52 protein-coding genes (2 of these 52 cut by a window edge) are annotated in these 55752 nt (G+C 66.8%); 32 read left to right on the top strand and 20 right to left on the bottom strand.

Annotated features, from left to right (window positions below):
• The 8 genes in view from sdhD to OE647_RS11320 are tightly spaced (at most 56 nt apart) and all read left to right on the top strand, a layout consistent with a single transcriptional unit that may run on beyond the window.
• Positions 1 to 218, top strand: partial view of a succinate dehydrogenase, hydrophobic membrane anchor protein gene (sdhD, locus tag OE647_RS11355; RefSeq protein ID WP_263721843.1) — the 3' portion only. Its footprint begins 154 nt before the window's first position; the window shows 218 of its 372 coding nt (coding positions 155-372); its start codon lies beyond the left edge, outside the window; the stop codon is at positions 216 to 218.
• Positions 219 to 227: 9 nt separating this feature from the next.
• Positions 228 to 2030 carry a succinate dehydrogenase flavoprotein subunit gene (gene sdhA, locus OE647_RS11350; RefSeq protein WP_263721842.1) on the top strand — a complete coding sequence of 601 codons (1803 nt, stop codon included), beginning with the start codon at positions 228 to 230 and terminating at the stop codon, positions 2028 to 2030.
• Positions 2030 to 2557 (top strand): hypothetical protein, encoded by a 528-nt coding sequence (locus OE647_RS11345; RefSeq protein ID WP_263721841.1) that lies wholly within the window; start codon positions 2030 to 2032, stop codon positions 2555 to 2557. The genes sdhA and OE647_RS11345 overlap by 1 nt, the downstream gene beginning before the upstream one ends.
• Entirely contained in the window at positions 2557 to 2853 is a 297-nt protein-coding gene (locus tag OE647_RS11340) for a hypothetical protein (protein ID WP_263721840.1), read from the top strand. The genes OE647_RS11345 and OE647_RS11340 overlap by 1 nt, the downstream gene beginning before the upstream one ends.
• A gap of 3 nt (positions 2854 to 2856) precedes the next feature.
• Positions 2857 to 3633 carry a succinate dehydrogenase iron-sulfur subunit gene (locus OE647_RS11335; protein WP_263721839.1) on the top strand — a complete coding sequence of 259 codons (777 nt, stop codon included), beginning with the start codon at positions 2857 to 2859 and terminating at the stop codon, positions 3631 to 3633.
• A gap of 14 nt (positions 3634 to 3647) precedes the next feature.
• A complete protein-coding gene (locus OE647_RS11330) occupies positions 3648 to 4487 on the top strand; it encodes a hypothetical protein (protein ID WP_263721838.1) in 840 nt (279 codons plus the stop codon).
• 56 nt (positions 4488 to 4543) lie between these two features.
• Positions 4544 to 5701, top strand: a complete 1158-nt coding sequence (locus OE647_RS11325) for a WD40/YVTN/BNR-like repeat-containing protein (RefSeq protein ID WP_263721837.1) — start codon at positions 4544 to 4546, stop codon at positions 5699 to 5701.
• 45 nt (positions 5702 to 5746) lie between these two features.
• The gene (locus OE647_RS11320; protein ID WP_263721836.1) at positions 5747 to 6007 is read left to right on the top strand and encodes a hypothetical protein; all 261 of its coding nucleotides are present in this window, start codon (positions 5747 to 5749) and stop codon (positions 6005 to 6007) included.
• 12 nt (positions 6008 to 6019) lie between these two features.
• Here OE647_RS11320 and OE647_RS11315 read toward each other — a convergent pair whose 3' ends face one another.
• On the bottom strand, positions 6020 to 7339 hold the full coding sequence (locus OE647_RS11315) for a serine hydroxymethyltransferase (RefSeq protein WP_263721835.1): 1320 nt from the start codon (positions 7337 to 7339) through the stop codon (positions 6020 to 6022).
• Positions 7340 to 7437: 98 nt separating this feature from the next.
• On the opposite strand from OE647_RS11315, the gene OE647_RS11310 reads away from it, so the two are divergent.
• Positions 7438 to 8307, top strand: a complete 870-nt coding sequence (locus OE647_RS11310; protein WP_263721834.1) for a LysR family transcriptional regulator — start codon at positions 7438 to 7440, stop codon at positions 8305 to 8307.
• On the opposite strand, the gene deoD is transcribed toward OE647_RS11310, so the two are convergent.
• Together deoD and OE647_RS11300 are read right to left on the bottom strand one after the other, a co-directional pair.
• Positions 8304 to 9008 carry a purine-nucleoside phosphorylase gene (gene deoD / locus OE647_RS11305; protein ID WP_263721833.1) on the bottom strand — a complete coding sequence of 235 codons (705 nt, stop codon included), beginning with the start codon at positions 9006 to 9008 and terminating at the stop codon, positions 8304 to 8306. The two genes, OE647_RS11310 and deoD, sit on opposite strands and share 4 nt — an antisense overlap.
• 87 nt (positions 9009 to 9095) lie before the next feature.
• Entirely contained in the window at positions 9096 to 11063 is a 1968-nt protein-coding gene (locus OE647_RS11300) for a protein meaA (RefSeq protein ID WP_263721832.1), read from the bottom strand.
• 270 nt (positions 11064 to 11333) lie between these two features.
• On the opposite strand from OE647_RS11300, the gene OE647_RS11295 reads away from it, so the two are divergent.
• The 8 genes from OE647_RS11295 (at position 11334) to OE647_RS11260 (ending at position 18540) form a co-directional block, all read left to right on the top strand.
• Positions 11334 to 12725: a 1-acyl-sn-glycerol-3-phosphate acyltransferase gene (locus tag OE647_RS11295; RefSeq protein ID WP_412174947.1), complete on the top strand. Its 1392-nt coding sequence runs from the start codon at positions 11334 to 11336 to the stop codon at positions 12723 to 12725.
• Positions 12726 to 12865: 140 nt separating this feature from the next.
• Entirely contained in the window at positions 12866 to 14158 is a 1293-nt protein-coding gene (gene ccrA, locus OE647_RS11290; RefSeq protein WP_263721830.1) for a crotonyl-CoA carboxylase/reductase, read from the top strand.
• Between the two features lie 78 nt (positions 14159 to 14236).
• Positions 14237 to 14569, top strand: coding sequence for a hypothetical protein (locus tag OE647_RS11285; RefSeq protein WP_263721829.1), 333 nt, complete (start codon positions 14237 to 14239; stop codon positions 14567 to 14569).
• Positions 14526 to 15227 (top strand): helix-turn-helix transcriptional regulator, encoded by a 702-nt coding sequence (locus tag OE647_RS11280; RefSeq protein ID WP_263721828.1) that lies wholly within the window; start codon positions 14526 to 14528, stop codon positions 15225 to 15227. The genes OE647_RS11285 and OE647_RS11280 overlap by 44 nt, the downstream gene beginning before the upstream one ends.
• Positions 15228 to 15294: 67 nt before the next feature.
• Positions 15295 to 15927: an acyl-homoserine-lactone synthase gene (locus OE647_RS11275; RefSeq protein ID WP_263721827.1), complete on the top strand. Its 633-nt coding sequence runs from the start codon at positions 15295 to 15297 to the stop codon at positions 15925 to 15927.
• Between the two features lie 41 nt (positions 15928 to 15968).
• Complete coding sequence (locus OE647_RS11270) at positions 15969 to 17498, top strand: ATP-dependent DNA helicase (protein ID WP_263721826.1); 1530 nt, start codon at positions 15969 to 15971, stop codon at positions 17496 to 17498.
• A gap of 66 nt (positions 17499 to 17564) precedes the next feature.
• The gene (locus OE647_RS11265; protein ID WP_263721825.1) at positions 17565 to 17801 is read left to right on the top strand and encodes an Lrp/AsnC family transcriptional regulator; all 237 of its coding nucleotides are present in this window, start codon (positions 17565 to 17567) and stop codon (positions 17799 to 17801) included.
• A 1-nt stretch (position 17802) separates the two neighbouring features.
• Positions 17803 to 18540 carry an SDR family oxidoreductase gene (locus OE647_RS11260; protein WP_263721824.1) on the top strand — a complete coding sequence of 246 codons (738 nt, stop codon included), beginning with the start codon at positions 17803 to 17805 and terminating at the stop codon, positions 18538 to 18540.
• A gap of 1 nt (position 18541) precedes the next feature.
• Here OE647_RS11260 and OE647_RS11255 read toward each other — a convergent pair whose 3' ends face one another.
• Together OE647_RS11255 and OE647_RS11250 are read right to left on the bottom strand one after the other, a co-directional pair.
• A complete protein-coding gene (locus OE647_RS11255; protein ID WP_263721823.1) occupies positions 18542 to 19303 on the bottom strand; it encodes a TIGR02186 family protein in 762 nt (253 codons plus the stop codon).
• Entirely contained in the window at positions 19300 to 20217 is a 918-nt protein-coding gene (locus OE647_RS11250) for a sulfite exporter TauE/SafE family protein (RefSeq protein WP_263721822.1), read from the bottom strand. Before OE647_RS11250 ends, OE647_RS11255 begins: the two co-directional genes overlap by 4 nt.
• Before the next feature lie 606 nt (positions 20218 to 20823).
• On the opposite strand from OE647_RS11250, the gene OE647_RS11245 reads away from it, so the two are divergent.
• The 4 genes from OE647_RS11245 (at position 20824) to OE647_RS11230 (ending at position 25383) form a co-directional block, all read left to right on the top strand.
• Positions 20824 to 21948, top strand: coding sequence for an extracellular solute-binding protein (locus tag OE647_RS11245; RefSeq protein WP_263721821.1), 1125 nt, complete (start codon positions 20824 to 20826; stop codon positions 21946 to 21948).
• Between the two features lie 129 nt (positions 21949 to 22077).
• Complete coding sequence (locus OE647_RS11240; protein ID WP_263721820.1) at positions 22078 to 23190, top strand: ABC transporter ATP-binding protein; 1113 nt, start codon at positions 22078 to 22080, stop codon at positions 23188 to 23190.
• Positions 23191 to 23203: 13 nt separating this feature from the next.
• Positions 23204 to 24124 (top strand): ABC transporter permease, encoded by a 921-nt coding sequence (locus OE647_RS11235; RefSeq protein ID WP_263721819.1) that lies wholly within the window; start codon positions 23204 to 23206, stop codon positions 24122 to 24124.
• Entirely contained in the window at positions 24121 to 25383 is a 1263-nt protein-coding gene (locus OE647_RS11230; RefSeq protein ID WP_263721818.1) for an ABC transporter permease, read from the top strand. The genes OE647_RS11235 and OE647_RS11230 overlap by 4 nt, the downstream gene beginning before the upstream one ends.
• A 63-nt stretch (positions 25384 to 25446) precedes the next feature.
• Here the strand turns inward: OE647_RS11230 and OE647_RS11225 are convergent, their stop codons facing one another.
• The 8 genes from OE647_RS11225 to OE647_RS11190 all read right to left on the bottom strand — a co-directional run bounded on the left by OE647_RS11225 (position 25447) and on the right by OE647_RS11190 (position 32490).
• A complete protein-coding gene (locus OE647_RS11225; protein WP_263721817.1) occupies positions 25447 to 26415 on the bottom strand; it encodes an ABC transporter permease in 969 nt (322 codons plus the stop codon).
• Entirely contained in the window at positions 26415 to 27506 is a 1092-nt protein-coding gene (locus OE647_RS11220; RefSeq protein WP_263721816.1) for an ABC transporter permease, read from the bottom strand. The genes OE647_RS11225 and OE647_RS11220 overlap by 1 nt, the downstream gene beginning before the upstream one ends.
• Positions 27507 to 27509: 3 nt before the next feature.
• The gene (locus OE647_RS11215) at positions 27510 to 29147 is read right to left on the bottom strand and encodes an ABC transporter ATP-binding protein (RefSeq protein WP_263721815.1); all 1638 of its coding nucleotides are present in this window, start codon (positions 29145 to 29147) and stop codon (positions 27510 to 27512) included.
• Positions 29147 to 30148, bottom strand: coding sequence for a BMP family lipoprotein (locus OE647_RS11210; protein ID WP_263721814.1), 1002 nt, complete (start codon positions 30146 to 30148; stop codon positions 29147 to 29149). The genes OE647_RS11215 and OE647_RS11210 overlap by 1 nt, the downstream gene beginning before the upstream one ends.
• 155 nt (positions 30149 to 30303) lie before the next feature.
• Positions 30304 to 30735 carry a ribosomal protein S18-alanine N-acetyltransferase gene (rimI, locus tag OE647_RS11205; protein WP_263721813.1) on the bottom strand — a complete coding sequence of 144 codons (432 nt, stop codon included), beginning with the start codon at positions 30733 to 30735 and terminating at the stop codon, positions 30304 to 30306.
• Positions 30732 to 31388: a tRNA (adenosine(37)-N6)-threonylcarbamoyltransferase complex dimerization subunit type 1 TsaB gene (gene tsaB / locus OE647_RS11200; RefSeq protein WP_263721812.1), complete on the bottom strand. Its 657-nt coding sequence runs from the start codon at positions 31386 to 31388 to the stop codon at positions 30732 to 30734. The genes rimI and tsaB overlap by 4 nt, the downstream gene beginning before the upstream one ends.
• Positions 31378 to 31938 (bottom strand): NifU family protein, encoded by a 561-nt coding sequence (locus tag OE647_RS11195; protein WP_263721811.1) that lies wholly within the window; start codon positions 31936 to 31938, stop codon positions 31378 to 31380. Before OE647_RS11195 ends, tsaB begins: the two co-directional genes overlap by 11 nt.
• Before the next feature lie 96 nt (positions 31939 to 32034).
• Positions 32035 to 32490 (bottom strand): universal stress protein, encoded by a 456-nt coding sequence (locus OE647_RS11190; RefSeq protein WP_263721810.1) that lies wholly within the window; start codon positions 32488 to 32490, stop codon positions 32035 to 32037.
• A 133-nt stretch (positions 32491 to 32623) separates the two neighbouring features.
• On the opposite strand from OE647_RS11190, the gene OE647_RS11185 reads away from it, so the two are divergent.
• The 5 genes from OE647_RS11185 to OE647_RS11165 all read left to right on the top strand — a co-directional run bounded on the left by OE647_RS11185 (position 32624) and on the right by OE647_RS11165 (position 41872).
• Positions 32624 to 33247 (top strand): sugar transferase, encoded by a 624-nt coding sequence (locus OE647_RS11185; protein ID WP_263721809.1) that lies wholly within the window; start codon positions 32624 to 32626, stop codon positions 33245 to 33247.
• 54 nt (positions 33248 to 33301) lie between these two features.
• Entirely contained in the window at positions 33302 to 34744 is a 1443-nt protein-coding gene (locus OE647_RS11180; protein WP_263721808.1) for a polysaccharide biosynthesis protein, read from the top strand.
• Positions 34741 to 38100 (top strand): glycosyltransferase, encoded by a 3360-nt coding sequence (locus tag OE647_RS11175; RefSeq protein WP_263721807.1) that lies wholly within the window; start codon positions 34741 to 34743, stop codon positions 38098 to 38100. Before OE647_RS11180 ends, OE647_RS11175 begins: the two co-directional genes overlap by 4 nt.
• Positions 38100 to 38879 (top strand): sulfotransferase family 2 domain-containing protein, encoded by a 780-nt coding sequence (locus tag OE647_RS11170; protein WP_263721806.1) that lies wholly within the window; start codon positions 38100 to 38102, stop codon positions 38877 to 38879. Before OE647_RS11175 ends, OE647_RS11170 begins: the two co-directional genes overlap by 1 nt.
• 158 nt (positions 38880 to 39037) lie before the next feature.
• On the top strand, positions 39038 to 41872 hold the full coding sequence (locus OE647_RS11165; RefSeq protein ID WP_263721805.1) for a calcium-binding protein: 2835 nt from the start codon (positions 39038 to 39040) through the stop codon (positions 41870 to 41872).
• Positions 41873 to 41874: 2 nt separating this feature from the next.
• Here the strand turns inward: OE647_RS11165 and OE647_RS11160 are convergent, their stop codons facing one another.
• Together OE647_RS11160 and OE647_RS11155 are read right to left on the bottom strand one after the other, a co-directional pair.
• Positions 41875 to 42801, bottom strand: a complete 927-nt coding sequence (locus OE647_RS11160; RefSeq protein WP_263721804.1) for a glycosyltransferase family 2 protein — start codon at positions 42799 to 42801, stop codon at positions 41875 to 41877.
• Positions 42802 to 42866: 65 nt separating this feature from the next.
• Entirely contained in the window at positions 42867 to 43649 is a 783-nt protein-coding gene (locus tag OE647_RS11155; protein ID WP_263721803.1) for an ABC transporter permease, read from the bottom strand.
• Positions 43650 to 43721: 72 nt separating this feature from the next.
• On the opposite strand from OE647_RS11155, the gene OE647_RS11150 reads away from it, so the two are divergent.
• Positions 43722 to 44933, top strand: a complete 1212-nt coding sequence (locus OE647_RS11150; RefSeq protein WP_263721802.1) for a hypothetical protein — start codon at positions 43722 to 43724, stop codon at positions 44931 to 44933.
• The gene (locus OE647_RS11145; protein ID WP_263721801.1) at positions 44930 to 45619 is read left to right on the top strand and encodes an ABC transporter ATP-binding protein; all 690 of its coding nucleotides are present in this window, start codon (positions 44930 to 44932) and stop codon (positions 45617 to 45619) included. The genes OE647_RS11150 and OE647_RS11145 overlap by 4 nt, the downstream gene beginning before the upstream one ends.
• Before the next feature lie 7 nt (positions 45620 to 45626).
• On the opposite strand, the gene OE647_RS11140 is transcribed toward OE647_RS11145, so the two are convergent.
• Together OE647_RS11140 and trpS are read right to left on the bottom strand one after the other, a co-directional pair.
• Positions 45627 to 46112 (bottom strand): VOC family protein, encoded by a 486-nt coding sequence (locus tag OE647_RS11140; protein ID WP_263721863.1) that lies wholly within the window; start codon positions 46110 to 46112, stop codon positions 45627 to 45629.
• A gap of 95 nt (positions 46113 to 46207) precedes the next feature.
• Entirely contained in the window at positions 46208 to 47242 is a 1035-nt protein-coding gene (gene trpS / locus OE647_RS11135) for a tryptophan--tRNA ligase (RefSeq protein ID WP_263721800.1), read from the bottom strand.
• Between the two features lie 87 nt (positions 47243 to 47329).
• Here trpS and OE647_RS11130 point away from each other — a divergent pair, with 87 nt between their 5' ends.
• A complete protein-coding gene (locus OE647_RS11130) occupies positions 47330 to 48016 on the top strand; it encodes a rhomboid family intramembrane serine protease (RefSeq protein ID WP_263721799.1) in 687 nt (228 codons plus the stop codon).
• Here the strand turns inward: OE647_RS11130 and murJ are convergent.
• From murJ to OE647_RS11115, 3 genes are read right to left on the bottom strand one after another with little or no spacing between them, the layout of a single operon-like run.
• Positions 48007 to 49551, bottom strand: a complete 1545-nt coding sequence (gene murJ / locus OE647_RS11125) for a murein biosynthesis integral membrane protein MurJ (protein WP_263721798.1) — start codon at positions 49549 to 49551, stop codon at positions 48007 to 48009. The genes OE647_RS11130 and murJ overlap by 10 nt on opposite strands.
• Positions 49551 to 52379, bottom strand: coding sequence for a [protein-PII] uridylyltransferase (locus OE647_RS11120; protein WP_263721797.1), 2829 nt, complete (start codon positions 52377 to 52379; stop codon positions 49551 to 49553). The genes murJ and OE647_RS11120 overlap by 1 nt, the downstream gene beginning before the upstream one ends.
• The gene (locus tag OE647_RS11115) at positions 52321 to 53484 is read right to left on the bottom strand and encodes a penicillin-binding protein activator (protein WP_263721796.1); all 1164 of its coding nucleotides are present in this window, start codon (positions 53482 to 53484) and stop codon (positions 52321 to 52323) included. Before OE647_RS11115 ends, OE647_RS11120 begins: the two co-directional genes overlap by 59 nt.
• Before the next feature lie 90 nt (positions 53485 to 53574).
• Here OE647_RS11115 and rsmI point away from each other — a divergent pair, with 90 nt between their 5' ends.
• From rsmI to gshB, 3 genes are all read left to right on the top strand, one after another.
• Positions 53575 to 54435: a 16S rRNA (cytidine(1402)-2'-O)-methyltransferase gene (rsmI, locus tag OE647_RS11110; RefSeq protein WP_263721795.1), complete on the top strand. Its 861-nt coding sequence runs from the start codon at positions 53575 to 53577 to the stop codon at positions 54433 to 54435.
• A 17-nt stretch (positions 54436 to 54452) separates the two neighbouring features.
• Positions 54453 to 54785 (top strand): YraN family protein, encoded by a 333-nt coding sequence (locus OE647_RS11105; protein ID WP_263721862.1) that lies wholly within the window; start codon positions 54453 to 54455, stop codon positions 54783 to 54785.
• 69 nt (positions 54786 to 54854) lie between these two features.
• Positions 54855 to 55752, top strand: partial view of a glutathione synthase gene (gene gshB, locus OE647_RS11100; RefSeq protein WP_263721794.1) — the 5' portion only. It continues 71 nt past the right edge of the window; only the first 898 of its 969 coding nucleotides appear in the window; its start codon is at positions 54855 to 54857; its stop codon lies beyond the right edge, outside the window.

The raw sequence follows: 55752 nt of genomic DNA, 5'->3' as shown, positions 1-55752 counted from the left end.
ACGAAGAGGTCGTGGCCTATTACAGCCGCCCCTTCCCGGCGATCGTCACGGCGCTGACGCTGATCGTGGGGCTGACCCACTTCAAGAACGGCGCGCAGGTGATGATCGAGGATTACGCCCACGGGCTGGCGGCCAAGGCGCTGATCGTGGGCACCGTCTGCCTGTCCTACGCGCTGATGGCCACTGGTCTTTTCGCGCTGATCCGGCTCGCGCTCTGAGGAATGACGATGACTGCTTATCCCTATGAAGTTCACGAATACGATGTTGTGGTCGTCGGGGCGGGCGGCGCGGGTCTGCGCGCGACGCTGGGCATGGCCGAACAGGGCCTGCGCACGGCCTGCGTGACCAAGGTCTTCCCGACGCGGTCCCACACCGTCGCGGCGCAGGGCGGGATCGCCGCCAGCCTCGGCAACATGGGGCCGGACAGCTGGCAGTGGCACATGTACGACACCGTGAAAGGGTCGGACTGGCTGGGCGACACCGATGCGATGGAATACCTCGCCCGCGAGGCGCCCAAGGCGGTTTATGAACTGGAACACTACGGCGTTCCCTTCAGCCGGACCGAGCAGGGCAAGATCTACCAGCGGCCCTTCGGCGGTCACACGACCGAGTTCGGCGAAGGCCCCCCGGTGCAGCGCACCTGCGCCGCCGCCGACCGCACGGGCCACGCGATCCTGCACACGCTCTACGGCCAGTCGCTGAAGGAACAGGCGGAGTTCTTCATTGAATACTTCGCGCTCGATCTGATCATCACCGACGGTGCCTGCACCGGCGTGGTGTGCTGGAAGCTCGACGACGGCACGATGCATGTCTTCAATGCCAAGATGGTGGTGCTGGCCACGGGCGGCTACGGGCGAGCCTACTTCTCAGCGACCTCTGCGCATACCTGCACCGGCGACGGCGGCGGCATGGTGGCGCGCGCGGGCCTGCCGCTTCAGGACATGGAGTTCGTGCAGTTCCACCCGACGGGCATCTATGGCTCCGGCTGTCTGATCACCGAGGGCGCGCGGGGCGAGGGCGGGTACCTCACCAACTCCGAGGGCGAGCGCTTCATGGAACGCTATGCGCCGACCTACAAGGACCTGGCCAGCCGCGACGTGGTGAGCCGCTGCATCACCATCGAGATCCGCGAAGGCCGCGGGGTGGGCGAGCACAAGGATCACATGCACCTGAACCTGTCGCACATCCCGCCCGCGACGCTGCATGAACGGCTGCCGGGGATTTCCGAGTCAGCCAAGATCTTTGCCGGCGTGGACATCACCAAGGAACCGATCCCGATCCTGCCGACCGTGCACTACAACATGGGCGGTATCCCCACGAACTATTGGGGCGAGGTGTTGAACCCCACGGCGGACAATCCAGACAACGTCTTCCCCGGCCTGATGGCTGTCGGGGAGGCGGGCTGCGCCTCGGTCCACGGGGCGAACCGCCTGGGGTCGAACAGCTTGATCGACCTCGTGGTCTTCGGCCGCGCGGCGGCGATCCGCGCGGGCCAGATCGTGAAGCCAGGTGCCGCCAATGCGCCGGTGAACAAGGCCGAGGTGGACCGGGCGCTGTCCCGCTTCGACGATCTGCGCCACGCCAAGGGCAACGTTCCCACCGCCGAACTGCGGCTTGAGATGCAGAAGACCATGCAGGCCGACGCCGCCGTCTTCCGCACCGACAAGACCCTGGCCGAAGGGGTGGAGAAGATGGGCAAGGTTGCGTCCAAGATGGACGACCTGAAGGTCACCGACCGCAGCCTGATCTGGAACTCCGACCTGATGGAGACGCTGGAGCTGACGAACCTGATGCCCAACGCGCTGGCCACCATCACGGCCGCCGAGGCACGCAAGGAAAGCCGCGGCGCCCATGCGCATGAGGATTATCCGGATCGCGACGACGCGAACTGGCGCAAGCACTCGCTCGCGGCTGTCGATGGCGCCAAGGTCACGCTCAGCTACCGGGCGGTGCATCTCGATCCGCTGACGACCGAGGCAGAGGGCGGCATCGAACTCAAGAAGATCGCGCCGAAGGCGAGGGTCTATTGATGTATGGCCGGGCCATAGCGGCCGGCGCGCTTGGCTTCACGCTGGCCGCCTGCAATGCCGCGCCCCCGCCGCCGGGCGGTCCGATTGCGCTTTGCAGCGCGCAATCGGGCCTGAGCCTACGCGCGGCCAAGGCGCAGGCGGCGGGTGCGGCCGAGCCGGTCAGCGCGACGCCCGAAGAGGTCCGGCAGATCAACGCCTGCCTGGTTCGCGCCGGTGCCGGCGCCATCGAACGCGAGGTCACGGTGCCGGTGCCGACACCCGAGCGCGAGGGGGCCAGCATCTTCAGCGAAGGCACGGGCTACCGTGGATCGACCCTGGTGAATGTCACGTTGTCGCCCGTCGCGGCCGATCCGGCGCCGCGGCCCGCACCGAAACCCGCCAAGGGTAAGCTGCCGTTGCCGACAAGCTATCCGCTCCTGCCCGGCGATGCCGAGCTTTGGGCGACGCTGACGCGCGAACAGCAGGAACGCGCGCTTCTGTTCCTTCAGGACGGCTCCACGATCCGCGCCTCGTTGAGGACGGATTGATGAATATCGCGCCGATGCTCCTCGCCACGACCCTGGGGCTGACCGCTTGCGGTCCGATGTCGGTCGAGCGCGCGGAGGATGCCTGTTTCGAACGCGCCCGCCTTGCGGCCGGACCGCGTGGCTTCGTCGCCGTCGGCGGCGGAAGCGGCGGGGTCGGCACCAAGATGCGGCTCGCGATCTCCACCGACTACTTGCAGAGGCGCGATCCGTCGGCCCTTTATGACGCCTGCGTCTATCAGAAATCCGGCCAGCCGCCGCGCCAGCCGCTCTACACCCGCCGAGATTGGAAGGGATAAGTCATGGTTCAGTTCACGCTTCCGAAGAATTCGACGATCCGGGTCGGCAAGACCTGGCCGAAGCCCGAGGGAAAGAACATCCGCAAGTTCCAGATCTACCGCTGGGACCCGGACACCGGCGAAAACCCGCGGGTGGATACCTATTTCCTTGATATGGACAAGTGCGGCCCGATGGTTCTGGACGCGCTGATCAAGATCAAGAACGAGATCGACCCGACCCTGACCTTCCGCCGGTCCTGCCGCGAGGGGATCTGCGGCTCCTGCGCGATGAACATCGACGGGCGCAATACGCTGGCCTGCATCTTCGGCCTTGATGAGGTCAAGGGCGACGTGAAGATCTATCCGCTGCCGCACATGCCGGTGGTCAAGGACCTGATCCCTGACCTTACGCATTTCTATGCGCAGCATGCCTCGATCATGCCTTGGCTGGAGACCAAGACCAACCGGCCCGCGAAGGAGTGGCGCCAGTCGATCGAGGACCGCAAGAAGCTCGACGGGCTTTATGAATGCGTGATGTGCGCGTCCTGCTCGACCTCGTGTCCCAGCTACTGGTGGAACGGCGATCGCTACCTTGGGCCCGCCGCGCTGCTGCACGCCTACCGCTGGATCATCGATTCGCGCGACGAGGCCACGGGCGAGCGGCTGGACCAGCTTGAGGACCCGTTCAAGCTTTACCGCTGCCACACGATCATGAACTGCGCCAAGACCTGCCCTAAGGGTCTGAACCCGGCCAAGGCGATCGCGGAAATCAAGAAGATGATGGTCGAACGGATGGTGTGACGGCCCGGCGGCCCATGTCGCGGGCCGTCTTCGTCCTGTCCACCGGGCGCTGCACGACCCAGGCGCTGGCGCGCGCGGTGGCGGACCTCGTGCCCGGCGCCGTGGTGGAGCATGAGGGGCTGAAGGCCCGCTACATGCCCCGGCGCGTCTATCGCAAGCCCCAGGCGCTTGCCCGCGCCTTGGAGCGGTCGGGCGAGATCGAGGCGAAGTTTCGTGAGATCGAGGACCTGATCGCAAACGGCCGACGTTATGTCGATACCGGCTGGCCGGTCTATGCCTGGATACCCTATCTCCGGTCTCGTCTGGGCGACGCGATGGGCTTCGTGCACCTGGTGCGCAACCCGTTCGACTTCGCGGCCTCTATGCTGACACATCGCTTCTACGTCACGTCGAACGGGCGCTACAAGAAGCAGGGCGTGATCTTCGGGACTGACAAGAAGCTCATCCATTCGGCCCTCGCCGCGGGGTGGGAGGGGTTCTCCGCCTACGAAAAATGCCTCTTCCACTGGCTCGAACTCAACGCCTTCGGGATGGAATGCCATGACTTGCCCGGCTTTCGCGGGCTCTACCGGTTCGAGGACTTGCACGCCGGCGACGGGGTGGCGCTGCGGGCGCTCCTGTCGGAGCTTTCGGGGGCCGTGCCGGATGCGGCGTGCCTGCCGGTCGAGGACAAGGTGCATGTCCCGCTCCGGGAGCCGATCGTGGTGAGCCATTCCCTGCTTTTCGATGCTGTGATCGCGCAGGCAGAGGCGCTTGGATACGATGGTGCCCGGTTGCGCGCGGGTTACGACCCGAAGGCGCTCGCGCAAAGATACGGCGCGGCGCGCTGGGCGGACCGCCGTCGCCGGAACTAGGTGCCGCGCGGACCCCGTGGTAAGCTAAGCCGTCTCCGGTGTGAAAGGATGCGGTCATGGACGGTCGGCTGAAGCTTCTTGTCGGCACGACGAAGGGGCTTTTCCTTGTCGAGGGCGGCCCGGGCCGCACGGGATGGGAGGTCAGCGGGCCCCACTGCGGCGGCTGGCCCATCAACCATGCCGTGGGGGACCCCGACACCGGAACGATCTGGGCGGGCGGTGGCGGCGACTGGCACGGCGCGGGCGTCTGGCGGTCCGAGGATGGCGGCAAGAGCTGGGAGCTGTCGAGGCTTACCAGCGGGCGCATGGACGAATGGGCCGCCAACGATCCCGACTTCGCGGCAATGATCGGCTGGACGGGGGCAGAGGTGCTGTTCGGAGCCGACTTTGCGCAGGTCTGGTCCTTGGGCCATGCGCACGGGACGCTTTATGCCGGCACGAAGCCCGCCAGCCTTCTGCGCAGCGCCGACGGCGGGCGAACCTGGGAGCGGGTGGAGGGCCTCAGCAACCACCCCTCCGCCGGAAGTTGGACGCCGGGCGCGGCAGGGCTGGTTCTGCATACGATCGTGGCCGATCCGGCCGACGCGCGCAAACTCTGGATCGGGATCTCGGCGGCTGGTGTGTTAGCGACCGAGGACGGGGGTGAAAGCTGGGACCGCCGCAACCGCCTGTCGAACGCCGAAGCCTGCGCCCATCATGACCACCCGGCCGCGCCTCGCGACGGCGAGACCGGCCATTGCGTCCACAACATGATGCGTGCGCCGGGGCGCGGGGACGTGCTTTACCAGCAAAACCACCACGGCGTATGGCGCAGCGCCGATGGCGGGCGCAGTTGGGACGACATCACGCCCGGGCTGCCCTCCACCTTCGGCTTTCCGATCCGCGTGCATCCACGCGACCCCGACACGATCTGGACCCTGCCGCTGAACGGCGATATGGCCGGGCGCTTCCCCCCCGATGCGGCCTGTGCGGTCTGGCGGTCGCGCGATGGCGGCCAAAGCTGGCAGGCATTGCGCGAGGGTCTGCCGCAGAAGGCGTGCTACTTCACGGTGCTGAGGCAGGCCATGTCGGGCGATACGCGCGACCCGGCGGGGATCTATTTCGGCACCAACAGCGGTTCGGTCTTCGGCAGCCTCGACGAGGGCGAAAGCTGGAGCGAAATCGCCCGGCACCTGCCCACGATCCTGGCGGTGGAGGCGTTGGAGCATGGCTGATGCGCCGCCGCGGACGGGATGGGTGCCATCGGGACGGGCGGCGCCTTGAGCCTTGCCGCCAAGATCCGGGACCGCTGGAAACGCTGGAAGCCGCGCTTCAAGCGGCTTCTCGCACAGGTGAACCGCAAGGTGCCGCCCGGTGTCCGGCTCGTGCTGGGCCTTCTGCTGATCGCGGGCGGCATCCTCGGGTTCCTGCCAGTCCTCGGATTCTGGATGATCCCGCTCGGGCTTGGGATCGTCTGGCTCGATATCCGGGCCTTGCGCCGGGCGGGCCGGGACTCAGGGCCGGACAATCGGCGGCGCTGAGCGCCGCCCGCCTCAGGACCGGACGTAGTGGAGGCCCTGGAAACCCGCGCGCAGGGCGGCGGTTTCTGCGGCAAGGCCCGCCGGATCGTTGGAGCGCAGGGCCCCCGCGATCAGCCGCGCCAGCGCCGGGGCATCGGCCTCGGTCACACCGCGACGGACGAGTTCCGGGGTGCCGATCCTCAACCCGTTCAGGTCGCCCGGCACCTCGGGCAGGGGCAGGCCGATCCCGCAGGCCAGGAAGCCCGCCTTTCGCAGCGTTTTCGAGGCCGCCTGGCCGCCGCCGAAGGCCGCCGCCTCGACCGCAAACTGATGGGAGCGGGTCGCGCCGCGCCCCGCTGCGAACACCGGGAGCCCCTCGGCCTGAAGCGCGTCGGCAAGCGCCCGCGCGACAGAGATCATGCGCGCGGCATAATCCGCGCCAAGATCGCGCCAGTCCAGAAGCGTCAGCGCCAGTGCCGCCACCCGTCCGGCGTCGAAATTCGCGGTCATGCCGGGAAAGGCGATGTGGTCCAGCGCCTCGGCGATCTCGGCCTCATTGGTCACGATCAGCCCGCCGGCGGGGCCGCCGAGGCTCTTGTAGGTGGACATGGTCATCACATGCGCGCCCTCGGCCAGCGGGTTGGCCCACTGGCCGCCCGCGATGATGCCGCATTGGTGGGCGGCATCGAACAGGACCTTTGCCCCGACCTCATCGGCGATGGCGCGAATGTCCCGAACCGGGTGCGGGAACAGGTTGAGCGACCCGCCGATCGTGATCAATGCCGGACGGACCTTGCGCGCGAGGGCGCGCAGGGCGTCAAGGTCCACGGTGTAGCCATCGGCGTCCACCGGAGCAGGGTGCGTGGTCAAGCCGTAAAGCCCCGCACATCCCGCCTTGTGGTGGGTGACATGCCCGCCGACGGTCGCGGGCGGCGCGATGATCGCATCGCCGGGCCTGGTCAGCGCCATGAAGGCGTAAAGGTTGGCCATTGCGCCGGAAAACACCCGCGTTTCGGCATATCTGGCGCGGAAGACCTCGGCGGCGAGTTCCGCCGCGATGGTCTCGATCTCCTCGATCGCTTCCAGCCCCATCTCGTATTTGTCGCCGGGGTAGCCGAGCGATGGGCGCGTGCCAAGTCCGGCCGCCAGCGCCGCCTCTGCCTGCGGGTTCATGACGTTGGTTGCGGGGTTCAGGTTGAAGCAATCGCGGTCGTGGATCTGGCGGTTGTCCCGGATCAACTGCGCGACCCGGCCCGCGACCTGTGCCGAGGGCGCGGTGGCCGCCTTGGCGTGGCGTTGGATCAGGTCTTCGCAATGGGCCGGAACCCAGGCGCGGCGGGCAAGATGGGGCATCGGGTCCTCCTTGATATGCGCGGAGTGTGACGCGAGAGGGGTTGCCGACACAAATCAGAAATGCGAAATTTTAGGCGTAGAAAAATTGAGTCTTCAGAATGCCCGTCGCCCCACCCCCGCCAAAGGGCCTTCCTCTGAACGCGCTCCGCGCCTTCGAGGCGGCGGCGCGGCTTGGCGGGTTTTCGGCTGCCGCCGTCGAACTGGGGGTGACGGCGGGCGCTGTGACCGCGCATATAAAGGCGTTGGAGGAGGCGCTGGGCGCCCCCCTTTTCGAGCGCCACGCCAAGGGCGTGCGGCTAAGCGCCCTTGGTCAACGTGCCTTGCCGGAGTTCACCGAGGCGTTCGACCGCCTTGGCCTCGCCGTCCAGACCCTGCGGGCGGAGGCCGCACCGCGCACCGTCCATATCGCGGCGCTGCCTGCCATTGCGCAGCTATGGCTGTCGCCGAGGTTGCCGGCAATTCGCGCCGCCGCACCGGGCATCACCGTTTCCATCACGGCGTTGGAGGCGCCCCCGGATCTCAAGCGCACGCCCTTCGACCTAAACCTCTTTTATCGGGAGGACGATCTCGGCCGCCATGTCGCGGGCGATGAGGTCTTTCCGGTCTGCGCTCCGCAGCTCGCGGGCCGCTTGCGCACGCCCGCGGACCTGGCCGGCATCGCCTGCCTGACGGACAGCGCCTGGCCCGGGGACTGGCAGGCCTGGCTCGGGGCCGCTGCGCCTGGGCTGGCGATCGTGCCCAAGGGGCCGGTCTATTCGCTTTACGCCCTTGCCGTCGAAGAGACCGTCAACGGCGCGGGCGTGCTGATCGGACATTCGGCCCTGGTGGCGGCGCATCTGGCCTCCGGCGCGCTGGTCGCGCCCTTCGAGACGCGGGTCAGGCTTGCCAGATCCTTGCGGCTCTGGTCCGCGCGGCCGCTGCGCCCGGGATCGGCAGCCGCGCGTGTCGCGGACTGGCTTTCCGCCTAGGCGAAAGCCGCCTCCAGTGCGATCTCGACCATGTCGCCGAAGCTCCGCTCGCGATCCTCGGCCGGCAAGGCTTCGTGCGTGATCAGGTGATCCGAGATCGTCAGAACCGCCAGCGCCCTTGCGCCCAGTCGGGCCGCGACGGTGTAAAGCTCGGCCGCTTCCATCTCGACGCACAGCGTGCCGTGACGGGCCAGGACCTCATTCAGGTCGGGGCGCTCGTCGTAGAAGACATCCGCGGAATAGATCCCGCCGACATGCGTGGGCGTGCCCTTGGCCCGCGCCGCAGCCACGGCCTTTTCCAGAAGCCCGTAGTCGGCGCAGGGCGCGAACTGCATGTCCCGGAAGAACCCGCGCGAGGGCGTCGACATGGTCGAGGCCGTCATTGCGATCACGATGTCGCGGATCTTCACCCGCTCCAGCATCGCGCCCGCCGAGCCGATGCGGATCAGCGTCCGGGCGCCGTATTCGCGGATCAGTTCGTTGGCGTAGATCGAAAGCGAGGGCATGCCCATGCCCGACCCGTGAATGGTGACCCGGTTGCCCTTCCAGGTGCCGGTGAAGCCCAGCATGCCGCGGACCTCGTTCACGCAGACGGGGTTCTCCAGGAACGTCTCTGTCGCCCATCTGGCGCGGCGCGGGTCGCCGGGCATGAGCACGGTTTCGGCAATATCGCCGGGCTTGGCACCGATATGGGGGGTCATGGTTCGCCTTTCACTCGCAAGCCGAGGCATCGTAGCCGCACCAACCGGTGCGGCAAGCCCGAAGTTGCAGGCCAAAAGGGTGGGCGGCTATTCGGCCGCCTCGGCCTTCGGTTCGGCGAGAAGGACTATGTCGCCCATGATCCGGTTCAGTTCGAAGTCCTTCGGGGTGTAGACACGGGCCACGCCGATGCGGCGCAGTGCCTCGGCATCCTCGTCGGGGATGATCCCGCCAACGACGACCGGCACATGCGAAAGCCCCGCGGCCTGCATCCGCTCCATCACCTCGGCGACAAGCGGCAGGTGACTGCCCGAGAGGATCGACAGGCCCACGACATGCGCCGCCTCCGCTTCGGCCGCCGCGACGATCTGCGACGGGGTCAGGCGAATGCCCTCGTAATGGATGTCCATGCCGCAATCGCGCGCCCGCGCCGCGATCTGTTCGGCGCCGTTGGAATGGCCGTCGAGACCGGGCTTGCCGACCACGAACTTCAGCCTGCGTCCAAGGCGCGAGGACACCGCATCGACGGCGCCGCGCAGGTCGTCCAGCCCCTCGGTCCGGTTGGAGGGCGATTTCGACACGCCCGTGGGGCCCCGGTACTCGCCATGGACGGCGCGCATGACACCCGCCCATTCGCCCGTCGTGACCCCGGCCTTCGCGCAATCGACCGAGGCGGGCATGATGTTGCGCCCGTCCTCCGCCGCAAGGCGGAGCGCGGCCAGCGCGGCCTCGACGGCCCGCTGGTCGCGGGCCTGGCGCCAGGATTGAAGCCGGGTGATCTGGTCGGTCTCGACCGCCGAATCAACGGTCAGGATCGCGCCGTCGCCCGCGGTGAGTGGCGACGCCTCCCCCGCCTGCCAGCGGTTCACGCCCACCACGACGGTTTCGCCCGCCTCGATCCGGTTCAACCGGTCGGCATTGGCCTCGACCAGGCGCCCCTTCATGTATTCGATCGCGGCGATCGCGCCGCCCATGCCGTCCAGCACCTTCAACTCGTCCCGCGCGCCCGCCTTCAGCACCTCGACCTTGGCGGCGATCACCGGGCTGCCGTCGAAGAGGTCGCCATATTCCAGCAGGTCGGTCTCATAGGCCAGGATCTGCTGCATGCGCAGCGACCACTGCTGGTCCCAGGGTCGCGGCAGGCCCAGGGCCTCGTTCCAGGCAGGAAGCTGAACGGCGCGCGCGCGGGCGTTCTTCGACAACGTCACCGCCAGCGTCTCCAAAAGGATGCGATAGACGTTGTTTTCCGGCTGCTGCTCGGTCAGGCCGAGCGAGTTGACCTGAACGCCATAGCGGAAGCGGCGGTATTTCTCCTCCTCGATCCCGTAGCGGTCGCGGCAGACCTCATCCCAGAGCTCGGTGAAGGCCCGCATCTTGCACAGTTCGGTGACGAAGCGGATGCCCGCGTTCACAAAGAAGGAGATCCGCCCGACCATCGCCGGGAAGGCAGCGGGATCGACCTTGCCGCGCAGGTCGTCAAGCACCGCGATTCCGGTCGCGAGCGCGAAGGCCAGCTCCTGCTCCGGCGTCGCGCCCGCTTCCTGCAGGTGGTAGGAACAGACGTTCATCGGGTTCCACTTCGGCAGGTTCCCGGCCGTGTAGGCGGCGACATCGGTGATCATCCGAAGCGAGGGCTTCGGCGGACAGATATAGGTGCCGCGGCTCAGGTATTCCTTGATGATGTCGTTCTGCACCGTCCCCTGCAGCTTGCGGACATCCGCCCCCTGCTCCTCGGCCACCGCGATATAAAGCGCGAGCAGCCAGGGCGCCGTGGCGTTGATGGTCATGGAGGTGTTCATCTCCTCCAGCGGGATCGCGTCGAAGAGGGTCCGCATGTCGCCCAGATGGCAGACCGGCACCCCGACCTTGCCCACCTCTCCGCGTGCAAGCTCATGGTCGCTGTCGTAGCCCGTCTGCGTCGGCAGGTCGAAGGCGACCGAAAGGCCGGTCTGGCCCTTGGCCAGGTTCGCGCGGTAAAGCGCATTCGACTTGGCGGCGGTCGAGTGGCCCGCATATGTGCGGAAGAGCCAGGGCTTGTCTTTCTTTACCTCGGTCATCGCGGGCCTCCGGATTCGGTTTTGAAACTTTATTTCGCAAGCGCAGAGATAGGCGACATTTCCTGACTTTGTCAATTCGCTGCGTTGCGGCATTCTGCTGTTGTGACACGCCACGCTTCGGCGCGCCGGAAAAATGTGCGCCCGAATGCAACGCAGCCGGGCGCGCCAACCAGACGGCCAAAGGGTCTATTGTCCGGGCGGGCGCGCTGACGCATTGTCGCGCCGAGGGTGCTGACGCCCGGGGCGCGGATCGGTAGGCTGTTGCGGATGATGGCGACCATCGAAATTCCGGTCTGGCTCTTCGTGCTGATCCTCGTCTTCGCCGGGGTGACGTTTGCGTCGCATTTCCTGTTCCCTTCGGTGCGATGGTTCCTCCGGCACGGGATGGAACGCATGGTGGCGCGGCTGAACGCCCGTCTGGAACGGCCGATCGAGCCCTTCAAGCTGATGGCGCGCCAGGACATGGTGATCCGGCTTGCCCACGACCCCAAGGTTGCCGAGGCGATCGCCGCCGAGGCCGAGGAGACCGGCATCCCGGAAACCGTTCACCTTGAACGCGCGCGCCGCTACGCCCGCGAAATCGTGCCCGCCTTTTCGGCCATGTTCTATTTCGGCATCGCGGCGCGGGCGGCCAAGTGGTTCGCGCGGTTGATCTACCGCGTCCGCATCGGTCAGTTCGACACCGATGCGATCGCTGGCATCGATCGGCGGGCGACGATCGTCTTCGTGATGAACCACCGCTCGAACATGGACTATGTGCTGGTCACCTACCTGGCCGCCAGCCGGTCGGCGCTGTCCTACGCGGTGGGCGAATGGGCGCGGGTCTGGCCCCTGTCCTGGCTGATCCGGGCGTCTGGCGCCTATTTCATCCGCCGCAGGTCGGGCAACCTGCTTTATCGCCGGGTCCTTGCCCGCTACGTCCAGATGGCGACGGCTGAGGGCGTGACGCAGGCCCTCTTTCCCGAGGGGGGGCTTAGTCTCGATGGCAGGGTGGGCCGGCCGAAGCTGGGCATCCTGTCCTATATCGTCGAGGGCTATCGCCCGGGCGGTCGGGATGTCGTCTTCGTGCCCGTCTCCCTGGCCTATGACCGCGTGATCGAGGACCGGGTTCTGACCGCCGCCCATGCTGCGGGTGTGCGGCGGTTCCGGGCGCCCGTCGGAACGATCCTGCTGTTCATCGGCCGTCAGCTGCGCCGGATGCTGACCGGGCGTTTCAAGAAATTCGGCGTGGCCTCGGTCAGTTTCGGCACCCCCCTGTCCCTGGCGGCGTTCCTCGCGGCACCACATGGCGATGTCACGGCGGACCTGGCCGAGGAACTGATGCGGCGCATTGCGCGCAACGTCTCGGTGCTGCCGGTGCCGCTCTTCTGCGCGGCGCTGGGCGAAGAGACCGATCTGCCTCTTGCTGAGGTCGAGCAGCGGGCGGAAGCCCTGAGGCGTCGGCTGGCGGCGGCGGGTGCGCACCTGGACCTGCCGGATGGTTCCGCGCGTGCGGCGGTCTCTGGCGCCATCGAGATTCTTGCGCTGCGCAAGATCGTCCGGCGCGCGGGCGACCGCATCCAGGTTGCGCCGCGCGACCGCGCGCTGATAGACTTCTACGCGGCCCCGGTCGCACATTGGCTTTGTGCAGATGCGGCATCCGGGGCGCGTCCCAAGCCCTGAAAACGTGCGAAGCGAGATTCGTTGGGACATAAAATTTCAAAATTGACCATAAGTCCTATTGCAAAATTACCCTCTCGCACATATTCCATGCTTGGAACCGCATTGATTCTGCGGTGCGGCGACAGACTCAGGAGAGGTGGATGGCTTTGGACACGCAGACCGAAATCGCGCCCTACGACGCGCCCGAGAAGGACCTGTACGAGATCGGCGAAATGCCGCCCCTCGGCTATGTGCCCAAGAACATGTATGCTTGGGCGATCCGCCGGGAACGCCATGGCGAACCCGACAGCGCGATGCAGGTCGAGGTGGTTGAAACGCCCCAGATCGACAGCCACGAGGTTCTCGTGCTCGTCATGGCGGCGGGCGTGAACTACAACGGCATCTGGGCCGCGCTTGGTGTCCCGATCAGCCCCTTCGACGGCCACAAGGCGCCCTATCATATCGCGGGCTCCGACGCCTCCGGTATCGTCTGGAAGGTTGGGGACAAGGTGAAGCGGTGGAAGGTCGGGGATGAGGTCGTCATCCACTGCAACCAGGACGACGGCGACGACGAGGAGTGCAATGGCGGCGACCCGATGTTCTCGCCCAGCCAGCGGATCTGGGGCTACGAGACGCCGGATGGCTCCTTCGCGCAATTCACCCGCGTCCAGGCGCAGCAGTTGATGCACCGCCCGAAGCATCTGAGCTGGGAAGAGTCTGCCTGCTACACGCTGACGCTGGCAACGGCCTACCGGATGCTGTTCGGCCATCGTCCGCACATCCTGAAACCGGGCGACAACGTGCTGGTCTGGGGGGCCTCGGGTGGTCTGGGGTCCTACGCGATCCAGTTGATCAACGCGGCAGGCGCCAATGCGATCGGCGTGATCTCGGAAGAGGACAAGCGCGACTTCGTGATGGGGCTGGGCGCCAAGGGCGTGATCAACCGGAAGGAGTTCAACTGCTGGGGCCAGATGCCCAAGGTCGGCACACCCGAATACGGGGCCTGGTTCAAGGAGGCCCGCAAGTTCGGCGCTGCGATCTGGGCGATCACCGGCAAGGGCAACAACGTCGACATGGTGTTCGAACACCCCGGCGAGGCGACCTTCCCGGTGTCGGTCTTCGTGGTCAAGCGCGGTGGCATGGTCGTGATCTGCGCCGGCACCACGGGCTACAACCTGACCTTCGACGTGCGTTACCTCTGGATGCACCAGAAGCGGGTGCAGGGCAGCCACTTCGCCAACCTCAAGCAGGCCTCGGCCGCCAACAAGCTGATGCTGGAGCGCCGGCTCGACCCCTGCATGTCCGAGGTCTTCCCCTGGGCGGAGATCCCCGGCGCGCATATGAAGATGCGCCGGAACGAGCACAAGCCGGGCAACATGGCGGTCCTGGTCCAGGCGCCGCAGACCGGGCTGCGCACGTTTGAGGATGCGGTGGAGGCCGGCCGGCGGGGCTAAATCCGAGTCGCATCGACACAAATCTTGCAAAAGGCGCGCATCCGGCTGGAGTGCGCCTTTTCGCTTTCAATATTATCAATGACTTACGCCACCACCTTCCCCCATTATCGGGGAGTTGCATTGCGCCCCGCCTCGTCCAATTCTCAGGGCATGAAACGCGAGCAAGAATGCAATCCACTTCACGCGAGAGTTGAAATGCAGTACGAATGGATACTGGACGTGCTGAGTGATCTCAAATCTTTCGCTCAAGGGAACGGTTTGCCCGAGCTGGCCGAGCAGTTGGGGGACACATCCATCGTTGCGGCGCACGAGATTTCCCGACTGTCCGAAGAGTGGGGCGGAGGCCAATCGCGGGATGCGGGCAAGGTTGCAGCGGTTCGTTGGGGAACTTCAGGCGTCGAAAACGCGTGAGGATCTTCAGCGCCATGTCGGCTGGTTTCGCGATCAACTCGGCGTCGATCACCTTGTCTATCACTCGGTAAGCGGTGCAGGTGAGCAATACGGCATTCTCACCTATCCGGAGGAATGGGTTCAGCGCTACATCGCCGAGGGCTACGCGCGGATCGACCCGGTCGTCCAGGGGTGCTTGCGGCGGTTCCAGCCGACGGACTGGAAGCATCTGGACTGGTCTGGCCGGCAGTCCCGAAACCTGCTCGGAGAGGCGGTGTCAGCGGGGGTCGGAAACCAGGGATATTCGGTGCCGATCCGGGGGCCGGGCGGGCAGTTCGCGCTGTTCACCGTCTCGGGCCGCATGACTGATACGCGATGGGAGAAATTCGTTGCCAATACATCGACGGAGATCCTGTTGGCCGCCCATTTCCTGAACCAGAAAGCCCAGGAGATCGCGCAGAGCGATCCGTTGGGCGATGCCCAGCCTCTGAGTGGCCGGGAGATCGACGTGCTGACCCTGCTCGCGCTGGGGATGAACCGGGCGCAGGCGGCTGACTCGCTCGAAATATCGGAACATACCTTCCGGTCCTACGTCGAAAGTGCCCGCATAAAACTCGGCGCGACCAACACGACGCATGCCGTGGCGCGCGCCGTTTCGGGCGGGTTCGTCCTGCTCTGAAAGGGCACCGATAGGCTCCTGTTAACCAGTTTTCGTTAATCCCTCCTTACCTGCAAGGAGGGATACTATGCTGAGATTTCTGACCGGAGAGGAGCTCTCCAACACGCCGAAATTGCGTGACACGATGTACGCGGATCGGGCCTGCCAGTTCCGCGATCGCCTCAACTGGGAGGTGCGCGTGGATGACCGCGGCTGGGAACGGGACGAGTACGATGCCCTCAATCCGCTCTACGTCATCTGGCAGCGCGCCGATGGCCGCCACGGCGGCTCGATGCGCTTCATGCCGACCGAAGGCCGGACCATGGTCAACGATCATTTCCGGCATCTGGCGGGCGGGCGGCGGATCTCCAGCGCCAGGGTGTGGGAATGCACGCGCTTCTGCCTCGCGGCCGAGACGGAGGCCAATGTCGCGGCGGCGCTGATGCTCGGCGGGGCGGAACTGGGCGTCCGGCTCGGCCTGACGCGGGCGGTCGGTGTCTTCGATGCGCGCATGGTGAGGATCTACCGCCACCTTGGGTGGGAGCCCGACATCCTGGGCAGCACCGGCTCCGGCCGCGAGGCGATCAGCCTGGGCTTCTGGCGCTTTTCCGAGGAGGTGCGCGTGAAGATGGCCGCCAAGGCGGGGATTCCAGAGGCGCTGTCGCAGGCCTGGTTCGCGTCCGACCGGCATGAGCCGCTTCCGGTTCGCGTCACCGGATAATCGTCTGGCACTTGGCCGACGGGGCGGGTAGGGTCGCCGCCATGACCCTTCCCGCGCTGCAGTTTTCCGACGATCAGGCCGAGGCCTGGGACCGCGTGGCGGAGGTGCTGCGCGGGGCGGGCGTGGACCTTCTTGAGGGCACCACGCTGCCTGCGGCGAGTGGCAAGGCCAGTGTGCTCGCGGTCGTCGGCAAGGCCGGGTCGGGCAAGACCATGCTGCTGGCGGAGCTTACCAAGGCGCTGGCGGCCGCGGGCGTCGACACGATTTCGGGCGACTACGAAGGGCGGCGGCGCAAGGACCGGCGTACGCTTGCCATCCTCGCGCCGACGAACAAGGCGGCCAGCGTGCTTCGCGGGCGGGGCGTGCCCGCGACGACGATCCACCGGATCCTCTACACGCCCGTTTACGATCCCGAATACGAAAAGATCGCCGAATGGCTCGCCGGGAACGGTGACCGCCCCGAGGTCGAAGGGCTGACCGACATCGCACTTGACCGGGCCAAGGCCTTCTATGACCAAGTGAAGTCCATTCCCGGCGCACTTGCTGCGGCGGGTCTGCGCGGGTCCGACTTCATCCTGGGCTGGAAGCGGCGCGAGGACCCCCTGGACATCGGGTTCATCGACGAATCTTCGATGCTGGACGAACGCCAGTACGAGGATCTGCGCGAGATCTTCCCGACCCTGATCCTTTTCGGCGATCCCGCGCAGTTGGCGCCCGTGGGGCAATCCGGCGAAATGGTCTTCGACCGGCTGGCCGAGGGGCGCAAGCTGACGCTCAACCGCATCCACCGGCAGGAAACCGACAGCCCGATCCTTGACCTTGCCCACGCGCTGGCCGACCCCGCGCTGGATTTCGAGGGGTTCGAGCGCATGGTCGCGGACGCGGCCCGGCGTGACGAGCGGGTGCAATGGGCCGAGCGCGTCGATGCCGGGCTCATGGCGCGCTCGCCGGTGCTGGTGTGGCGCAACCAGACTCGGGTGCGGCTGATCCAGGCGTTCCGCGCAGCCTATGGCGCGCCGGCTGACGAGCTGCTGCCGGGCGAGCCCCTGATCTGCGACGGGATCGAACTGCCGCTGAAGCACCGCAAGAAGCGCATCGACCTGGAGGCGCGGGGCCTGATCAAGGGGGCGCAGGTCATCTATCTAGGCCCCGGCAAGAAGCCCGGTTTCTCGCGCCTTCATGTCGTTGGGTCCGAAGACCCGCTGGTCTCGGCCGCGTCGATCATCAAGATCGAACAGCCCGACACCGAGGAACCCTTCATCCCCTACGCTGCGCGCATGGGGGCCGCCTTCCTGCATGGGGCTGCGGTGACAATCCACAAGGCGCAGGGGTCGCAGTGGGAGGACGTGCAGGTCTTCGCGCCCGACCTTTTCGTCGCCGCGCGCATGGGGCGGACGGAGGCCGGCCTGCCGCTGTGGAAGCGCCTTGCCTATGTGGCGATCACGCGGGCGGAAAAGCGCCTGCACTGGGTGGTGCGCAATCGCCTCGCGCGTCCGGCCGAGGCGCTGGGTGTGGCCGATCTACCGCGGACGAGTTCGGTCCTGTCGCTCGACCCGGTGGAGGCAGGCTGAGGCCGCTGACGCCTTTTCCATCCGGCCCGCTGCCGCTACTGTCCGGAGCAAACAAGGGAGTCGCCCATGCGCTGCGTTTTCGTCCAGTTCCGTTGCCAGCCCGGCAAGACCTATCAGGTCGCCAACGAGATCTACGACCGTGAGGTCGTGTCCGAGCTCTATTCCACCTCGGGCGATTTCGACCTGATCGCCAAGGTCTACATCCCCGAGAACGAGGACGTGGGCCATTGGCTGGCCGAAAAGCTCTTCGACATCGAGGGCATCAGCCGAACCCTGACCACGATGACCTTCCGGGCGTTCTAGGATGGCGGGCACGATCGTCGTGACAGGCGCGTCCGCCGGGATCGGCCGGGGGGTCGCGGAGCATTGTCTGGCCGAGGGCTGGAACGTCGTCCTGATCGCCCGGCGTGCGGGAGTGCTGGAAGAGGTCGCGGGTGGTGCCGCGAACGCGCTGGCGCTGGCCTGCGACGTTTCGGATGCGGCGGCGGTCGATCGGGCCTTTGCCGAGGCCGCCCGGCATTTCGGCCGGATCGACGTGCTGTTCAACAACGCCGGGATCTTCCGCCCCTCCGGCCTCATCGACGAGATCCCTCTGGCCGACTGGACCGACACGCTCGCCGTGAACCTGACCGGCATGTTCTTGTGCGCGCGCGCCGCCTTTCGCCAGATGCGGTCGCAGGCGCCGCAAGGGGGCAGGATCATCAACAACGGCTCGATCTCGGCGCATGCGCCACGGCCCGGGTCGGTCAGCTATACGACGACCAAGCACGCCATCACCGGCCTGACGAAGTCGCTGGCGCTGGACGGGCGGCCCTTCGGCATCGCCTGCGGTCAGATCGACATCGGAAACGCCCGGACGGAACTGGCGGCCAAGATCGAAAAAGGGGTGCCCCAGGCCGATGGTTCTCTCCGCGGTGAACCGATGATGCAGGTGTCCGACGTGGTCGAGGCGGTGATGACCATGGCGCGGATGCCGGCCTCGGCCAACGTGCTGTCGATGACGGTGATGGCGACGAACATGCCCTTCGTCGGGCGCGGCTAGCCTAGCGGCGCAGCAACCGGAAGGCTTCGGAGGCCGCCCATCCCGCAAGCCCGGCCAGCACCAGCGCAAGGATGCCGTAGGCCGCAGGCTGTTGCTGCGCAAGCGTATAGAGCCAGCGTTCGATCCCGACCTTGCGGACATAGATCGTGGACTGGTCCGAAGTCAGAACATGGCGGTTTCGCAGCAGGTAGATGCGGGTGACGTAATTTCCCTCGACCAGGTTGGCGGGCAGATCGAATGTCGCACTGAAAAGCGTGCTGTCCTTCAACTCTGTCCCGCTTTCGGCGGCGCCGTAGATGCCCTCATCTTGCCGGATGCGGATCAGCGCGTCGGTGAAGGCGGGGGAGTCCATCACGTCCTGCGGCGCCCCGACAGAGCGGATCTTTTGCGGGACGGAGATCTTGTGACGCAGGTCCTCGGTCTGGGACAGGATGTACTCCAACGGCGCGGTCGCGGCGACGGCGTAGAAGCTGGGGGCGTTGTCGACCTCGACCGAGGAGGTGTTGACCCAGATGCCCATTTGCCGCGACTTGCGGCGCACGACGATCGGGCCGGAGGGACCCTCCAGCGTGATGATCACCTGAAGGAGCCCGGTGTCCGGGATCGGCGTTTCCCGCTTGATCGCCCCGTAGACCAGCAGGTCCGAGCCCTCGAAGTTCGCGGTGATCGAGATGCGGTCCTGGCTCACGCCCGAAACCACCTCCTCCTGCGCGGCCGCGGCGGTGGCCGCGAAAAGGCCGAGGAGAAGGGCGAGCCACCTCATGATTTCACCTTAGCGAGCGAGTAAAGCTCGTTCGGCTCGATCAGCAGATCGAGCGCGATCTTGATGCAGACCGCAAGGACGAGCAGGGCCAGCAACACCCTCAGCTGCTCGGCGTTCAGCCGCGCGCCGATCCTTGTGCCGACCTGTGCCCCGACGACACCGCCCAGGATCAGGAGCAGCGCCAGCATCAAATCCACCGACTGGTTCGTCAGGGCGTGCATGAAAGTGGTGAAGCTGGTCACGAAGATGATCTGAAAGAGCGAGGTGCCGATCACGACCTTGGTGGGCATGCCCAGCAGGTAGATCATCGCGGGCACCATGATGAACCCGCCGCCGACGCCCATGATGGCCGCCAGAAGCCCCACGAACGCCCCCACGATCAGGGGCGGTATGACCGAGATGAAGAGGCCCGAGGTCCGGAACTTCATCTTCAGTGGCAGGTTGTGAACCCAGGTATGGTGATGGCGCTTGACCCTCGGCGCGGTGCCAGAGCGGGCGCGGCGCATCGCCCGCACGCTTTCCTGGAGCATCAGCAATCCGATCAGCCCGAGGAACAGCACATAGGCCAGCTGCACGGTCAGGTCGATCTGGCCCAGCCGCGACAGCAGGTTGAAGACCCAGATGCCGATCGCCGAGCCAGCGAGGCCCCCGACCAGGAGCACCACGCCCATCCGGATATCGACCGAGCGCCGCTTCAGGTGGGCCAGCACGCCCGATATCGAGGAGGCCACGACCTGATTCGCGCCGGTCGCCACGGCAACCGTCGGCGGCACGCCGATGAAGAACAGCAGCGGCGTGATCAGGAACCCGCCCCCGACGCCGAAGAGGCCGGACAGTATTCCGACCAGCCCGCCGATCCCGAAGAGTAGAAAGGCGCTTACGGACACTTCGGCAATGGGCAGATAGATCTGCATCGGCAGCCAGTTGCTCGTGGATGTTGTCTTTGCAACGGTTGCGCCCCGGCGGGGCGATGTCAAACCCACTTGCGCTCACAGTGCGGAAATTTAAAGGGGGAATTTCGCGAACCTGGGCGGGGAGCATCCCGACGTGCTCGGCACACGGGCGCACGGATCGCCCCTGTGGGATAGCGTTGCACTGCCGGTCAGGTTGGGCGTATTTGACGCTAAGAATTTGATATATATAGTTAAGTTACTCAAGGCGCGGCTCTGGCGCCGTCCCTTGGGGCGCGCGCGGTCAGGGGCGTTCCGGGGTTGCCGGCCGCGGATGTGTTGAACTGGACATAACTATTCGCCAATCGTGGACCTATCTCGACTGCGGTGCGCGTGGTGATCTTCATCAAGATGTCGTCAATGCCTGCTGAAATGCCCGCGCCGAGCCTGGTCCCGAAACCGGGGCCGGCCCTTGGCGCGTGTCGCTCGCAATGCACGCGCAGCACTAGGGGCTATGAATCTGCAAGTTAGCGTAGGAGTATCGGGATACGGACGACAAATGAACAGACCGCAGAGAAATCGAGAAAGTCGATCGCAAAGCAAATCAGAAAGCCAAAGGGAGTAATTTGAATGACTGAAGCCAAGAAGCTGTCTCGCCGTACCGTGCTGAAGGGTGCCGGCGCGGTGACGCTGGCGGCGCCGCTTTATTCGAAGAGCGCGCTGGCCTCGTCCGGCGAAATCAACATCATGATGTGGTCGGACTACCTGCCGCCCGATTTCCTCAGCGCTTTCGAAAGCGAGACCGGGATCAAGGTCAACTACACCGGGATCGGGTCCAACGAAGAAATCATCAACAAGATGAAGGCGACGAAGGGCCAGGGGTTCGACCTCGTCAGCCCGACGAACAACCGCTCGCTCCAGTGGGAGCCGCTCGAACTGCTCCAGCCCTTCGACATGGCGCGCGTGAAGATCGACGCGGTCAACCCGGCCATGGCAAAGATCGGCACCGACGCGTGGAACTTCGGCGGGGCGGGGTCGCACTGGCTGCCGCATATCTGGGGGACCGAGGGGATTGCCTACCGCACGGACCTCTGGCTGCCGGCGGGCGATGCGCCCTCCTATGGCGATGTCTGGTCCGAGGAGAACGCCGGCAAGACCATGGGCCGCGCGCATTCGATGATGCTGGGCGCGGGCCTCTTCATGGAACGCTCGGGCGAGATGGAGCCGGGCTCGATCTGGTCGGCCTACAATGACGAAGAAACCATGCGCAAGGTCTGGGGGCAGGTGACTGACTGGTGCATCGCGCGCAAGGGCCGCATCAAGCTGATCTGGAACGACGCGGACACGCAGAAGAACGGCCTGATGAACGAAGGCGTGATCGTCGGCCAGACCTGGGACGGCCCCCCGCTCGCGCTCAAGGCGGCGGGTGAACCGGTGCACTACCAGGCCCCGATCGAAGGCGCGATGGCTTGGGTGGACGGCATGGCCATTCCGTCCGGCGCCGCGAACATGGACCAGATCTATGCCTTCATCGATTTCGCCTACCGTGCGGACCAGGCGGGCCACGCGATCGACAGCCACGGCTACAACTCTCCGGTGCTGGGCGCGGACGCCTTCTCGGGCGATGTCTACAAGAAGAACTTCCAGGAGGCCTATCCGGGCGACAGCCTGGCCAATCTGAACCCCTGGCCGGCCGAGGCGCCCTGGTACGCCGACGTGCGGACCGAGTTCGTCAACAAGTTCACGAGCGCCTGATCGCGCGCGTGCAGGGCCTCCCGCCGGTCGGGGGGCCCCTTGCAAGGATGTGACGCGCGGATCAACCGCTGGCGTCGCTTGAAATGCGGCCGCGCGAACCGGAGCCGCATCACGGGGAGAATTTGGGACATGAGTGCTGGGGTCGGCGTCGATCTGGAAAACCTCTGGATCCGCTTCGGAGATTTCGTTGCCGTGCGCGACGCGAATGTGAACATCAAGGGCGGGGATTTCTTCTCGTTCCTGGGGCCCTCGGGCTGCGGCAAGACAACGATCCTGCGCGCCGTGTCGGGGTTTCTCGACCCGTCGGAAGGCAATGTCCTGATCGGCGGAAAGAACATGAAGGGGGTCGGGCCGAACAAGCGGCCGACCGCGCTGATCTTTCAGAACCTCGCGCTGTTTCCGCTGATGAAGGTCTGGGAAAACATCGCCTTCTCGATGGAGATCAAGGGGGCCAGCGCGGCCGAGCGGCGCAAGCGCGCCGACGAACTGCTGGAGATGATCGCGCTCGAAGGGCAGGGGGACAAGCTGCCGTCGGAGCTTTCGGGCGGGCAGCGCCAGCGCGTCGCCATCGCGCGCGCGCTCTGCGCCGAGCCGCATGTGCTCTTGCTGGACGAACCGCTCTCGGCGCTGGACCTGAAACTGCGCCAGCACATGCGCACCGAATTGCGCGAAATCCAGCAAAGGGTCGGTATCACCTTCATCTACATCACCCATGACCAGGGCGAGGCGCTGACGATGTCGGACAGCATCGCCGTGATGCGCGCGGGGGTGATCGACCAGATCGGCGACGGCAAGACCATCTACAACGACCCCGCCACGCCCTTCGCGGCCTCTTTCGTCGGGGAAAACAACGTCTTCCGCGGCAAGGTCAAGCAGGTTAGCGGCGATCGGGTGCTGGTGCAGTCCAACCGCTCGGGCGAGCTATTGGCGCGGGTTTCGACAGCCAACGTCGGCAAGATGAAGGAGGGCGACAGCGCCATGATCTTCATCCGCCCCGAGGCCCTGGAACTCGCCAAGACGGGGACAGAGGGCGACCACTACGTCTCGGCCCGAGTGGTCAACGAGGAATTCGAGGGCAACGTCTTCAACATCTTCATGGAGGGCGACGGCGGGAAGGAGATCAAGGTCTCGCTTCCGAACCATGGCCAGTCCTTCGATAGCCACAAGGGCGAGACGATGACCCTGCGGTATGACGTCAAGAACGCCGTGGCGATGCCCGCGGGCGTTCTGGCCACGGAATGACGGGGGAAACGAGATGCCCCGTTTCCTGAAAGACTTCCTGACCCGCAACGGCACCGGGCCGGGCCTGGTGATGCTGGGGCTTGTCCTCTTCTGGACGGTCGGCCTGATCATCCTGCCGCAGCTCTCGATGCTCGACTTTTCCTTCCGCCCGAACCTGCCGCCGCCGGAGATTGGCGGGCCGAAGGATGTCTACACGCTCGAAAATTACAAGTACCTGGTCTATGGCCCGGAAGGGGGCGGACAGGCCTATAACGCCGTCGACCTGATGGTGTTCTTCCGAACGCTGGTCGCGGCGGTCTGCGTGACGGTCTTCAACCTGATCCTGTGCTACCCGATCGCCTATTACCTGGGGCAGACAAAGGGCAACCACATCCGGGTGCTCGCGCTGATGCTGATCATCCCCTACTGGATCAACGAGATCCTGCGGGCCTTCGCCCTGCGCATCATCTTCGGGGAAACCGGCGTCCTGAACACGATCCTCACCGGGATCGGACTGTTCGACACGCCCTTCGACTTCATCCGCAACGATTACGCGCTCTATGCCGGGCTGGGTTACGCCTACATCCTGCTGATGATTTTCCCGATCTACAACGTGATCGAGAGCCTCGATCACAACCAGATCGAGGCCGCGCGCGATCTTGGCGCGCCCTGGTGGCGCATCCACTGGCGCGTGGTGATCCCCTATGCCAAGCCCGGCATCAGTTCCGGCTGCACCATGGTCTTCATGCTGTCGGCGGGCGCGCTGGCCGCGCCGCAGATCCTTGGCGGGCCGTCCAGCCTGTGGTTCACGCAGCTTATCTACCAGCAGTTCAATGACAGCAGCGACTGGCCGCAGGGCGCCGCCTATGCCGTGGTCCTGCTGGTCACCTGTATCCTGCTGGTGCTGGCGATCATGCGGCTCTTCAAGGTGAACATGGGGGACATCGGGAAATGAACCTGTCCTTTCTTCGCCTGAGCGTCTGGATCTACCTTGCGATCTTCTTCGCCTATCTGTTGGGGCCGCTGGTGATCATGGCGGTGACCGCCTTCAACTCGCCCAGCTTTCCCAGCGCCACGCCATGGGAGTGTCTGACGTTCGAGTGGTTCTCGGCGCTTTTCCAGGACACGCGCATCCTGAACGGCATCAAGAACTCCATCATCATCGGGGCGGGGACGGTCGTGCTGTCGGTGCTGATGGGGCTCGCGGGGGCGCTGATGCTGACGCAGATCTGGCCGAAGCTGCGCGCGACCTACTACACGGTCATCATCGCGCCGATCCTGATCCCCGGCGTCGTCCTGGGGATCTCGACCCTGGTCTTCTGGGACCGCATCAACCGGATGGTGGGCCTTGGTCCCGACAGTGTGCTGTCGAGCGGCCTGTTCCTGACGATCCTCGGACAGTCCACCTTCATCGCCTCCTACTGCATGCTGGTGCTGGTCGCGCGGCTTCAGCGCTACGACACCGCGCTGACCGAGGCGGCGCTGGACCTGGGGGCGACCCATGCGCAGGCCTTCCGCAAGGTGCTTTTGCCCTTCATGCGCCCGGCCATTGCATCCGCCGCGGTGCTCGCGTTCCTTGCGAGCTTCGAGAACTACAACACCACCACCTTCACCTTCGGCGAATACCCGACGCTGACGATCGAACTGGCGCAGAAGGTCCGCTACGGCATCTCGCCCGCGATTTCGGCACTCGCGTTCATCATCGTCATTCTGACGGTCTTTGCCGCGCTCACGAACGAGGCGGCGATCCGGCGGCGCGAGCTGGTGGCGGCTGCGCGGCGTGAGGCCACGGTGGCGGAGCTGTCGGGCGGCGGGGTCAAGCTGCCCGGTTTCCTCAGCGGCAACGCGGCGGCGGGTCTTCTGGTCGCCCTCGCGATCGCGACGATCGTCGTCGTCGGGACGGCAACCGTCTACAGCCCCGACCAATGCATCACCGATATCCGTGAGCAGAAGCGGATCGAGGCCGACCTGCGCGCCGAGGAACTCCGCAGGAAGCGGGATGAGGAGCGCAAGCTCAAGGCCGCTGAAGAGCCCGCGCCCGCCGCCCCGACCGGCACCGGGACCAGCAGCGGCAGCTTTGGTGGGGTTTTCGATCCGAACGCCCTGCAAAACGCCCCCGCCGCGCCGGAGGCTGAGGCCAATCCGCCGGCCGGGAACAACAGCGGTTTCGGCGGGGTCTTCGATCCCAATGCCCTGAAAGGGACCGACAACTGAGCGATCGGAAACGGAAAAGGGGCGGCCTTCGTGCCGCCCCTTCTTCATGTCTGGCGGGCGGACCTAGCGCTCCTTGACGTAGGGCTCCCCGCCCGCCCGGGGCGGAATGGCGCGGCCGACGAAGCCCGCCAGGACGATGACCGTCAGGATGTAGGGCAGGGCGTCCAGTGCCGGGACCGGCACGTCGAAGCCCACGGTCTTCTTGATCACGTCGGGCCGCAGCGCCAATGCCTGGAAGAAGCCGAAGAGCATGGTCGCCATCAGCGCGTACCACGGTCGCCATTTGGCAAAGATCAGCGCGGCCAGCGCGATGTAGCCGCGTCCTGCCGTCATCTCTTTGCCGAAGCCCGCCTGGAGACCCGCCGCCATGTAGGCGCCCGCCAGCCCGCAGAGGATACCGGTGATCACCACGGCCGCATAGCGCAGCCGCACCACCGAGATGCCCGCCGTATCGACCGAGGCGGGGTTTTCCCCCACCGCACGCAGCCGCAGCCCGAAGCGGGTGCGGTAGAGCACCCACCAGGTGGCGGGGACGGCCAGCAGCGCGATATAGACCAAGGCGCCATGGCCTGAGAGGACCTCGGAGTACAAGGGGCCGATGATCGGGACCCCGGACAGGCTTTCGGCGAAGGGCAGCGTGATCGGGTTGAACCGTGCGCCTCCGCTCAGCGGCGGCGTGCGCCCTCCCTGGTGAAACAGCGACTGGGCGATCAGAACCGTGATGCCGGAGGCCACGAAGTTCAGCGCCACGCCCGAGATCAGCTGGTTCCCACGGAAGGTGATCGAGGCGACCCCGTGGATGGCGGCAAAGATGACGGCCCCCGCGATCCCGGCCAGCAGGCCCAGCCAGACCGACCCGGTCAGGGCCGCGACCGCGCCGGTGCACATGGCGGCCATCAGCATCTTGCCCTCAAGCCCGATGTCGAAGATGCCCGAGCGTTCGGAATAGAGCCCGGCAAGACAGGCCAGCAGCAGCGGCGTCGCGAGGCGGATGGTGCTGTCGAGGATCTGGAGAAGGGTCGCGTAATCCATCACGCGGCCTCCAGGCGGCGGGGGCGGAAGAAGAGGCCCAGCACCATTCGCACCATGTGGTCGAGCGCGCCCGTGAACAGGATCACCAGGCCCTGGACGACGGTTCTGAGTTCGATCGGGATCGAGGTCCAGAGCCCGATCTCCGCCCCGCCCTGATAAAGGATGCCAAAGAGGATCGCGGCCAGGACCACGCCGATCGGGTGGTTGCGGCCCATCAGCGCCACCGCGATCCCGATGAAACCTGCCCCCTCGGAGGAGTTCTGCAAGAGCCGCCCGCTTTCCCCCATCACGTTGTTGATCGACATCAGCCCCGCCAGCCCGCCCGAGATCAGCATCGCCAGCATCGTCACCTTGAAGGGTGAGATGCCGGCATAGATCGCCGCCGGTTCGGACTTGCCGAAGGCGCGGATCTCATAGCCCAAACGGGTCCGCCAGAGCAGCAGCCAGACCAGCCAGCAGGCGATGAGTGCCACGAAAAGCGTCACATTGGCGGGGATCTTCTTGTCGAAGATCGCGCTGAGGATCGGCAGTTCGTGCAGCGTCGGCAGCGCCGCACCCGCCGGAAAGCGGGCGGTGGCCGGGTCCATCTGCCCGGCCGGGCGCAGCACGTTGACCAGCAGGTAGATAATCAGCGCCGCCCCGATGTAGTTGAACATGATCGTGGTGATCACGATGTGGCTGCCGCGCCGGGCCTGAAGATAGGCGGGGATCGCCGCCCAGGCCGCGCCGAAGACGGCGCCCGCGATTATCGCCGCGGGCAGGGCGAGGGTCCAGTGCGGCCAGGGAACAGCCAGGCAGACGAGCGCCACGCCCAGCCCGCCCAGTTGGGCCTGCCCCTCACCCCCGATATTGAAGAGGCTCCCGTGGAAGGCGACCGTGACCGCGAGCCCCGTGAACATGAAGCTGGTGGCATAGTAAAGCGTGTAGCCCCAGGCGTAGGGCGAGCCCACGGCGCCGGTGACCATGGTCGTCAGCGCCTCCATCGGGCTTTGGCCGATGGCGAGGATCACGAGGGCCGAGATGACGCCCGCCAGCAGAAGGCTGATGAGCGGGACGAGGATCAGGTCGGCCCAGCGGGGAATCCTTGCCATGTCCTACGCCCTCATTCCCGTTGCCTGCCGTTCCTCATGCGCGTCGGAGGAGATGTCCCAGCCCGCCATGGCGCGCGTATCGGCGCCGCCAAGGCCTGCCATCAGGCAACCGAGCCCGACTTGCGTGGCGCTCGCCGCGGGTCCGGTACCCATCAGGTGCCCGTCGAACATCACGGCGATGCGGTCCGAGAGGCTCATGATCTCGTCCAGTTCCACGCTGACCAGAAGCACCGCCTTGCCCGCATCGCGCAGTTCCACGATGCGTTTGTGGATGAACTCGATCGCGCCGATATCGACGCCGCGCGTCGGCTGGCCGACCAAAAGCAGGTCGGGATTGCGCTCGATCTCGCGCGCCAGGATGATCTTCTGCTGGTTGCCCCCGGAAAAGCTCTTGGCCTGAAGCGATGGGATGGGCGGGCGCACGTCGAAACGCTCCATCTTGCCGCGGGCGTCCTCAAGAATGGCGCCGTTGTCCATGAGGAGCGCGTTCTTCTGATAGGCGGGGTCGTTGTGATAGCCGAAGGCGATGTTTTCCCAGGCGGTGAAATCCATGATCATGCCCAGCCGCTGACGGTCCTCGGGCACATGGCTGATGCCCCTGCGCCGCCGCGACTGCCCGTCGGAAAACTTGCCGGTCAGGTCCAGACTGTCGCCGTTCAGAAGGATGGTTCCGGTGCCGCGCGCGATCCCGCCCAGCACTTCCAGCAATTCGGTCTGGCCATTCCCGGCGACGCCCGCGATGCCCAGGATCTCGCCCGCGCGGATGGTCAGATCAATCCCCTTCAGCCGTTCGATCTTGTCGCCGTCACGCACCCTGAGGCCCTTGATCTCCAGCACCGTTCGGCCCGGCTTCGCCTCGCCCTTGGGAACGTGCAACAGGACCTTGCGCCCAACCATTAGCTCGGCCAGTTGCTCGGGACTGGTTTCGGCGGTCCGGACCGTCGCCGTCATCTCTCCGCGCCGCATGACGCTGACGGTGTCTGTGATCTCCATGATCTCGCGCAGCTTGTGGGTGATCAGGATCACGGTCTTGCCCTGTTCCTTCAGGTTCCTGAGGATGCGGAACAGGTGGTCGGCCTCGGCCGGGGTCAGCACGCCCGTGGGCTCGTCCAGGATCAGGATATCGGCGTGGCGATAGAGCGCCTTGAGGATTTCGACGCGCTGCTGGTGGCCGACAGAAAGCTCCTCGATCACCGCGTCGGGATGAACGTCTAGCTCGTATTCCTCGGCCAGTTCCGCCAGAACCTTGCGCGCCTTGGCCAGCGACGGGCGCAAAAGCGCGCCATCCTCGGCGCCCAGGATCACGTTTTCGAGGACGGAGAAATTCTGCACCAGCTTGAAATGCTGGAAGACCATGCCGATGCCGGCGCGGATGGCGGCCTGGCTGTCGGGGATGGCGGTGGGGTGGCCGTTAATCAGGATCTCTCCCGCGTCGGCCTTGTAGAAGCCGTAGAGGATCGACATCAGCGTGGACTTGCCGGCGCCGTTTTCGCCGATGATCCCGTGGATCGTTCCCTTGGCGACCTGGATCGAGATGTCCTTGTTCGCCTGAACGGAACCGAATGCCTTGGAGATGCCGCGGAGTTCGATTGCATAGGGGGCGGCAGTCACCTGCCGCCCCGAAGCGATCTCGCCTTTCATCAGAAGGACGCAGCGGGGCAGGTGTTGTCGGTCATGTAGTTATGCACCTCCAACTCGCCCGATTTGATCTTGGCCGCGGCCTCGTCCACCGTCGCCGCCATTTCAGGCGTAACGAGCGCGGCGTTGTTTTCGTCCATCGCGTAGCCCACGCCCTCATTGGCAAGGCCCATGACCTTCACCACGCCGGTTTCCAGATCGGCTCCCGCCGTGAACGCCTCATAAACGGCGTTGTCGACCCGCTTGAGCATCGAGGTCAGGACCTGGCCCGGGTGCAGGTAGTTCTGGTTGCTGTCGACGCCGATCGACAGGATGCCCTCGTCGGCGGCCGACTGAAGCACGCCGATGCCCGTGCCCCCCGCGGCCGCATAGATCACGTCGGCGCCCTGCGCCTTCTGCGCCTTGGCCAGTTCCGCCCCTTTCACCGGGTCGTTCCAGGCGGAGGGCGTGGTGCCGGTCATGTTCATCACCACGCTCGCGTCCGGGTTCACGGCCTTCACGCCCTGCGCGTAGCCGCAGCCGAACTTGCGGATCAGCGGAATGTCCATGCCGCCGATGAAGCCCACCGTGCCGGTCTTGGAGGCGAGCGCCGCCAGCATGCCCACCAGGTAGGAGCCTTCATGCTCGTTGAAGGCAACCTGCAGGATGTTCGGGGCTTCGAGCCAATCGACATCGATGATGGCGAACTTCGTGTCCGGGAAGTCGGGTGCAACCTGGGCCAGCACGTCGCCGAAGGCGAAGCCCGTCATGACCACCGGGTTTGCCCCGGCCTCGGCCAGGCGGCGCAGCGCCTGTTCACGCTGGGCCTCGGACTGCATCTCCAGTTCCTTGTAGGAGCCGCCGGTTTCGGCCTTCCAGCGCTCAGCCCCGTTGAACGCCGCTTCGTTGAAGGACTTGTCAAACTTTCCGCCGAGGTCGTAGATGATGGCCGGATCAGCCAGCGCCACGCCCGAGGTCAGCGCCAGCGTTGCGGCGGCGCCGAGGAATTTGGTCATGAGGGTCATCGATTTCTCCCGGTTCTGTATTACGGTCACCCAGGTCTCGGGGCCGCCCGCCAATCGCGGGGCGATCACTTGCGGATCAAGGGAGATTAGGTCGCAGTCCCGGTAACGGGTCAATAGCTATCTGTGGGGCAAGGCGCATGAATTTGACCTTTTGGTCAAGTCGTTCCGGGCGCCTGAGCCAAAGCGCGCGTCATCACCAGCGCGTCGCGCCGGGTGCCGTCGGGGCAGGCATAATAGCCCTTGCGCCGACCGGCTGCGCGAAAGCCCGCCCGATGGTAAAGCGCGATGGCCGCAGCGTTGTCGGCGGCAACCTCCAGGAAAGCCGTCGCCGTGCCGCGCCGGGCGGCCTCGGCCAGGAAGGCCTCGGTCAGGAACAGGCCCGTGCCCTGGCGCCGCGCCTCGGCCTCGACCGCGATGGTCAGCAATTCCGCCTCGTCAACGATCACCCGGCCCAGAACGAAGCCCGTGCCGTGCGTGATCAGGAAGGTATCGGCGCGCGAAAGAAGCTCGGAAAACTCCGCCGCGGACCAGGGGCGCGGAACGGTGAAGGCGCGGGCATGGAGACGCGCCAGGTCCGAGGGGGTCATGGCAGGATGCGGGGCGCGGCATCGCGCGAGGGCGCGGCATCCGCGGGGCGCAGGTAAAGCGGTGCCGGGCGGGGTTGCGCGCCAAGGCGGCGGCCAAGGGCGATCCGCGCGATGGCTGCGGGCAGGGATTTCCGGGGGGCGGCCACCGTGCCGCCGCAGATCGCGGCGATTTCATCGGCGCGATGGCCGATGCAGGAGGTTGCGGCGCCCGCTGGCATCGACGGCAGCGTCTCAAGATCGCACAGCAAGGGGCCGGTGCCGTCCCCGTCGCTGAAGACCTGCACATACAGGCGGCCCTGCCGGGCATCGAGGCTGGTGACGACGGGGCCGGGGGTCCCTGCCGCCAGCGCCTCAAGCGCGGAAACGCCGATCGCCGGGATTTCCAGCGCGAGCGCCAATCCGCGTGCGGCGGCGACCGAGATGCGGATGCCGGTGAAGTTGCCCGGCCCGATGCCCACACCGATCGCGGCAAGATCGCGCCATTCGGCGCCGGCCGTCGCCAGAAGCTCACCCAAAAGCGGCACCAGCCGTTCGGCCTGGCCCTTGTCCATCGGTTCGATGACCTCGCCCAGCAACTGGTTGCCGCAAAGCAATGCGGCCGCGCAATGCGCGGCCGATGTGTCGAACGCCAGGATCAGGGGATCAGGCCGCAACGGGCCGGACCTCCAGCACTTCGGGGATGTAATGGCGCAGCAGGTTCTCGATCCCCATCTTCAGCGTCAGCGTCGAAGAGGGGCAGCCCGCGCAGGCGCCCTGCATGTGCAGATACACGATCCCCCGGTCGAACCCGTGGAAGGTGATGTCGCCGCCGTCCTGGGCGACCGCGGGCCGCACGCGGGTATCGAGCAGTTCCTTGATCTGCTTGACGATCTCCTCGTCGGGCCCGTCATGGGCGGCGTGCGCGCTCTCGTTGCGCTCACCCTCGATGGCGGGGCGGCCGGACTGGTAATGCTCCATGATCGCGCCGAGGATCGCGGGCTTGATGTGGTCCCAAAGGACCGCCTCGGCCTTGGTCACGGTAACGAAATCCATGCCAAGGAAGACGCCGGTGACGCCTTCGACCGCGAAGATGCGCGCGGCAAGGGGCGACTTCCCGGCGGTGTCCGGCGCGGGGAAATCGGCGGTGCCGGTCTCAAGGACCGCCTGGCCGGGAAGGAACTTCAGCGTGGCCGGGTTCGGCGTGGATTCGGTCTGGATGAACATTTCTAGTCTCCGACTGTTCCAGTCGGATATGCGCCTCGGACTGCGGCAAGTCAAGGCGAGCGGCGCGACCGAATGGGGCGCTCCGAGTGAAAAGGCTCAGGTGATCGCCTCAAGCCGATCCTTTGAAATCTCACCCGGAACGATGGTGATGGGGATGGGCAGATTGCCCGAGGACCGCGACATCTGTGTCACAAGCGGCCCCGGACCCGACTTTTCGGTGCCTGCCCCGAGGACCAGAACCCCGATCTCCGAATCCTCGCGGATCAGGTCGAGGATCTCGTTCACCGGCTCGCCCTCGCGGATGACCAGTTCCGGGTTGACCCCCTGGCGGTCGCGCATCCACTTGGCGAAGACCTCGAAATGCGCCTCGATCCGTTCACGCGCCTCTGCGCGCATGATGTCGGACACGCCGATCCAGTGCTGGAACTCATCCGGCGGGATCACCGACAGAATCGTCACCCCGCCCCCTGTGTGGGCCGCGCGAAGGGCTGCGAACCGCATGGCGTTCAGGCATTCGCGGCTGTCGTCGAGCACGACAAGGAACTTGCGCATGATAACTCCCTCTTGCGCGGGGATCATGGCGTCTTGCCGTGGTTCTGGCAACTGGCACGATGCGCGCGGGCGTTAAGCCGCCGGAAAGCTTGATCGTGATCCCATGTCCCCGATGCCCGGACGGAGACGCGCGATGACACCCGGAAAACGCTTGTTCGATCTGGTGCTGGCGCTGGCCCTTCTGCCCTTGCTTCTTCCCGTCATCATACTGCTGGCCGGGCTGATCCTGGTCTGCGACGGGGCGCCCGTCTTCTACTGCGGCGAACGGATGGGGCATGGGGGACGGCCCTTCCTGCTTGTCAAGTTCCGCACCATGGGCGCGCATGCCGAGACAGGGGCAGCGACGGGCGGGCATTCGCAGGCCAGCATCACGCGCCTGGGCCATGTGTTGCGCCGCCTGCGCCTGGACGAACTGCCGCAGATCTTCCACATCCTTCACGGCCGGATGAGCTTTGTCGGCCCCCGTCCGCCCCTGCGCCGCTATGTTGAGCTTTACCCGGAGCTCTACGCCCAGGTGCTGATCAGCCGCCCGGGGGTAACGGGGCTCGCGACAGTGCGGCTTCACGGGCAGGAGGCGCGCCTGCTTGCGCCCTGCCGGACGGCGGCGGAAACCGATGCCGTCTATCGCCGCCATTGCCTGCCCCGCAAGGCGCGGCTGGACCGCTTCTACGCACGCAGGCGGAGCCTTGTCCTTGACCTGAAGATCATCCTCGCGACGGCGGTTTCGATATTTCTGCGCCGGGTCTCCAAGGCTTAACCCGCCGGTAAGCACGATGGGCGATGAACGTCGTGACGCGGCAGGAGGTGCAGAATGCAGCAAGCCGAACGAAGCAAAGCTTTCCCGTCTCGATGGAACGGCCGCCTGGCGGAGGCGGCGGCGCTGGTGCTGGCCCTCGGCGCGGGGATCGCGCCCGCGGCCCTGCTTTGTGCGCCTGTCGTGCTGGCTGGTATCCTTCTTGCGCAAGAGGAGGGGGCGGCGACCCAAGGGCGGCGGCGCGCAGCGGGCGTGGCGATCCTTTGGATGGCGGCGCCGCTCTGGACCATCGCCTTCCCGGCGCTGTCGGGGGGCGAAACGGGCACGACCGCACTGATCTACGCCGCGCTTTGCCTCCTTCTGGTGAAGGCCGCGCCGGCCCCGCGGTCGTGCGCGGCAATCGATGCCGAGGCGATCTTGCGGCGCCCCGCCCGGTCCCTTGTCCCGCCACCCGTGGCAGCTTTTGCAGGTCGGAACCTGCTCGTGACCGGCGCGGGCGGGTCCATCGGAAGCGAGATCTGTCGTCAACTGATGATCCTTCGCCCGGCGCGGCTGGTCCTTTTCGAGCAGAGCGAGGCCGCGCTTTACGAGGTGGATCGCGCCTTGCGCGCCATGCCGGGCGCGGCGGCGGTGCGGATCGTGCCGGTCCTCGGTTCGGTTGCGGATGAGGCTGCGGCGCTTCGCGCGCTCCGCGAAAACGCCATCGACATTGTCCTGCACGCTGCCGCCTACAAGCATGTGCCGATGGTGCAGGCCAACCCGCGCGCGGGCCTTGCGACGAACACGCTGGGAACGCTGACCATGGCCCGCGCGGCGCAGGCGGCCGGCGTGGGGCGCTTCGTCCTGATCTCCACCGACAAGGCGGTCAGGCCGGAAGGGGCGCTTGGCGTTTCAAAGCAGCTGGCCGAACAGGCGGTGCTCGACCTGGCTTCCCGGCCCGGACCGACGTGCTTTTCGGTCGTGCGCTTCGGAAATGTCTTCGGGTCGTCCGGTTCGGTCGTGCCGCTCTTTCTCGAACAGATCGCGCGTGGCAGGCCGGTCACTCTGACGGATCCGGCCGCGACCCGCTATTTCATGACCGTGCAAGAGGCGGTGGGGCTGGTGCTTTGCGCCGCCGGGATCGCGCGGGGGGGCGAGGTCTTCGTCCTCGACATGGGCGCGCCGATCGCGATCGGGGAGCTTGCCCGGCGCCTGATCGCCGCCGCAGCGCCCGAGGGCGCGGATGTCCCGATCCGCGTCACCGGGTTGCGGCCGGGCGAGAAGCTGCATGAGGACCTGGCCTGTTCGGGCGCCCTGGAACCCACCTCCGTGCCGGGTCTGTTCACCGCACTGGCCCCTGTGCCCAGCCAGATCGAGGTCGCGGCCACGTTCCGTGCGCTGCGCCGCGCGCTCGCGGGCGACGACGAGGCGGCGCAGGACTTTGTCCGCCGATGGCTGGAGGCCCAGGCCACCGAGGCGCGCGTCGGGCGTGACGTTTCGCGCCAGCAGGTGTTGCCATGAGGCAAGCGGTCGTCGTGCTGGGCATGCATCGCAGCGGAACCTCCTTTCTGGCCCGCAGCCTCGCCTCGCTGGGCTATGCCCTGCCCCGGGACGCCCAGCCGGGTGCCGAGGACAACCGCCATGGCCATTGCGAGCCGCGAGCAGTGGTGGATCTGAACGATCGCATCCTTGCGGCGGCGGGCGGGCGCTGGGACCAGGCGGCGCCTTTCACGGCTGACGCTGCGGCGGAGGTCTGTCCCGACCTTTCGCGTGAGATGCGCGAGGCGCTTGCGGAGAGTTTCGGGGCAGCGCGCCGGATCGTGCTCAAGGATCCGCGCCTCTGCCTGACCTTCGGGCTCTGGCGGCCCGAGCTTGCGGCGATGGGCATCGATCTGCGTGTTCTTGTGGCCTTGCGCCACCCCGTCGCTGCGGCGCAGTCGCTCGCGCGCCGCAACGCCCTTCCGCCGGATTTGGCCGGGCTCAGCTGGATGGCCCATGCCCAGGGCGCGCTAGAGTCGTCCGAGGGGTTGCCACGTGCGATCCTGACCTTTCCGGACTGGGTGGCCGAACCGGGCGCCTCCGCCGACACGATCGCTGCGGCGCTGGATCTACCGCGCCCGATGGCCGAGCTGTGGGCCGACGGGGCGCAACGCCAGTTCTGCGCGGACGACCTGCACTGCTTGCCCACGGGGTCTGCGCAGGGCCGGCTCATCGCCGCGACGAATATGTTCGACGCCTTAAGTGGTGGCGATGACCCGGTGGAAACCCTTGCCCGGTTCCGCCCCATGATCGCGCGCGCCCAACGCGCCCTCGCGCCGCTCGACCGCTATCGGCTGGGTGAGATCGCGCGGTACTCGGGTAAGGTGCCTGCTCGCGACAGTCTCAGGGCCGACCGGTTGGAGGCCCTGCTGGCGCATTCAGAGGCGCGCGCAACGGTGCTGACCGCGCAACGCGACCGGGCAGAAGAGACGGCCCGTGCCGCGGCGGACCGGGGCGCCCATGCGCGGGCCTTGCTGTCGCGCCGCCTGGCGATCGCGCGCCGCGCCGCGACGCTCGGCGGTCAGCGTCGCGGGGCGGAGGCTCTGGCGCTTCTGGGCCAGCTTCGGGCCGCCCGCCGCGCGCTGGCGCTGCGCCAGGGCGAAGCCGGGGCGGCGGGCGCCCGCGCGCAGGACCTCGATCACCGCCTGACCTGCGCGCTTGCGGAGTGCGCCCGGCTCCGAACCGAGCGCGACGCGAACGACCGGCGCGCGACAGACCTTGCCCAGCTTGTTCAGAAGGAGAAGCAGACCGTGCTACGCCCCATCTACAGACGCCTTTATCGCGGTGGCGGATCGCTCTTGCGCAACCTTCTTCCGGCCGCGCAGGTGGACCGGATCAAGCGCCTTTTGCCACATCCGGAGGGCATACCGGTCGCGCTGTCCATGGTGCCGCCGCCCTCTGTGGCGCGGGACGTCGGGATACCCCCCCGCCCTGCCGCGGGCGACAAGGCCGACATCTTCATCCTCTCCATCATCAACTGGGACTTCCGGACCCAGCGCCCCCAGCATCTGGCGCGGGAATTCGCGGCGCGGGGCCACCGCGTGTTCTACCTGGAAATGGAGGGCGCCGAAGCGGACACCACCTTGCGCCCCGTCGCCGACGGCGTCTGGGTGGTGCGTCTCGCCGATCACGGGGTCGGCTTCGTGCGGCCCTATTCCGGATGCCCCTCGGGCCGGCAGGTCGAGGGCTGGCTGGCCCAGTTCAACGCGCTCTGCGACCGGATCGGCGCCTCGCCCTGGCGCCATATCGTGGTGGAGCACCCCTACTGGTGGGCTTTCGCCCGGCACCTGTCACCGGAAAACCGCATCACTTTCGACTGCATGGACGAGATCGCGGGCTTCTCCAACACCGAGGCCCATGTGCTTGCGGCCGAGGAAGAGATGGTGGCTGCCTGCGACCGGCTTGTCGTCAGTTCCGATTACCTGATGGCGAAACGCGGCGCCGGCCGTGCCGCGGCGCTGGTGCGCAATGGCGCCGACATCGCCCACTTCACCGGCGCCACGGATGCGCCCTTGCCCAGCCGGATCGCTGATGCCCTGCGCCCGGGGCGGTTGAGGGTCGGCTATGTCGGCGCGATCGCCGAATGGTTCGACGAGGCGTTGTTGGCGGAGGTTGCCGGCCTCGCGCCCGATGTCGACTTTCACCTCTGCGGGGCGGTTACTGCACCCGGACCGCTGAGGCTGGCCGACCTGCCCAACGTCTCGCTGCATGGTGAGATTGCCTATGCCGAGGTTCCGGCATTCCTGCAGGCGATGGACGTGATGATCATTCCCTTTCGGCTCTTGCCGATCATCGCCGCCTGCGATCCGGTCAAGTTCTACGAATACTCGGCCGCCATGCGCCCGACCGTTGCGACGCCGATGCCGGAGCTGCGCCGCGCGGGCGATCTTGTCCGCACCGCGGACAATGCAGCGGATTTTGTCGCCGCGATCCGCACTGCCGCGGCCTCCACCGACCCGCTGGGGGGCGAACGGCTCAGGAACTATGCGCTTGCGAATACCTGGTCGGGCCGCGCGACGGCGATGCTGGCGGAGATGGAGCGCGCGCCCCTGGTCTCGATCGTGATCCTGGCCTGGGGGGATGCGGCGCTGACGATGACGGCCGTGCATGCGCTCTTGGGCGAGAGCCGGATTTATCCCGCGCTTGAGGTGATCGTGGTGGACAACGGCTCGCCTGCTGAGGAATGCGCGCGGCTTGCCGACTATCTCGCGCGCTTCCCCGAGGCGCGGCTGATCGAGAACGGCGCCAACCTCGGCTTTGCTGCGGGCAACAACGTGGGCATCGCGGCCGCGACGGGCGACCACGTCCTGCTTCTGAACAACGACACGTTCATGGCCCCGGGGGCGATCTGGGCGATGGTCACGCATCTGGAGCGCAACCCGCAAATCGGCGTCGTCGGCCCCCTGACCAACAACATCGGGAACGAGGCCCGCGTTGCGGTCGATTATGCCGACATGTCGGCGATGCGCACGGCCGCGCGCGGGCTGACCCAGGGCTTCCGCGGGCGCTGGACGCCCTTGCCGGTCCTCGCCTATTTCTGCGCGATGTTCCGCCGCGGGGATCTTGAGAGATTCGGCCCCCTTGACCCCGCCTATGGGCGCGGCATGTTCGAGGATGACGACCATTGCGCGGTGATCCGCGCGCAAGGTTTCGAATGCGCGCTGGCCGAGGACGCCTTCGTCCATCATCACCTGTCGGCAAGCTTTGCGCAGGTGGAGCCCGCCGAGCGCCGGGCCCGGTTCGAGGCCAACCGGCGGACCTATGAGGAGCGCTGGGGGCCCTGGGCGCCGCATCGCTACCGCGACACCCGCCCCGCCCCGGCGTGGGAGGCCGCCTGATGCGCACCGTCATCTGCCACTACCACATCTACAAGAACTCCGGCACCAGCTTCGACGATGCGCTGGCCCGCAACTTCGGAGAGGCGCATCTGAGCTTCGATGGCCCTTTTCCCTATTTCGCCATCGACCGGACCCAGCTGGACCGCATCATCAGCCGCAATCCCGGCCGCCGCGCCTTTTCCTCGCATCAGATCCGCCTGCCGGTGCCGGCCTCGCTTGACTACCGGGTGCTGGCGGCGACCTTCCTGCGCAATCCGTTCCTGCGCGTGGCCTCAATCTGGCGCTTCAAGCGCGCGCATGCCGACGGGACACGGACCTCGGACCTGGCCCGGCGCCTCGGGTTCGCGGACTGGCTCGATCAGGCGCTTTCCGACCCGCAGGAGATCACCCATGTCTCCAATGCCCAGACCCGCATCCTGGGCGAGGACGGGACGGGCCGCCTGCTGATGCGGCGTGGGGCGGGGCGGATGGAATACAATCTGGAACAGGCGCGCGCGAATCTGAGGAATGTCGCGCTCCTGGGGCGAACGGATCACTACGATGCGGATATACTGCGCATCGCGCGGCTTCTGCGGGCCGAGGGGATCGACTTCGACCCGCCCCCGCCGCGGCGCCTGAATGCCACGGATCCGAGCATGGGGCCGGTCGAGGAACGTGTCCGTTCCCTTTTTGCTGACCTGCCCGAGGCGCTCGGGGCACGGCTTGTCGCCGCCAACGATCAGGATCTGGCCCTTTATGACCACGCCAGCCACTTGATCGAGGCGCGCGACCGGGGCTGACCCCCCTTCAACCGCGCCGGAATTGGTGCGCCGGCGACGGCCTGCGATGCGTCCGGGCAAGGTCTTGGTAACCCTTCGCGTCGAAACCCGCGAATATTCACCACTTCGCAAGAGCTCGGCCCGACTCTTGGTGGCGGGTGAAGAACGGGTGACAAGCGATGATCGGGGTCCAGCATATGGCCACGCTCGGCGGCGGTAGCGTGCCGGCCGGGGTTCGGGTGACCGATTTTATTGTTCAGACGACGGCCACCGGCAGCGTCCTCTACGCGGCGACGGCGGCGAATGGCGTCCTGGGGTTCGGCCTTGGCGCCGGGGCGACAGCAGTGGGCATCGGATCGGCCAGCTATGCGCCGGGCGCCGACGTTTTCGGCCCGCCGCGTCTCGATGTTCTTGAACATGACGGCAGCCGCTGGCTTTTGCTGGGCGGGCGCTTCCCCGCCGAACTGACGGGGATCGGCCTGACCACGTCCGGGACAATGGGGGCGGTGGCCTCGTTCTCGGACGGTCCTGGTGGGGACTTTAACGCGGCGGACCTCGCCGTGCTTGACCAGGGCGGGACCGCCTGGATCTTCGGTGCGGATGCGGCCGGCGGCGGGCTCATCGCCTGGTTCATCGCTCCGGGCTCAACCACGCTGACGCCGACGGCGGGGTTTCCCGATACCGCGCTGACCTATCTTGCGTCGCCGTCGGTCCTGACCTCGGCGACGATCGATGGGCAGGGCTGGGTCTTCGCGGCCTCTGCGACGGAACATGGGGTCACCGCGCTCAGGCTGGAGGCGGGCGGCGCTCTCGTTCACGCAGGTTCCCTGGGTCTGGCCGAGGGGTTCGGGCTGAACGCGCCGACCGCGCTGGAGCTCGTGGGGCAGGGCGGGCAAAGCTATCTGCTCGTTGCCGACGCGGGCAGTTCATCGCTTTCCGTTCTGCGCCTGGACGCGGACGGCTTGACGCCCACCGATTTCGTCATCGACACCGCGCATACACGCTTCCAGCATGTCACCGCGCTTTCCGCCCTCACCGTGGGGGGGCGCACCTATGTCGCCGTCGGGGGCGGGGACGATGGCGTTTCCATCTTCCGGCTCCTGCCGGACGGGCGCCTTTTTCTCGAAACGACGATCGCGGACACGGCGGGGACGTCGCTGGCCGATGTCGCCGCGCTTCAACTGGCACTTGTCGGGACGGAGATTCAGCTTTTCGTCGCTTCCGGATCGGAGGACGGCATCACCCAGTTCCGACTGCAAACCGGAACGACAGGGCTCGACCGGATCGGCACCAATGGGGCGGACTCGCTTACGGGCTCGGGCGCGGACGACATTCTGTTTGGCGGGGCGGGCGATGACACGGTGGCGGGCGGCGGCGGGAACGACATCCTCATCGATGGCGCGGGCGCCGATGTCCTGCGCGGCGGTACGGGTGCCGATGTTTTCATCTTCTACGCGGACGGGGCCCTTGACCGGATCGAGGATTTCAACATCGCGACCGACAGGCTGGATCTGTCGGATTGGCTGCTTCTGAACGGTGTGGGGCAGCTTACGATCGAGCCGACTGCGTCAGGGGCGATCCTGCGCTACGGGTCCGAGGTACTTGAGATCCTGACCGACGACGGGACCGCACTGCTGCCTGGCCAGTTCAGCGACGCGAACCTGCTCAATCTGCCGCGCCCGGCGGTCGAACTCATCCACCGTGAGCGTGTCCTGTGCGGAACGCCCGGCGCGGACCGGATCACGGGGTCGGTCTTCGCCGATCAGATCCAGGGCGCGGGCGGTGACGACACGATCACCGGGGGTGACGGCGACGACAGCCTGGCGGGCGGGGAAGGCGCGGACCGGCTGGAGGGCGGCGCCGGGGCCGACTGGGCGGACTACGCCACCGCACCGGCGGCGGTGACGGTCGATCTCGTCACGCCCTCGAATAATCTGGGCGAGGCGCTGGGCGATACCTATCTCTCGATCGAGAACCTCCGCGGCTCGGCCGGGGCCGACGACCTGCGCGGTGACGGTGGCGACAATGTCATCGAAGGCGGTGCGGCGAACGACTGGCTGACCGGGCGCGCCGGCAACGACACGCTGCGAGGTGGCGCTGGGATCGACAACCTCGTCGGCGGAGAGGGCGCGGATCTTCTCGACGGGGGGGAGGGGTTGGACCGGGCGGTCTATTCCGACGCGACCTCGGGGCTGCGCATCGATCTTCTCAACCCCGGGACCAACACCGGCATTGCCGCAGGCGACATCTTCATCTCGGTCGAGGCCGTGCGGGCCTCCGCCTATGCCGACGAACTTTACGGCGACCTGGGCAACAACACGCTGGACGGGGGTACCGGCAACGACGTGATCTACGGGCGCGCGGGCAACGACTGGCTTCTGGGCCGGGCGGGCGACGACCTTGTCGACGGGATGGAGGGCAACGACATCCTGTTGGGCGGCCCAGGCGCCGACCGCTTCGTGGGCGGCGCGGGCATCGACCGGGTCCATTACGGCGATTCCGCCGTGGGGGTCCTCGCCGATCTGATGATGCCGGAGCGTAATACCGGCATCGCCGCCGGGGACAGCTACGAGGGGATCGAGAACCTTCAGGGTTCGCAGGGCAATGACACGCTCTGGGGGGACGACGGCGGCAACATGATCCTCGGCGCGCGCGGCAACGATCTGATCTACGGGCGCGGCGGCAACGATTTCCTGATCGGGCTGGATGGCAACGACACGCTCTTCGGCATGGCGGGGGACGATACGCTGGAAGGCGGCGCGGGCGCCGATACGTTCGTTTTCGAGGCCGGCAACGGCATTGACAGGGTCAAGGACTTCGAAATCGGTCAGGATGTCCTTTGCTTCGACAGCAGCCTTGCGGCGGTCTCCGGGATGGATGCAATGACGGTGATCGAGACCTATGGCCATATGACGGACGCAGGGGCGACCTTCGATTTCGGCGACGGCGATGTCTTCATCATCCGCAATGTGGCGGACCCCATGGATCTGCTGGGCGATATCGTCATCGGCTAGGCTCATACCCGTCCGAGCATCGTCGCGAGCGCCAGCGACAGGTCGCCCGCGCGGCTCTGCCGGAAGAGCCCCGCCGCCCGCAGTTGGCGCAGGGCGCGCAGGCCGCGATCCCCGCGCAGCCGCAGGAAGGCCTCAAGGCAGTCGCGGCTTTCCGGCGTCAGGATGCTGGCCGCGCGTTTCAACTCCGCCGTGTTCGCGCCGTTCCAGGCCGCGAACTTTCCCCGCAGGAGGAAGGACAAGCGCCGAAGCCGCGCGGGCAGCGACAGGTTCGCCCCGATCTGGTTGGCCTCATGCTGGCGGTAGAGGAGCGAGGGCACCGGGTCGTAGAGGACCTGGCCGCCCGCGCCTGACACCAGCTGGTAAAGCCACCAATCGTGGCAGACCGCGCCATCGGCAGGGCCGGCTCGTCGCGCCAGCGCACGGGCCTTCGCGTTCAGCACCATGGTGTTTCCGCCGGCGAAGCTTTGAACCAGCGCGTTGCGAAAGGCCGGGGCGCGCCGTGGCAGCGGCGACATGCCGCGGATCGTCAGGTCGGCATCGGCGATCCAGCTCCGGCTACCGTAAAGCGCGGCGTCGTCAGGATGCCGGGCCAGGGCCTCCACCGCGCGGCGCAGCTTGCCCGGAAGCCAGACATCGTCCTGGTCGGCAAAGGCGAAATGGTCCGCCTTAATGCCGGTGTCGCGCAGCAGCGACAGGAAGTTCACGGTGCTGCCGCGCCCCGGCCCCATCCGCCAAACGATCTTCCGATCCGGATGGGCGCGGGCGAACTCCGCGACGATCTCGTGTGTCCGGTCCTGCGACCCGTCGTCCGAGACGTGCAGCGACCAATCCCCATGATCCTGCGCGGCAATCGAGTCCAATTGCGCGTGCAGGTAGCGCGCGCCGTTGTAGGTGGCCAGAAGAATGGCGACATGCGCGCCGGTTTTCATCGGAGTTCCCCTCATCCGTGGTGCGCGAAACATGGGGCGGAAATGGTTAACCGGGCTTTTCCATCTCAAATCTTATGCAATTTCCCTGACTGCCCGCGGATCACGATCGCCCCCGCGAGAAAGAGCGCGCCCGCAATTCCAAGCACATAGGTCACGCTGACGAAGGCTGCGGGGTCAGGTCCGAAGAAGCCCTCGCGCATCGCCTCGACCACATGGGCGACGGGGTTGAACCAGAGCCATTCCGAAAGCCCGGCAGGTATCTGGCGCGTGGTGAAGAGAATCCCGGAAACCAGGAAAACCGGACGGTTCACGACCGACCAGATCTGCCGCCACGACGGCAGGACGCACAAAAGCGCGGCGTTCATCGTCCCCATCCCGGTGCCGAGCGCTGCTGCCAGCGCGAGCGACAGCGCGACCCGGTCGGCCGCGATCTCTGGCAGGCGCGGTTGGCTCAGCACGATCGGCACCAGCACGGCGGCCGCCACGGCGACATGGGTCAGAAGTTCGAGCAGCGCGCGCGCGATCAGCACGTCAAGGGGCCGCACCGACCGGTAGGACAGAAGCCCGCGGTTCGACGGCAACGCGGCCATCAGGGCCGATGTTAGCGAATTGTACATCAAGAACGGGATAACTCCCGTGGCGTAGAAGAGTGTGAAGCTCGACCCCAGCGGAGGTTTCGGCGCGATGAGGGCGAAGGCCAGCGACAGGATCGCAATCCCGCCCACGGGTTCGGCCAGGGCCCAGGTGTATCCGCCCCAGGACCGGCCGAAGCGGGCGCAGGTCTCGCGCAGGATCAGCGCGGCGACAACGCGGGCGGTGCTGGCGTACAGGGGGGCGGTCGGGGTCATCCTCGTTCCTTTCACGGCGGTTGGGCGACCGCGATCCTGCCCGCCGATGGTTAACAAAACGGAGTGTCGCTGATGTCCCAGACCGCCCCCGCCATGCCGCTCCGCCCGGTTCCCGTGTCGCCTGCACCTGCGCAGGCGGGCCTTCCGCCGCAGGGCGCGCGTGTCGGCCTCTTGCATGTCCGCGCGCGGCGGCGGCGTCGCGGATGGCTGGCGCTAAGCTTCGTCGTCGCGGTGTTGCTGCCGGCCCTCGCGGCTGCGGCCTACATGTTCGGCTGGGCAGAGGACCAGTATCACTCGCGCATGGCCTTCTCCGTCCGTTCGGAGGCTGCGGCCGCCCCGGTCGAGCTTGGCCTTCTCGCGGCCGTGGGTGGTGTGGGCGGCGGGGCTGCCGCCGACGCCGACATCCTTTTCGATTACATCACCAGCGAGGAAATGGTGGCCGCCGTCGATGCCCGCTTCGATCTTGGTCATGTGTTCCGCCCGGTTGAGACCGATCCGGTCTTCGCGCTGCCCGCCCGCGCCACCCGCGAGGACAAGGTCGACTACTGGCGCCGCATGGTGCGGGTGCGTCGCGATGCCGGGACCGGGCTTCTGGACGTTGAGGTGCGCGCCTTCCGCCCGGAGGACGCGCAAGCGCTGGCCGCAGAGATCCTGCGCGAAAGCGACGCGCTGGTGAACCGGCTGTCGGAGCAGGCCCGACGCGATGCGATCCGCTTCGCCGCCGCCGATCTGAACGAGGCCGAGGCACGGCTGCGCGCGCAACGGCGCCTTCTGGCCGAATTTCGCGACCAGAACCGCATCGTCGATCCCCAGGCCGATGTCGAGGGGCAGATGGGCCTCTTGAACGCGCTCCAGTCGGAGCTTGTTCAGACGCTGGTTGAGCGTGACATGCTGCTGACCTATGCCAAGGCCGACGACCAGCGGGTGGCTCAGGCCAACCGGCGCGCCGATGCGGTGGGCGCCCGGATCGAGGCGGAGCGGGAAAAGCTGGGACTGGCAGGTGATACCCGCGCGATGGCCGCCCTTTTGGGCCGGTATGAGGCCTTGCGGACGGACCTGGAATTCGCGGCGGGCGCCTATACGCAGGCACTGGCCGCCCACGCCGCCGCCCTTGCCGAGGCGCGGCGCAAGGTGCGCTACCTCGCGGCCCATGTCGCCCCGACCCGCGCCGAAAGCGCCATCTACCCGCGCCGCCTTAGCCTGACGGGCCTGGTGGCGCTTGGGCTGCTCCTGGCCTGGGGGATCGGCGTTGTCCTGAGCTACAACATCCGGGATGCAGGATGAACGACGCGCCGCACCATCCCCGGGATCTCGGGCTTGAGATCAAGGCGCTCGCCAAGGGCTTTCCGTCGCCCGGCGGCTGGCGGACGCTTTTCGACGGGTTGACCCTGCGGCTGCCCGCGGGGGCGCGGGTGGCGCTCTTGGGCGCAAACGGGGCGGGCAAGTCGACGCTTCTGTCGATCCTTGCCGGGACCCAGCGGCCCGACCGGGGCCTGGTTCGCAGCCGGGGGCGCGTCTCCTGGCCGCTTGGGTTTTCCGGCGGCTTCGCCAACGATCTGACCGGGCTGCAAAACGCCCGGTTCGTGGCGCGGATTCACGGGGCGGACACGGATGCGACGGCCGACTTCGTGACGGCGTTTTCAGAGCTTGGCCCGGACATGCGCCTGCCGGTCCGGGCCTATTCCGCCGGGATGCGGGCGCGCCTGGCCTTCGGCCTGTCGATGGCACTGGCCTTCGACTGGTATCTCGTCGATGAGATCATCGCGGTCGGTGACCAGCGGTTCCGCGCACGCGCCGAGGCCATGTTCCGCGACCGGCTGTCGACTGCGGGGCTGATCATGGTCTCCCACGCGCCAGCCATCCTGCGCCAATATTGCCAGGGCGCGATCCTTTTGCACCGCGGGCAGGCGCAGGTCTTCGACGATCTTGAGGAGGCGCTGGAGCGGCAGGCCGCGCTGGCCCCGGCGTGAGGGAACATCAATCCGCCTCCGCCAGCAGCGCCTCAAGGTCAAGGCGTTCGGTGCCCATTGCCAATTCGCCGCCCGCGTCACGGGGCCAGTCGGCCTCTGCCCGGTCGCGATAGATCTCCACCCCGTTGCCGTCCGGGTCGCGCAGGTAGATCGCCTCGCTCACCCCGTGGTCCGAGGCCCCGTCAATCGGATAGCCCGCCTCCACGAGCGTCCGCAGCACCCGCGCCAGATCCTGGCGTGAAGGGTAAAGGATCGCGGTATGGTAAAGGCCGGTGTGCCCCGGCGGGGGCGGGGTGCCGCCCCGGCTTTCCCAGGTGTTCAATCCGATGTGGTGGTGATAGCCCCCGGCCGACAGAAAGGCCGCGCCCTTGCCGTAGCGCTGCGTGACCTCAAGGCCCAGAAGCCCGGAATAGAAGCCGATCGCGCGTTCCAGATCGGCGACCTTCAGGTGAACATGGCCGATGCGCGTGCCGGCGGGGGCGGTGTAACCCATGGCGGTCTCCCACTGCTTGCCGGTCCAGTATGGCACGGGCGGCGCCTGTGGGAAGCCGCGATTTTCATCGCCGCCCGCCGAGGATCGAAGGCCGCTCAGGGGCGCGAGCGGATCATCCCCACGATGTCATAGGCCTGCCGCAGGATCGGGCTGGCGATCGCGTCGGCGCGTTCGGCCCCGTCGCCCAAGATGCGGTCGATCTCGGCCGGGTCCGCCATCAGCCGCTTCATCTCGGTCGAGATGGGGGAGAGCTTGGCCACCGCCAGATCGACCAGCGCGGGCTTGAAGGTGCCGAAGCCCTTGCCGCCGAACTCGGTGATCACCGCCTCGGGCGTCATCTCGGCGAGCGCCGCGTAGATGTTCACCAGGTTCTTCGCCTCGGGCCGGTCCTTCAGCCCATCAAGCGTTTCGGGCAGCGGTTCCGGGTCGGTCTTGGCCTTGCGGAACTTCTGCGAGATCGCGTCGGCCTCATCCGTCAGGTTGATCCGGCTCGCGTCCGACGGGTCGGATTTCGACATCTTCTTGGACCCGTCGCGCAGGGACATGACGCGGGTCGCCGCGCCCTCGATCACCGGCTCGGTGATCGGGAAGAAGTCCACGCCGTAGTCGTGGTTGAACTTCGCCGCGATGTCGCGGGTCAGTTCCAGATGCTGCTTCTGGTCCTCGCCCACCGGCACATGGGTCGCGTGGTAAAGCAGAATGTCTGCGGCCATGAGCGAAGGGTAGGCGAAGAGCCCCAGGCTCTCGGCCTCGGCATTCTTTCCTGCGGTCTTGTCCTTCCACTGGGTCATGCGGCCCATCCAGCCCATCCGCGCGACGCAGTTGAAGATCCAGGCCAACTGGGCGTGGCCCGGCACCTGGCTCTGGTTGAAGAGGATAGAGCGCTTGGGGTCGATGCCGGCCGCGAGGAAGCCCGCCGCCGCCTCGCGCGTCTGCGCGCGCAGCTTTTCAGGGTCCTGCCAGACGGTGATCGCATGCAGATCGACGAGGCAGTAGATCGTCTCGATCCCCTCGTTCTGCTTCTCGACGAAGCGTTTCAGCGCGCCCAGGTAGTTGCCGAGCGTCAGCCCACCCGAGGGCTGGATGCCCGAGAAGATGCGCGGGGTGAATTTCGAGGTCGCCTCGGCCATGGTCCGTCCCACTTGTCCGTCTGGAAATTTGTGCCCCGCTCGCGTATCGCAGGGGGCAGGTCCCGTCAACGCCGGAAGGAGATCGCAATGCGGCCAGGATATGACGAAGCGCCCTTGAACCCCCTGCCGGGGGTTGTGTGGCTTCTGCTGCTGCCGCTTGTCGCGATGGAGGCGGTGATCGGCCTTGGCAAGGCCGGGCTTGCTGGCGGGGGCATGGGCGAGGCCTGGCGCAATGATGCGCTGCAACGCTTCGCGCTGCCACCGCAACTGCTTGAGGCGATGGTGGACCGGGGGCAATACCCGCTTGAAGGGCTCTGGCGCTTCGTGACCTATATCTACGTCCACGGCAGCTTCACCCATGCGATCTTCGTCGCGGTCTTCCTGCTGGCGCTCGGCAAGATGGTGGCCGAAGTCTACAAGGCCTGGTCGGTCATCGTGATCTTCTTTGGCGCGGGCCTTTTCGGCGGGATCGTCTATTCGCTGGTTCCGGGGATCAGCTATCCGCTTTTCGGGGGATACCCGGCCGTCTACGGGCTGATCGGCACCTTCACCTTCATGCTCTGGGCGCGCCTTGGCGCGGAAAACGCCAACCGTTTCCGCGCCTTCACGCTGATCGGGTTCCTCTTGGGCATCCAGTTGATCTTCGGAGTGCTGTTCGGGGGCACACCCGACTGGATCGCCGATCTGGCGGGCTTCGGCTTCGGCTTCGGCGCGTCCTTCGTGGTGGGGCCCGGCGGGCCTGCTTACCTGCTGGCGCGCATCCGTCAGCGCTGACGCGACAGCCCCGCGCGCAGGTCGGAGGGCCGGAAGGCGCCGGTCAGCATCGCGGCGAGGGCAAAGCTCGCCATGCCGCCCAGGACCACGAGGAACAGGCCCAGAATGCGCGCATGTTCCCGCTCAAGCATGTCCGACATCAGCGTCGTCAGCCCCCAGAGGCAGAGCCCCATCAGCGCCGCCGCCAGCATCGTGCGCGGCAGGCGCTTGCGGAAGCGGTCATCGGCCCTGGCGGCCTCACCCATCTTGCGGGCACCCCACCACAGTTGCAGCGTCATCGCCCAGCCGGACAGGGTCGTGCCCCAGGCGGCGGCGCTGAACCCGATCAGCGGCGCCAGCCCGATCGCGAGGGCCGCGTTGACGATCATCGAATGGACCGCGAAGCGGAACGGGGTGCGGGTGTCCTCGCGCGCGAAGTAAAGCGGTTGCAGGACCTTTTGCAGGACGAAGGCGGGCAGGCCGAGGCCGTAGATCGCCAGCACATAGGCGGTGGGCACCGTGTCGGATGGCAGGAATTCCCCCCGCTCGAACAGGACCGAGATCAGCGGGACCGGGATCACGACAAGTGCGACCGCGGCCGGAATCGTCAGGAAGAGCGCGAATTCCAGCGCACGGGACAGCGCATGACGGCTGCCGCCGGTGTCGCTATTCTTCAGCCGCCGCGACAGGTCCGGCAGCAGGACGATGCCGATGGCGATGCCGACGACCCCGAGCGGCAGTTGGTAGAGCCGGTCCGCGTAGTTAAGCCAGGCGATGCCGCCGTCAAAGAAGCTGCCGACCTGGCGCCCGACAAGCAGGTTGATCTGCACCACGCCGCCCGCCAGCACCGAGGGCGCCGCGATCGACAGAAGCCGCCGCAGTTCGGGCGTGAAACGGGGGCGACGGAAGCGCAGGGCAAAGCCCATGCGGGCGGCCGCGACCCAGACGAGGCCCAGTTGCGCAAGCCCGGTGATCGGCGTCGCCCAGGACAGCGTCAGCCCCATGTCCCAGCCCTGGCCCCGCGCCACGACCATCGCGGCGATGAAGATCAGGTTCAGCAGGACCGGCGCCCCGGCTGCCGCCATGAACCGCCCGCCCGCATTCAGGAGGCCCGACAGAAGCGCGGTCAGCGAGATGAACAGGATGTAGGGAAAACAGATCCGCCCGAACTCCACCGCAAGCGGCAGCCGCGCGTCGCCCGCAAATCCGCCTGCCATCGCCAGCACCAGCCAGGGCATCGCGACCATGGCCACGACCGAGACGCCGATGACCACGACCGCGAGGCCGGTGAAGGCGTCTTCGGCGAAGGCGCGCGCGTCCTCTCCGGCCTCAAGCTTCTTGGAGAACATCGGCACGAATGCGGTGTTGAACGCGCCCTCGGCGAAGAAGCGGCGGAACATGTTGGGAAGCGAGAATGCGACCAGGAACGCCTCGGCCACCGGCCCGGTGCCAAGGTAGGCCGCGATCAGCATGTCGCGCAGAAAGCCGACGACGCGGCTCAGCAGCGTCCAGGCCCCGACGGTCAGAAAGCCCCGGACGAGACGGATGGGCTGCATCAGGCCTGCGCCCTTTCGGCGCCCTCGGTGATGGCCTGCCGCAGCTTGCGCTCAAGACTGTCGCGTTTGCCCTTGGTGTGCAGCTTCAGCCCGAACATGTCCTTGACATAGAACGTGTCCACGACCTGCGCGCCGAAGGTCGCGATAACGGCAGAGGCGATATAGATGTTGTTGTTGGCCAGCGTCCGCGTCAGGTCGTAAAGCAACGCGGGCCGGTCGCGGGTATCGACCTCGATGATCGTGTAGATCTCTGACCCTTCGTTGTCGAAGGTGACATGGGTCGGGAACCGGAACTGACGTTCCCGCTTCTTGATCTTGTCGCGAGTCTTCAGCGCCTCGCGCGCGACGACCTCGCCCTTCAGGGTCCGTTCGATCGTGGTGCGCAGCCGCGGGATATGCTCGGTCTCGTAGGGGTGGCCCTCGCTGTCCTGCACCCAGAAGGCGGCGGTCGCGTAGCCGTCCTTGGAGGTGTAGGTGCGCGCGTCCACAACGTTTGCGCCCACAAGCGCCAGCGCCCCCGCCAGGCGGGAAAAGATGCCCGGGTGGTCGGCCAGTGCGAAACAGGCCCGCGTCGCGTCGCGGTCGAGGTCGGGCTTGATGTCGATGCGGATCTCATCATCCGCGATCCCGCGCAAAAGCTCGGCGAAGACCGCCTGCGTCTCGGTCGAAAGCCCCTGCCAGTAGGGCCCGTAATGCCGCGCGGTTTCCTTGCGCAGATCCTTGAGGTCCCAGCCCTTCAGTGCCTCGCGCAGCGCCCGCTTCTGCTCATCCTCGCGTTTCTCGCGATTGACCGACTCAAGGCCCGCCACCAGTGCGTCGGTCGTTTCCGCATGGAGCCGGCGCAGAAGCATGGCCTTCCAGTTGTTCCAGGTGTTCGGCCCCACGCCCCGGATGTCGCAGACGGTCAGCACCGTCAGCAGGTCGAGCCGTTTCTTGGTCTTCACCACCTTGGCGAAATCCCGGACGGTTCGGGGGTCGGAGATGTCGCGCTTCTGCGCCATGTCCGACATGAAGAGGTGATAGCGCACCAGCCATTCGACGGTTTCGCATTCCTCGGCGTTCAGCCCCAACCGGGGGGCTACCCGGCGGGCGATCTGCGCGCCGAGGATGGAGTGATCCTCGGGCCGGCCCTTGCCGATGTCGTGAAGCAGCAGCGCCACATAAAGCACCCGCCGGTTCACGCCCTCTTCGAGGATCGAGGAGGACAGCGGCAGTTCCTCGATCAACTCCTTGCGCTCGATCTGGGCAAGGGTGGAGATCGTCTGGATCGTGTGTTCGTCCACCGTGTAGTGGTGGTAGACGTTGAACTGCATCATCGCCACGATCGGTTCGAATTCCGGGATGAAAGCCGAGAGCAAGCCAAGCTCGTTCATCCGCCGCAGCGCCCTTTCCGGGTTGCCGTGCTTGAGCAGAAGGTCGAGGAAGATGCGCGTCGCCTCCCGGTCCTCGCGCATGTCCTCGTCGATCAGGTGCAGGTTCGCCGTCACCACGCGCATCGCGTCGGGGTGGATCAGGTAGCCGGTGCGCAGCGCCTCCTCGAAGATCCTGAGAAGGTTCAGCTTGTCGGACAGGAACTCGCGTTCGCTGCCGATGGCAAGGCGGCCATTCTCGATCCGGAAGCCCCAGCGCATCTTCTTGCGGCGGCGGAAGAGGCCGGCCAGAGGGGCCTCGCGCTTGACGTGGCGCGCCTCCAGCACGGTCAGGAAGACCCGCGTCAGCTCGCCCACATGGGTCGCGTGGCGGAAATAGTCCTGCATGAAGTGTTCGACCGCGCGCCGGCCGCCGCTGTCGCGGTAGCCCATCCGCGCGGCGACCTCGACCTGAAGGTCGAAGGTCAGCTGATCGGCGGCGCGTCCGGTGATCAGGTGCAGATGGCAGCGCACCGCCCAGAGGAAATTCTCCGCCGCCTCGAAGGCGCGGAACTCATCGGCGCGCAGCAGGCCGACATCGACCAGTTCCGCCGGGCTGCGTACGCCGTGGATGTACTTGCCGATCCAGTAAAGCGTCTGAAGATCGCGCAGCCCGCCCTTGCCCTCTTTCACGTTGGGCTCAAGCACGTAGCGTTGGCCACCCTGGCGCTTGTGGCGCTCCGCCCGTTCCTGAAGCTTCGCCTCGATGAATTCGGGGCCGGTGTTCTTGAAAAGCTCGGTCCTGAGCCGTTTGCGCAGGTCCTCGGCCAGGGGGTCGTGACCGACCAGGAAGCGCCGTTCCAGAAGCGCGGTGCGGATCGTGTAGTCTTCCCGCCCGAGGCGCAGGCAGTCCTTTACCGTCCGGCTCGCGTGACCGACCTTCAGCCTGAGGTCCCACAAGATGTAGAGCATGGATTCGATCACGCTCTCGGCCCAGGGCGTGATCTTGTAGGGCGTCAGGAACAGCAGGTCGACATCCGAATGGGGCGCCATCTCGGCCCGGCCGTAGCCGCCGACCGCGAGCACCGCGATCCTTTCGGCGGCCGTCGGGCTGGCCAGCGGATGCAGAAGCCGCGTCGCCGCCGCGAAGGTCGCGGCAACCAGCGCGTCGGTCAGCGCCGCATAGGCGCGGGTGATGATGCGCGCCTCCCTCGGGGCGGCGGCAAGAGTCTCCTCGATGGCGCGCAGGCCCTCCTGCCGGCCGGCCGCCAGCGCCTTGACGATCGCGCCGCGCCGGGCGCGGGTGTCCGTCGTCTCTGCGGTCTCGCTGGCCAGCGCGGCGATCAGCGCCTCGGTGTCCCAAAGCGTCAGATGGCCGAGAAGCGGCGCGGCCTCCTGCCCGGGCGCGGGGGCAGCCGCCTCAGAAACCGGCGCCACCGAAGCTTCTCGGAGCTGGGTCGATGATGACGATCTGGCCATTGCGAAGCTCGGCCACGGCGAGTGCGCGTTCGTTGGTCCCGTCGGAGCGCAGGCGGAACACGCCGTTCACCCCGGCAAAGCCCGCGCGCTGCGTCAGCGCCGATCCCGATAGCGCATCCGGGGCGCCAGAGCGGGCGAGCGCCCCGATCGCGGCGATGCCGTCATAGGCCAGGCCCGAGATGGGCAGAGGGATGGAGCCGTATTTCGCCGCGAACCGCGACTGGAAGCCGGAGGCGGGCGCCGGGTCGGGCAGCGCGAACCACCCCCCCTGCAAGCCCGAAAGCGTCATGTTGGCCGGAGAGGTATCCCAGCGCGTCAGCCCGATCAGCTTGACCGCGTTGGTATCGAGGCCGTTTTCCGGCAGAAGCTGCGACAGCAACTGCAACGCGCCGCCGCTGTCCGCGGTCAGGAAGACCGCCGTCGCGCCCGAGGCCTTGATCTGCGCCACGATCCCGGGCGCAGCCCCGATGATGCCCTGCTGCGAGAACTCGTAGCTCATCGTACCGGCATGGGCGGCGGGAGAACGCCCGATGGCCGACTCGATGGCCCGGCGTCCGGTGTCGCCGGCCGGTGTCTGCTCATGCAGGACGAAGATCCGGTTGCGCCCCTGCGCGGCGGCGTAGCGCACCAGCCGGTCGGCGGTGTTGGGATAGGTCTGGCCGAGGACAAAGACATTGCCGCCCGCGATGTCGGTCACGTTGGAAAAGGCCAGGACGTTCACGCCCGAGGACGCGACCGCGCGTCCCGCCGCATTGGCGGACTGGGCATAGACCGGGCCGAGAATGATCGCCGCGCCCTCTGAGACGGCCGTTTGTGCCGCGCTCGATGCGCCGGCCGGGTCGGCGGCGGTGTTGTAGACCCTGAGATCGACGGAGGCGCCCTGAAGGTCCGCCGCCGCCATTTCCGCCGCCTGACGCAGGTTCTGTGCCAGCACGTCGTCCGCCGCGTTCCCCGATCCGCCGGGCACCAGAAGTGCCACCGGAACGGGCTTGCCGGGTTTCAGCCCGCCCCCACCCATCGGGATCGGCCCGCAGGCGGAAAGCGAAAGAAGCGACAGCGCCAGCCATGCCAGAGGCTTGCGGGCGGATTTCAAAACGGCGAACATGAAAAAGACCCTCGTCGTGGCGCGGCTGAACCTTGCGCCGACCCTATGCGTTTCACGGCGCGAAGTAAACTTGCAGCGGATCTTGTAGCCATGACCGGCGAAATTCAGAAACTGGCGCCGGGGCTCTACTTCGTCTCGACCCCGATAGGCGCGGCGCGGGACATCACGTTGCGCGCGCTCGACATCCTTGCCTCGGCCGAGGTGATCGCCGCCGAGGATACGCGAACCCTCCGGCATCTCATGGAAATTCACGGCGTAGCGCTCGCTGGCCGACCACTTATCGCCTATCACGATCACAACGGGGAGGAGGCGCGGCCGCGCCTTCTCAGGGCGCTGGCGGAGGGCAAGTCGGTGGCCTATGCCTCCGAGGCCGGAACCCCCCTGGTCGCCGATCCGGGGTTCCAGTTGGGCCGGGCGGCGGCGGCGGCCGGGCATATGGTCACCGCCGCGCCGGGCGCTTCGGCGGTGCTTTGCGCGCTGACCGTTTCGGGGCTGCCGAGCGATCGCTTTCTGTTCGCGGGCTTTCCGCCCTCGGCCGAAGGGGCGCGGCGGCGCTGGCTTGCCGAGCTTGCCGCCACGGCCGCGACCCTGATCCTTTACGAATCGCCCAGGCGCGTTGGTGATTTGTTAACCGATCTCTCCCAAAGCTTTGGGGAGGATCGGCGGGCGGTCGTCTGCCGCGAACTCACCAAACGGTTCGAGGAGGTCCGGCGCGGCACGCTGGCCGAACTGGCCGCGGAATTCGCGGACCGCGCGGTCAAGGGGGAGGTCGTCGTGCTGATCGACCGCGCGCCCGAACGCGCGGCGGATGCGGCCGACCTGGAGGCGATGCTGTGCGAGGCGATGAAGACGCTTTCGGTCAAGGACGCCGCCGCCATGGTGGCGGAGGCGCTGAAACTGCCCAAGAGGGAGGTCTACCAGGCGGCGCTGAAACTCGGGCGCGACGGTTAAGGGGCCGCGTCGCCCACCTGGCCGGTCAATCCGCCGAGTATCAGGTCGCGCGCCGGTATGAGGCCGCCGGCGCGACCCTCGCGGCCCGGCGCTGGCGCGGAAAGGCCGGAGAGATCGACCTGATCCTGCGCGAGGGCGCGCGGGTCGTGTTCGTCGAAGTGAAGTTCTCCGAAACCCTGTCGCGGGCCGCCCAGATGCTCGGGCCACGCCAGATCGCCCGGCTGCAGGCCTCGGCGCAGGATTTCGTCGCGGGCGAACCGTCGGGGCAGGACACCGAAATGCGGTTTGACCTGGCGCTTGTCGATGCCGCCGGGCGGGTCGAGATCGTCGAGAACGCGCTGTGCTTCTGACGCGGGGACGATTGCATCCGGCGGCCCCTTGCGCCATCACTCCGCTGACGCATTGGAACGGGGAACGCCATGGCACTCAAGGTCGCAATCCAGATGGACCCGATCGGGCCCATCAACATCGACGCCGATTCCACCTTCCGCATCGCGCTGGAGGCCCAGGCGCGCGGGCATGAGCTGTTCTACTACACGCCCGATCGTCTGTCCTACCGCGAGGGGCGGATCCTCGCGCGGGGCTGGCCGCTGACGCTGCGGCGCGAAAAGGGCAACCACTTCACGCTCGGCGACGAGGTCGAGGTCGATCTGGACGACTGGGATGTCGTCTGGCTGCGCCAGGACCCGCCCTTCGACATGAGCTACATCACCAACACCCACCTGCTGGAACGGCTTGCCCCCGGCACGATGGTCGTCAACGATCCGTTCTGGGTGCGCAACTGCCCCGAAAAGCTTCTGGTGCTGAACTTCCCGCACCTTACGCCGCCGACGCTCATCGCCCGCGACCTGGCCACCATCCGTTCCTTCAAGGCCGAACACGGGGACATCATCCTCAAGCCGCTTTACGGAAATGGCGGCGCGGGCGTGTTCCGGCTGGACCCGAACGACCGCAACCTCGCCTCGCTGCACGAGCTTTTCACCGGCATCAATCGCGAGCCGCTGATCGCGCAAAAATACGTCCCCGCCGTCGTGAAGGGCGACAAGCGCATCATTCTGGTTGATGGCGAGCCCGTCGGCGCCATCAACCGCGTCCCGGCCGAAGGCGAGACGCGCTCGAACATGCATGTCGGCGGGCGGCCCGAGAAGGTCGGCCTGACCGAACGCGACCGGGAGATCTGCGCCGCGATCGGGCCGACGCTTCGCAAGAAGGACCAGATCTTCGTCGGCATCGACGTCATCGGCGACTGGCTGACCGAGATCAACGTGACCTCCCCGACCGGAATCCAGGAGTTGGAGCGTTTCGACGGCACCAACG

Source organism: Albidovulum sediminicola, assembly GCF_025751575.1.
Lineage (GTDB): Bacteria > Pseudomonadota > Alphaproteobacteria > Rhodobacterales > Rhodobacteraceae > Albidovulum > Albidovulum sediminicola.
The sequence above is the reverse complement of the archived record's forward strand: the minus strand, read 5'-3'. Positions and strand labels throughout refer to the sequence as shown.

Excerpts from the sequence above, each read along its gene's own strand:
- sdhA (WP_263721842.1), top strand. The coding sequence starts at position 228 with ATGACTGCTTATCCCTATGAAGTTCACGAATACGATGTTGTGGTCGTC.
- OE647_RS11345 (WP_263721841.1), top strand. The coding sequence starts at position 2,030 with ATGTATGGCCGGGCCATAGCGGCCGGCGCGCTTGGCTTCACGCTGGCC.
- OE647_RS11340 (WP_263721840.1), top strand. The coding sequence starts at position 2,557 with ATGAATATCGCGCCGATGCTCCTCGCCACGACCCTGGGGCTGACCGCT.
- OE647_RS11335 (WP_263721839.1), top strand. The coding sequence starts at position 2,857 with ATGGTTCAGTTCACGCTTCCGAAGAATTCGACGATCCGGGTCGGCAAG.
- OE647_RS11330 (WP_263721838.1), top strand. The coding sequence starts at position 3,648 with ATGTCGCGGGCCGTCTTCGTCCTGTCCACCGGGCGCTGCACGACCCAG.
- OE647_RS11325 (WP_263721837.1), top strand. The coding sequence starts at position 4,544 with ATGGACGGTCGGCTGAAGCTTCTTGTCGGCACGACGAAGGGGCTTTTC.
- OE647_RS11315 (WP_263721835.1), bottom strand. The coding sequence starts at position 7,339 with ATGCCCCATCTTGCCCGCCGCGCCTGGGTTCCGGCCCATTGCGAAGAC.
- OE647_RS11310 (WP_263721834.1), top strand. The coding sequence starts at position 7,438 with ATGCCCGTCGCCCCACCCCCGCCAAAGGGCCTTCCTCTGAACGCGCTC.
- deoD (WP_263721833.1), bottom strand. The coding sequence starts at position 9,008 with ATGACCCCCCATATCGGTGCCAAGCCCGGCGATATTGCCGAAACCGTG.
- OE647_RS11300 (WP_263721832.1), bottom strand. The coding sequence starts at position 11,063 with ATGACCGAGGTAAAGAAAGACAAGCCCTGGCTCTTCCGCACATATGCG.
- OE647_RS11295 (WP_412174947.1), top strand. The coding sequence starts at position 11,334 with ATGGCGACCATCGAAATTCCGGTCTGGCTCTTCGTGCTGATCCTCGTC.
- ccrA (WP_263721830.1), top strand. The coding sequence starts at position 12,866 with ATGGCTTTGGACACGCAGACCGAAATCGCGCCCTACGACGCGCCCGAG.
- OE647_RS11285 (WP_263721829.1), top strand. The coding sequence starts at position 14,237 with ATGACTTACGCCACCACCTTCCCCCATTATCGGGGAGTTGCATTGCGC.
- OE647_RS11275 (WP_263721827.1), top strand. The coding sequence starts at position 15,295 with ATGCTGAGATTTCTGACCGGAGAGGAGCTCTCCAACACGCCGAAATTG.
- OE647_RS11270 (WP_263721826.1), top strand. The coding sequence starts at position 15,969 with ATGACCCTTCCCGCGCTGCAGTTTTCCGACGATCAGGCCGAGGCCTGG.
- OE647_RS11265 (WP_263721825.1), top strand. The coding sequence starts at position 17,565 with ATGCGCTGCGTTTTCGTCCAGTTCCGTTGCCAGCCCGGCAAGACCTAT.
- OE647_RS11260 (WP_263721824.1), top strand. The coding sequence starts at position 17,803 with ATGGCGGGCACGATCGTCGTGACAGGCGCGTCCGCCGGGATCGGCCGG.
- OE647_RS11255 (WP_263721823.1), bottom strand. The coding sequence starts at position 19,303 with ATGAGGTGGCTCGCCCTTCTCCTCGGCCTTTTCGCGGCCACCGCCGCG.
- OE647_RS11250 (WP_263721822.1), bottom strand. The coding sequence starts at position 20,217 with ATGCAGATCTATCTGCCCATTGCCGAAGTGTCCGTAAGCGCCTTTCTA.
- OE647_RS11245 (WP_263721821.1), top strand. The coding sequence starts at position 20,824 with ATGACTGAAGCCAAGAAGCTGTCTCGCCGTACCGTGCTGAAGGGTGCC.
- OE647_RS11240 (WP_263721820.1), top strand. The coding sequence starts at position 22,078 with ATGAGTGCTGGGGTCGGCGTCGATCTGGAAAACCTCTGGATCCGCTTC.
- OE647_RS11235 (WP_263721819.1), top strand. The coding sequence starts at position 23,204 with ATGCCCCGTTTCCTGAAAGACTTCCTGACCCGCAACGGCACCGGGCCG.
- OE647_RS11230 (WP_263721818.1), top strand. The coding sequence starts at position 24,121 with ATGAACCTGTCCTTTCTTCGCCTGAGCGTCTGGATCTACCTTGCGATC.
- OE647_RS11225 (WP_263721817.1), bottom strand. The coding sequence starts at position 26,415 with ATGGATTACGCGACCCTTCTCCAGATCCTCGACAGCACCATCCGCCTC.
- OE647_RS11220 (WP_263721816.1), bottom strand. The coding sequence starts at position 27,506 with ATGGCAAGGATTCCCCGCTGGGCCGACCTGATCCTCGTCCCGCTCATC.
- OE647_RS11215 (WP_263721815.1), bottom strand. The coding sequence starts at position 29,147 with ATGAAAGGCGAGATCGCTTCGGGGCGGCAGGTGACTGCCGCCCCCTAT.
- OE647_RS11210 (WP_263721814.1), bottom strand. The coding sequence starts at position 30,148 with ATGACCCTCATGACCAAATTCCTCGGCGCCGCCGCAACGCTGGCGCTG.
- rimI (WP_263721813.1), bottom strand. The coding sequence starts at position 30,735 with ATGACCCCCTCGGACCTGGCGCGTCTCCATGCCCGCGCCTTCACCGTT.
- OE647_RS11195 (WP_263721811.1), bottom strand. The coding sequence starts at position 31,938 with ATGTTCATCCAGACCGAATCCACGCCGAACCCGGCCACGCTGAAGTTC.
- OE647_RS11190 (WP_263721810.1), bottom strand. The coding sequence starts at position 32,490 with ATGCGCAAGTTCCTTGTCGTGCTCGACGACAGCCGCGAATGCCTGAAC.
- OE647_RS11185 (WP_263721809.1), top strand. The coding sequence starts at position 32,624 with ATGACACCCGGAAAACGCTTGTTCGATCTGGTGCTGGCGCTGGCCCTT.
- OE647_RS11180 (WP_263721808.1), top strand. The coding sequence starts at position 33,302 with ATGCAGCAAGCCGAACGAAGCAAAGCTTTCCCGTCTCGATGGAACGGC.
- OE647_RS11175 (WP_263721807.1), top strand. The coding sequence starts at position 34,741 with ATGAGGCAAGCGGTCGTCGTGCTGGGCATGCATCGCAGCGGAACCTCC.
- OE647_RS11170 (WP_263721806.1), top strand. The coding sequence starts at position 38,100 with ATGCGCACCGTCATCTGCCACTACCACATCTACAAGAACTCCGGCACC.
- OE647_RS11165 (WP_263721805.1), top strand. The coding sequence starts at position 39,038 with ATGATCGGGGTCCAGCATATGGCCACGCTCGGCGGCGGTAGCGTGCCG.
- OE647_RS11160 (WP_263721804.1), bottom strand. The coding sequence starts at position 42,801 with ATGAAAACCGGCGCGCATGTCGCCATTCTTCTGGCCACCTACAACGGC.
- OE647_RS11155 (WP_263721803.1), bottom strand. The coding sequence starts at position 43,649 with ATGACCCCGACCGCCCCCCTGTACGCCAGCACCGCCCGCGTTGTCGCC.
- OE647_RS11150 (WP_263721802.1), top strand. The coding sequence starts at position 43,722 with ATGTCCCAGACCGCCCCCGCCATGCCGCTCCGCCCGGTTCCCGTGTCG.
- OE647_RS11145 (WP_263721801.1), top strand. The coding sequence starts at position 44,930 with ATGAACGACGCGCCGCACCATCCCCGGGATCTCGGGCTTGAGATCAAG.
- OE647_RS11140 (WP_263721863.1), bottom strand. The coding sequence starts at position 46,112 with ATGGGTTACACCGCCCCCGCCGGCACGCGCATCGGCCATGTTCACCTG.
- trpS (WP_263721800.1), bottom strand. The coding sequence starts at position 47,242 with ATGGCCGAGGCGACCTCGAAATTCACCCCGCGCATCTTCTCGGGCATC.
- OE647_RS11130 (WP_263721799.1), top strand. The coding sequence starts at position 47,330 with ATGCGGCCAGGATATGACGAAGCGCCCTTGAACCCCCTGCCGGGGGTT.
- murJ (WP_263721798.1), bottom strand. The coding sequence starts at position 49,551 with ATGCAGCCCATCCGTCTCGTCCGGGGCTTTCTGACCGTCGGGGCCTGG.
- OE647_RS11120 (WP_263721797.1), bottom strand. The coding sequence starts at position 52,379 with ATGGCCAGATCGTCATCATCGACCCAGCTCCGAGAAGCTTCGGTGGCG.
- OE647_RS11115 (WP_263721796.1), bottom strand. The coding sequence starts at position 53,484 with ATGTTCGCCGTTTTGAAATCCGCCCGCAAGCCTCTGGCATGGCTGGCG.
- rsmI (WP_263721795.1), top strand. The coding sequence starts at position 53,575 with ATGACCGGCGAAATTCAGAAACTGGCGCCGGGGCTCTACTTCGTCTCG.